Here is a 57,540-nt window from a genome sequence, read left to right on the forward strand (position 1 = left end):
GATGGTGTCGAAACACGCTTAAACGTGAACAACCTATTGGATAAAGAGTACGTGGCCTCCTGCAACTCCCTGGAGTACTGCTACTTCGGAGCCGAACGTGGCGTCACCGCCAGTGTTCACTACCGTTTCTAAACGCTCATGCTAGGCGACGGTTCAAGCCATTATCTAAGCACTGGTCTAAGCCTTTATCTAAGCATTATTAATTAATTGCAACCTAACCTGCCCAGGCCACTGTACCTGGGCTTTTTTTCTTGAATGCAGGTTTGCAAACAATAAATATTATCGTTTAAATACAGCCCTTATTTTCTGGATGGCCTCTCACCACCATGCGCCACACCAACCTGTTCTCTTTGCTCGCGCGCTGCGGGCTATTTGCCGTTTGTATGCTGCACCTATCAACCGCCCATGCCCAGTGGGCAACGGTGGACTGGACGATTGCCGAAACATTGCTGGCGATTGATGCACCGGTTAGCAGCATTGCTCAGCAAAGTGATTACCATGCCTGGGTAGGCGAGCCCCATATACCCGACAGCGTCACCGATATGGGTCTACGTACCCAGCCCAATTTAGAACTGCTGGCCCAGGTACCGCCAGAACAGATACTTATCTCGCCCATGTTTGCCGGTTTAACGCCGCGTCTGGAGCGAATAGCCCCCGTCACGTCGTTCTCGCTCTACTCGCCCGGCACCGATACCTGGCAGGAGATGCAAACCCTGACCCGCCAGCTAGGCGAATTAACCGAGCGCCAGCCCCAAGCAGAAGAGCTAATTGAAGAAACCCAGGCCTTGATGACTAGCCTGCGCGAATCCCGCCCTCACTCACCGTCAGAAACCGCGCCGCTGCTGATGGTGCAGTTTATGGATGCCCGTCACGTGCGGGTATTTGGGGAAAACAGCTTATACAACGCCGTACTGGAGCAGCTCGACCTCCCCAATGCCTGGGATCAAGCCACGAATGCCTGGGGATTTGCGCTGGTGGGGATTGAAGCGCTGGCGCGCTACCCAGAAGCAACGATGGTGATCATCGACCCGCTGCCCACCGGAGTCGAGGAGAAGCTTGCCAAAAGCGGCCTTTGGCAGCAGCTTCCCAGCGTCAGGCATGGCAGGATAGTACACCTGCCGCCGGTATGGAGCTTCGGCGCACTCCCCTCCGCCCAGCGCTTTGCCCGGAAGCTGACGACGGCGCTAGAAGCAGCGCCAGCGGATTTAGCGTTTTAGCCCACGGATACCTCAATCACATAAAATTGAAAAAGGCACCATTTTGACGTACATTTACTTCAGTTGAACCACATCAGGAATCCGTCATGAACGTAGCCACCGATGCCAAACAAGAGCGTATTAATCTCCGGTTGAAACATAGCGCCAAAATGGCGCTTGAACGCGCTGCAAGCTTCGAAGGGAAAACCGTCAGCAATTTCATCCTGACCAGCGCGTTGGCGCATGCCGAACAAACTATTCATGCGCATGAAGCCATGAGTCTAAACAGCCAAGACGCTGAAGCCTTTTTCCATGCGTTGGATAAGCCGTTTATCTTCAACAAAAAACTGGCAGCCGCTTTCGAGGAGCATGATCGGCGTGTCACTAGCCAATGACCGATGATACAAACCTGGTCATACGACCACTGAACAGCGATCACTACAGGCCAGGGTTTCACTGCGGCGTACCCTCACTGGATAACTACATTCAAAAACAGGCGCGCCTTGATGTGAAGCGTCGTGTCAGTCGGGTATTTGTGGCAACAATGGTGGAGCAACCAACGAGCATTGTGGGCTATTACACGCTCTCCACGCTGTCGATTGAACTCGGTCAATTGCCCCAAGACCTCGCGCGTAAACTCCCGCGGCACCCGATCCCGGCGGCCCTGCTCGGCAGGTTAGCGGTTAATAAAGGCGCCCAGGCCCACGGGGTGGGGAAAATGCTGCTGGTCGATGCCATTAAGCGAACGCTGGCTGTCAGCGATGAGATCGCCATTTACGCCATGGTAGTCGACGCTATTGATGAGCGAGCACAGCGCTTTTATGAACAGTTTGGTTTCTCGCTTCTCAGTTCAGACAGCCAACGTCTATTCCTTCCGCTTAAATCCATCTGAATGTATTGCCTGAGAATTTATTAGTAGTAGCCAAATCGTCTTAGCGTATGTTTTCCTTCCATTAAACTTCCTCTCCGACAAAGCCTATACTTAGCCACTAGAACCTAACTTAGCGCGTGAAGCGATAATGTGACTGCGTAGGATGGAGCTGGCCTCTTCGCTCAAACCATTTACAAACGCACGAACGATTGCCTCGTGATCATCTAACCAGCGGTTAGTTTCTGATGATAAATCTTCATAATTGCTAGCATACAAGGCACAGCTAGTCCGCAACTCTTCGACAATGGCTAGCTGACGCGGTCTACGCGCTGGCAAGTAAAGCGCTCGGTGAAATTGCCAATCTCCTGTTTGCCATCCCGGGCGTCCCGCTTCCAGTGATGACTTTTTGAGTGCATAGCTAACTTCCGTGTGATCACTATTATTTGCTAGATAGATAGCGCGCTCAAGAAGGTCGCACTCAAGTGTAACCCTAAGGTCATAGATCTCATCTAACTCTTCAGACGTTAAAGAGATGACACGGGCTCCCTTTCCAGGAATGACATGGACTAACTTCTCCGTGGCAAGAGCCTGTAAAGCATCTCTCACAGGTATACGACTGACCTCATATTTAGCGGCAAGCGCAGCCTGATGCAGCATCGATCCAGGGGCATACCGCCCTTCTAAAATTTCCATTCGAATTTTTTCGACAAGACCCATTGTCATTCCCTCCAATGCAAGTGTATACATGTATACATAATATCAAAACCAAGAGACAAAACCATGGGTCATGAATATTCTTCACATGTTGTTTGGACTGGAAGTCGTGGGAACGGTACGACTGGCTACCACGATTTTGATCGGACTTGGGATATTTCCATAGCTGGTAAGTCTGTCATTCACTGTTCTAATGACCCACTTCTAGGTGGTGATCCAACAAAAATGAATCCAGAAGACCTTTTGCTATCAGCATTGTCTGCCTGCCATATGCTCTGGTATCTGCATTATGCGTCCGATGAAGGCATCGTGGTTACATCTTATGCAGATGACCCTGTCGGGCTAGGAAAGGTCGGACGAGGAGGAGCAGGGCGTTTTTCATCCGCTACTTTGCGTCCTCAAATAACGGTGAAGGCAGGGACTGATTTACAAGCTGCAGAAGCTATCCACCACCGGATACATGAGGTTTGCTTTATTGCACGATCAATAAATTTTCCTGTGAACTACGAGCCCACCTTCACTACAGAGGGAAGCTAATTAATAGCATTTCCACGACTGAATGATGCTTGATCAACCGTTCGACTCTGCTCGTCTCCGCGTTGGCCGAATTGACGATGGGATCTTTACAGCCGTTTCACCTTCGCGGCGAGCATTTCGGTTTTTCCCAAAACATCGGATGGGCATAGATTGTCCATCCATTCACCGCTAGAGATTTCATTCGTCATCATTCTCTTCCAGCACCTCTTCGAGGTCTACCTCAATGCCTGCGATGAGACATTCGACCTCGACAAAACTACCTGCGGTAACAGGACGAATGCTCTCTGGATGCACCAGAAGATCGCGCTCCAGAAAGTTAAGAAAGTTGACCAGCACAGGGTCGTGCTTGGCCTCATCAATGGCACGGGAAAGCACCACTTCACCATTCGAGCGTAAGGCATAGTGGATACGGTCTCGGCGTTTCAGCTTTAGTGCCTGACGAATCGATGCTGGAATGGTCGTTTGATAGCGATCCGTCAGAGTAGAGTATTCTTCAATGGGAGTGCTCATCATCGCTCTCCGCTTAGTGGCAATGCAAAAGTGATGCGTAATATGTTGAGTCAGCCGCATTACTTCGACAAGCTACCCCAACTATTTTAAACCCACCCCTTAAGCGCTACCAAAGCGTTCTTAATTACGATAGGTTAAGTACTTAAGATTAACTAGCTTCCACTTACATTGGGTTAAAGCTTTTAGCAAACAACAGCGAGGGAGTGCAATGATTCCCGCTAGTCATAGTGATACATCGTGCTAGAGTCACAACATGGACCTCTTCTTCAGCACCAACAAATTCAAACTCAACGGCCTAAGCTACTCTGGCTTTCCAATCCTTATTTCCAAGGAGGGGAAGGTCGTTGAGGAAGCGCTGGACTTTTGCATAGCGCACCTGATCAAGCGTGGCAGGGTTCAATCCAAGAAGTCGTGGGTTACTTACGGGAAAGCGTTGTATCAGTTCTTTGGCTGGTGCGAGGTAAATGGCATTGACTGGCGAGATGTGGGCAATGACCGGGAAGCTACGATCCTGGCGGAGTTTCGGGATTGGAACCTGAGTCCTGAGGGAGGGAGCCTTGCTGCAGCAACGGTGAATGCCCGGCTACGACTCCTCTGCGCCTTTTATCGGTATGCCGCCAACAGTGGTTGGGTGACGACTGTTCCGTATGCCATGGAAACGATCACGGTGAGACAACCGAAAGGGTTCCTGGCTCATGTCGATGCGAGTGGTGGGAAGCAAACGAGCCCAGACATCATGCTGAAGACGCCGCGAACCGTCATTCGGGTGTTGAGCAAGCATCAATCGGTCGATCTCCTGAATGCCATCACCAACCCCACGCACAAGCTGATCGTCCGATTAGCGCTCACGACTGGGCTGCGCCGAGAGGAGCTGGCTACGTTTCCGCTGAAATACGTGATCAATCCGGCGACTTACACCAAGCACCGTTCATTCATCCGGGTCAATCTTGATCCACGCGATATGACCATCAAGGGCAATCAGCCCAGAGGGATCGACGTGCCCCGCACCGTGATGGAAGCCCTCTGGCAATACGTCCTGGACCGTCGCTATCAGCATGAGAGCATTTCGGGGCAGCGCCAGTCCGTTTTGTTCCTGACGGAATCCGGCCAACCTTACGCGAACGACGGGGCAGCCTTTCTGGGTATTGTGAAGAAGGCTGGAGAGGTTGCCGGTATTCCTTACCTCAACGTCCATATTCTGCGCCATACCTATGCCACGCACACGCTGTACGCCATGATGCAATCCAAGGCTCAGACCCATGCCTTGCTGTATGTACGCGACCGACTGGGCCATGCCTCGGTCACAACAACGGAGAAATACCTGCACTGCCTCTCGGAGCTTGAGGACGCGCTGATGAACGACTACCAAAGTGAAATCGATCTGATCAGCTGGGAGATTGGCAGTGCCTAGAAAAAAACTCCACTCGACAGCCTCCCGCCCTGGCACAGCCGCCAGTGACGAAACGCTGGAACTCACGAGCCTCCCTCCAGCCCAGATGGTCGTGTCCTTGCCCGAAAACGCGTCGGGTTGCCGCAGCCTTGATTTCGCCAGGCACTACGGAAACGGCTGCGATGTCGTGGTCTATGCCACTCAACGTGCACTGGATCGTATGGCCAAGGCTTGCGCCGACAGCAGCGGAAAAACGCTCAGCGCGATGACCATCGCCAATTATTTCAATAACGGACTGTCAGCGTTTCTGCCGTTCTGCGCGACGATGGCTTCGGCGCTGGGGCGCGAACTGCGGTTGGATGATATTGACCGGCAATTTACCGACCACTTCATCGCCCAACTGCGGCAATCGGGTGGTAGCCTCTCGACTCAGAAGAATCGGTACACCTCAACCAAGTCAGTTCTGGCCGAGATGGGACAATCAGGCTGGATTGCCAAAGATATTTTCCCGCGCAATCCTTTCCCGAATTCCAACCGATCAGTGAAGGGCCAGGCTACCCTGAGCGAACCCGAGCGCCGTAGCGTTATGCAGGCGCTGAAAGCCGATATGCAGGCGATTATCAAGGGAAGAGGGCCGCTTACCTCGCAGGAACTTGCCGTTTGCCTGTTGTCCATTGCAGCGCGAACGGGCATCAACCCAACCCCCGCGCTGGAACTCCTGACCGACTGCCTTCAGCCCCATCCCATCAAGGCAGATCGATACGTGCTGGTCAGCTTCAAACGTCGTGGCAACGCCACGCACATCCAGAGTCTCCGTCGCGTCGCTGACATTGAATCGATGGTGTCGGCGCTGCCTGACGTGGCCCGCATCATTGATCTTGTGCGCGAGCGCAACGCCACGCCACGACAAGCGAGCAACTACCCGGAATTACTGTTTGTCTACAAGAGCCGACGCGGGACAAGTGCCGGGGAAATGTGTCGACTGACTCAACGGATACTCGCCCACGGCATAAAGGCATTTCTCAACCGACACCAGATAGCTGATGCTGATGGCGAGCCTCTGAAGCTCAACGTCATGCGCCTGCGCAAGACGTTTGAGAACCGACTGTTTACCCTGTCTGGCCAGGACCCCTTCCTGACAGCAAGGCTTGGTGGTCACACCCCGAAGGTGTCCGACAACCATTATCTTGAGGCCCCAGAAAGCGCCGAAAAAGACTGGCGGCTCATGGGCGAGATCAGGACAGAAGAACTGTTGAACCACGGCAAGGTCGTGTCTCTGCCGACACAGAACACTCCGGTAGCTCGCTGCCGGGACACCTTGAACGGTGAGCGCGCACCCAAGAACGGCGAGCACTGCCAGAAGTTTCTGGCTTGCTTTCGCTGCCGGTCATTCGTTGTGACGGGAGATGATCTGTACCGTGTCTTCAGCCTCTACTGGACGTTGGTTCAGATGCGCCAGGAAATGGGGGGCAGTGCGTGGAAACGGGTTTACGGACACATCATCCGGATCATCGACCTGGAGATCACCCCGCAATTTGAGGCCGAACTGGTGGGCATTCAAAGGCAGCGAGCGAAGGTCGATCCGCACCCCTTCTGGCGTGATCCAGAACGGCTGGAGGATATAGCATGAACGCAGCCGAATTCCGTGCGGAGCAACTCAAAGTCCTGCATGCCGTTCAGGCAGGAGCGATCGTCCCAAGCGCCGCCATCACCTGCATGCGTCTGGAAGACGGCTCTTACCACGTTCTGAGTCGCTACGGTGATGATATATGGACGCTGCCCGACAGCCTTTTCTCTGCAGGAACGAAAAATAACGATAAGAAGCTCAACTTCTTGCGTGTGCCCGTGGCGTTTCGGGAAACGCTGAAAGCCTGCACGGCGCATTACCTGCTGAGCGGGATTGAAGGCCGCAGCCGCCCCAAGGGCAGTACAACACGCAAATTTTTAGGGAATGTGACATCTTTCCTGATCTGGCTTCATGACCATCGCATAGCCCGCCTGAGCGACGTGACGCCGCTGATCAGTCACCAGTATGTGGACTTCTGCAAGGGGCTGAAGGGCCAGAAAGGACAGCCACTTTCAGGTAGCACGCTTGAGGGTCGTTTCTGGGTGGTAGAGACGCTCCATATCCTCAGTCAGCAGTCCGATGACTCCATGCGGCACCCTTGGCCAGAATCGTCAGCAAAGCACCTGGCAGGGTTGACGGGGCAAGGCAATCTTAATAACCAGGAGGCCAAGACCGAAATCATCCCGGATGCTATATTGGGGCCAATGTTCCAGTCGGCGGTTGAGTGGCTGGATCGGGCCGATGAGATCATCAGTGTTCGTGCTCGGGTGGAAGGCTGGAAGTCAGAGGGTCAGAGCCCAAATTTTATTCGACCGCACCTGAAAAAACTCGGCTGGACGGCAAGCGGCATCCGCAAAGCGGAGCAACACCTACAAGCGGCGTGCATGTGCATCATCTTGATCACCAGCGGTATCCGCGTATCCGAATTGTGCTCACTGGAAAATCAGTGCGCGTTCAAAACGCTGGATGAAAAGGGTGAGCCCTTCCACTGGATTCGCGGCACCTCATACAAGACGGGCGCGGGAGCCTGTGAATGGCTTGTGACCGAGATTACCCATCGTGCCCTTGCCGTGATTGAGCGCCTTGCGTGTCTGCTACAAGCGCAACTGGAGCAACGTATTTTCGACCTGCGAACCGGCAGTCCGAAAGATCCCGACATTGCCCGACTGAAGGAGCATGCTCATCGCTTGTTCCTTGCGGTCACCATGAATCAGGAAAATCGGATTGGAACGCTTTCCATAGACTCGGTGGTTACTCGCCTCAATACGTTTGCTGCCCAGTGCGGTTTGGATTGGCGCTTTGCGCCGCATCAGTTCCGGCGCACCTTTGCGGTGTACGCAGCTCACAGCGCCTTTGGCGACCTTCGCTACCTGCGAGACCATTTCAAGCACTGGTCGCTAGACATGACCACTTTGTACGCCATGTCCCGGCTCCAAGATGCCGACCTTTACGACAGCGTGGGCCTGGCTGCACTGAGTATTAAGACCGATCTTCTGGAGCATTGGCTGGAGCCTGATGCCATTTTGGTGGGTGGTGCCGCCGAAACCATCAGGGCCTTCCGCACGAAGAACGAGTCGCTGGCCACCAAGAAGGATCGTGCTGAGATGGCCAAAACGATCAGCCCTCTGGTTCATCTACGAGCTACTGGTGTCGCGTGGTGTACCGCCGATACCGGAGGGTGCAACGGTGGACAGGGCGTTGAAAAAACACGTTGTGCTGAATGTGGCAATGCAGTCATCGATGAGTCACGTAAGGCTGTGTGGCAGGGTATTTATGCTCAGCAGATCGAGTTACGTGACCTCACAGACATTGGGCCTGGAGGAACCGAACGGGTAGCGCGTGACATCAAGCGCTGCGAGGCGGTCCTGAAGGGGCTTGGAGCAACTGAAGAGGACCTGGCTGATGTCGCCACCTGAAGACATTTTCCAACCCCCCACACGGGGCGAATTGACGGCAAAGGCCATACGTCAGGCCATTGTGCGTATAGAGAAAGGCCGCCCCAAGGTGGTCGAGCCGGGGCGTAAGCTCAGCATCCAGTCGGTGGCTGAGGAAGCCGGGGTCAGCCGAGCAACTATTCACAACAATCACCCCGGTCTCGCAGAGCGTATTCGTGAGGCTGGAAATAAGGTTGCCCGAGTACAACGAGATGAGAAGAATACCGAGCTCAAAGAGCTGAGAGCCAAGTACAGAGAACTAAGACAGGAGTATGCTCATGCCCGCGAACTCAATCAAAACATGGCTTCTGAAATGGCTTGTCTAGTCGCGGAAAACCAGCGTCTACGAGCCATCGTGGAGAATAAGAAAGTGGTCGGGTTCCCTTCGAAAAAAGGTAACAGTAATAACGTTCGTTACTGAAAGGTACTCTTGTTGACCGACAAATTTTTGCAGAGGCAGAGCTTATATAAGAGACAAAAGATGCTGGCGGTAATATTCCGAGAAGCTTAGTGTTAGCAATGGAGCCTCAAGAGACAGCATCGTACGCTCGTTAATGTTTTCTGCAGACAGCGGTTGGCTATTATCTGCCGCTGACTCGCCCTCCTCAGTGCGGTTCTTCATTTGATTTGTTCGCGCTTGCTCCAACTGCAGTTTCAGCTTTTGGGTTTGAAATATTGCCTGATCTTCGGGCAAGTCCTCAGCTATTCGCTGCGAGTATTTACGCAGTAGTGGCTCAGCTATTACATAGAGCCACGCTGCGACGTCTGAGTTGTCCATTTTACGTAGAATGCGCCCTAAAACCTGCCGGTAATGCAGTTCCGTTCGAATCCTGCTCAGGTACGCACAAACGCATAATCGTTGTATATCAGTCCCTTCGGAAATCATGCTCACTGCGACAATCCAGCGTGTACTGTTATATCGATATTGGTCAATCAGCTCATGCGCCTTCGGTGTTTGGCTAGTCACCACAACATAGCTTTCACCCTTATGACGCAAAAGCTCAGCGATTTGATGCGCATGTTCAATGTCAGTAGCAACGGCTAGTCCGCCAGCATTAGGCACGCTGTTCCGTTCTTGGTTAAGTCGGTCAATGCCTAGATCTAGCACAGCATTCAGGATGTCGTCGTGTCGCAACAGGTCTTCGTAGCTGATTGGCGACTCACTGAGCAACTGTTGAAATGAGGAAAAAGCTCTTACCGATGCTGTGCTTTCGTTTTCTTCGGTCAAGCGGATCAGTGGGTTATCAATGAGCGTAATTCGTGGTGAGCGGCATACACCGTCTTGAATGGCGGTTTTAAGGTCGTAACGGTAATCGCAAATGAGTTTGCCTTCTGGATCGCTGTAGCGAGCTAATGCGATAGGTAAGTCATCCGAACGCCAAGGTGTCCCCGAAAGTGCTAACGTGTAAGTGGCAGCATTTTGGATACGCTGAATTATTTGCTGGCCCCACGTGTTGCTGAGAAGCGGATCATGGCCTGCGCAATGATGCATCTCATCGAAAATGGTCATTGTGCGATATTCTGTGAATAACGTCCAAAAATCCTCAGGGTGATATTCCATAGATTGGTAGGTATAGGCAGCTCCTACCGACGCAAGCGTATCGCCAAACCGCTGATTCAATACGACGGCAAAGGTACGCTGTATGCCAGCCACAACTTCTCTCGTTGGCGCAAAGCAAATAACAAAATCAATATGTCCTTCTTCAAGGAGCCATCGTGTTATTTCAGCCGCCAGGCGGGTTTTGCCGCTTGCAGGGGTGGCTTGCACGAAAAAGTCGGCATGATCTAAGTAGTGAATCTTTGCTCGCTCTAAGCACTCTGCTTGCCACCTTCGCAGCTTCGTGCTCATGTGCCCCCCAGCCGATGCAGAGATTTCTCTAGAGCACGCACTCGACCAATTAAGCGTGCGCTCCGGTCGTACGCGTCGCGATGATCAACAACGATATTTGGCTTGAGATCCGGATATTCATCCATAAGCTCACGGAACGCCTCGACCTCGCCCAGTGTAGAAAGGAATTCACTTTGCGTTTCTTTTAACTCTTTCTCTAAAGCGAGTTGGCTCACCGCCTTTCTAGCAGTCTTGCTCTGGGCACAGCTGCCTTCTTCCTTTGAGGTTACGGTTGTGCTTGCCGTCTCCCTGGGGGCTGGAGCCACTAGCCGCTGGTGCCATGATTCAAAACTCTCCCCCTCCAGGCACAAGCCTGCTTCTCTTATTGAAGGCAAAACAAAATAGAGCTGATCGCGTTTGCGTTTTTCACGGCCTTTTTCCACCAAGCCAGCGGTGATTAGCTTTTTAATTCTTTCATATATGAAACGCCGCAGATCGGCATGGTGCTTTGCGGCTATACCATATCGCTGTGCGTATTGGTCACGAAGGCTGCGAATAGTGAATTGAGCGTCTTCAGCTTCTAAAAGGAGCTCGAAAATGCGCTCCTCAATCAAAGGAGGGGTGCCAGACATGACCATCACCGTAGGAGAGGTAAAAACGAAATGCGGATTATAGTCCGTGGATAGGTAGGCCGCAACGAAGGATAGTCCCGCCAAAAGGAAATGGGGCGGGTATGGGTGAGCTAGCGGCAATGCTGGGAAGAAACATCAGGGAAAAACGAAGGGAGAAGGGGTACTCACAAGACGCCTTTGCCTTAGCTGCTGGTATCGACCGCAGTTACATAGGAAGAGTCGAACGAGGAGAAGTTAATATCACCGTGGAAAAGTTATATGAGATTGCCGCCGTACTCCAATGTGAGCCAGCCTCTCTTTTACCTACTTAAACGTTTCTGTGAAGGTAAGTGCACAGCGAACGATAAATCTTCCCGTGCGATCAACGGCCTCGATGACATGCTGGGCAGCACCATTTGCATCCATCAACTCTTCCGCCAAACTTCGTTCTTGCAGCCGCTGTTGCCGGGCCGCAGGAAGAATGGATACCCAAAGGCGCACGATTGTGTTCGGCTGGGGGATGAGAACATCCAGTCGTATGGACTTCGTGATTTCCATTCTGGTCTGTATTCACATTCGCGTAGTAACGTGGCATTTTTTCTCTTCTTTTCAATCTGGTGGCAAACAGCGAAGAATTAAGATTCAGTCTTTGCGTAATAACCACATTTGATAGCAATCTGTTGAATTATTATTACCGTTACCATCAGCATATACCTAACATTCCTTACCGGCCAAGAGCTGCCTTTTAGGCGTCTCTGATATACCGCTTCAAGCTGCGGTGCGAAGCGACCGACAGCCTTGGCTTGTTATGCTTACCAAGTCCCCACCTCTTTTTTGTTTGCATCTATAACGCTCCTCATATTTCCATAGATCGAAAAACGAGCGTTTGCAGCTATACGAGCATTCAATTCAGAAACTGCATTTAAACTAACGCCTTCCTTTAAAGAATCCCACTGCGTGGATGTGGCAATAATTAACGCGTAACTTGGCGATATAGGGAATAACATGTCCAAAAATTCTGAGGGCTCGCCTTTCGGCAATACATCATTGTTAGGGTGAATATTTACAATAGGTGAGTCACATGTAATGAAGGGCGTATCCGTAGTATTTTTAATCAACATAAGCTTTTCTTCATGCCGATAGCTATACATAGACCAGCCAATATTTTCTCCTAACATGAAGCATATAAACCACCAATTCTTTTCAGTGAGACGAATAGCTTCATCTCGTGCTGTTGAAGGCGGCATCCTTTTCACCGACAGCTCTAGAAATCGCTCTTTAAGGGCTTTAGTTCGCGTAACTTGATGACCAAGATAAGAATACAAGCCAATACTCACGCTCTTATCCTCTAGAACAGATAAATCTCCTATCGCAAGCCCATCTAAAGCATGCTTTGCACCAGATTCAATACCACAATAATGATTTTCTAGGGTGTTAAACAAAAGGGCATTCTCACATACTTTCAATTCATCGCTTTCGATATAGGAAGCTCTAATTCTCTCTATTGCCCTTGAAGCTTCTAGAAATGGTTCTAGGTGTTTTCTATGTTCTCTCTGGAGAAATTCGGGGGATTTCTTAGACCACTCTAGGATATAGGCGACATCAGCTACATCGAGTACAGATACCTTGTAAAATCCATCTTCCCGACACATCCCTTTAGGGCTATCGTGAGCGACGTTTCCCTTGGTCGTGAGCCAAAATACTTTGTTATCGACAGCCCAGCTTTTTAGATAGTACTCCCATACATAGTGGTGCTTAACTTTTATCTGTTTCCACTTTTCCATGTCCGGAACCTATCTCAAACATAACGTCCAATTGCAGCCGACGCCGAAGGCGGTCGGCTGCAATTGCTTGTTACGTGTTTTACAATGTTGGGTAGGAAAGCTTTTCATTGTAGGACTGCGCTTCATCTTCCCAAATAAGCCGCACAACATGCTTTCTCTTGGTTTTCATATATACAGCTGCAATTAGCTCGACAGATTGATGCCTCTCTAAGCTTTCCAGCGGAAACTTATCTGTCACATCTGAATCGATAACAACATCGTTACCCTCTGGAAACTCTAACCTCACGTTTCTGGCAGTAGCAGCACCCTTATTCCATATTTTTAGCCGATATTTACTGCTCCCCAATTTTATAAAAGATGCACCAAGATCGGCTCGCCTCTCTCTCAGTGAATCTTCGTTCTCTTTCTCCAAAAGGCGATTGTTCAGCTTTTCTTGGCTTTCAACGAGTGATCTTTGCTTCTTATTGAAGCTAACCGTCTGCCAGGTTGCATATGCCGACAGAAGAAATGCCAAACCAGCTATTACATCACCCACATCTATAGAAATCGGCATCACTTGAACCTTATATTCTTGCTTCCAGAAAATGCTTTCTTCAACGATTTACGAACTTCATCAGCAAAATCTTTAGTGATTTCCGTCTTAATTTCAGAGAGATGTTCATCGATATTTTCACTGTTCTCGCGGATTAGTTCATCTTTATTGAATTCTCGCTCACAGGAGGCACATGTCATTACTTGGATGGACTCATCTACACCTTCGTCATATGAAAATTCGGAGCAGCCGCAAGTCGGGCATAACAAACTAACATTTCTATTGTATTTGTCTGATTCCATACGATTTCTCCAAATCGTGAGTACACGTAACAGTATTAGACTGCCCAACCGATGATTAAATAAACATGCTGGCACGTTTTATCCGACAAATACAGCCCACAAAATACGCTATAATTCGTTGATATAATCAAACCCTAATTTTAACTATATTTTTTAACCAGAACTCGCGCGCCTGCTGCATTTCCCGCCATGACCGCTTAGGGTGGTTAGCTCTTACTCATGAACATTCCTTTTCGGCCTGAAGGTGCCTTTTAAGCGACTTTGATATAGCGGTTTAACGCCCTCAGCAACCGCGGCTTTGTAGTGGAGCCGATGGCGGAACGAAAAAGCCGTTGGCTTGCCTGCGAGTGTTAGGCGCTTTGTAGCTACAATTTAGCAAGCTCATCCACTAGCTGTGGGTTTCTCGACATAAATGACACGTATGATCTACCAAGCGACGTCAGCCTGTAATCACAACCTTCTTCGATCATCAGCCCATTACTCACAGGATAGGCCACATATTTTATCCAATCCCAATCGAGCAATGGTTCGCCTACCTGCTCTTTTATCGAAAGGAAATAATGCTCGGCGTCTGCTCTACTTGTGCGGCCACCGTTATTAGCCATTATTGAAAATAAGTTGAACTGCGAGCGAAATAAAACTTTGTTAATATCGAAGTATCGAATTGCGCTCTGAAGAAGTGACACTTCCTGAGCTAGCACATTGACAGTTTCTTCCGGACTAATATTGAGTGCGGCGATATGTGTTTGTATCCCACCAAGTATATCTTCACTAAATTCCGTTTTATGTTCTTCGTGTCGCTGCCTGATGGCCTCTAAGCTCATATTCTCTGGCAAATTAACAGAGTTACCTCCTGAACCCTCAAGAGCTTCTAGTGACTGCTGAGCGGCGACAAATTTCGCCGATACTCCAGATGCAGACGCAGACACCTCTGAGACTGTATTCTTGGAAAAGAATATTTGAATAGATTCAAATATGCCAGTACGAAAGCGAATTCCGATTATTAGCACGGTAATTGGCCATGCAATAGCCTTAATCAGCTCTACTACTAAACTAGGCGCCCAACTGCACAAATTTTCTTCCATGTGATCTCCTATCGCCTAACGCCTCAAACATCGGCGCAGCCATGCTGCGTCCGAGTGCTTTGATTTGTTATACACTGCTACTCCAGTGGTGATGGTAACTCCTCCTCAAACTCGACTAGATCGCTATTTTTGAGGAAAAAGAAAAATGTCGAATCAATCGCAAAAAGAAGTCTTTTTCCTTGATCATAGTCAATCAATGGTGGATTCAATTTTTTCTTAAATTGTAGATGAGAAATGTTGTGGAGAAGGTTGCTTATGTCTCCGGGCCTAACATCTTGAGCTCTATGATGTATCGATTTAATTCCATCAGTAATATCAGCTCTGGAAAGCCCCCCAATAATGCCGTTGTATCCTTTTTGTGCAATTATCCTCACCAAATAGTATGGGAGGTGAAGAGGTGCCTTTTCCTTGCCCTTTGAGTGGGTAACATTTCCAGAAGCCAATAGTTCTAACGCTTGCTGGTGATTTTCTCGATATTCATTGCATTTTTCTTCTAACGCTTCATTTGCGTAAGAGTCGTCCGCTAGATGACGTGCATATCCCTCATGGGTACGATTAACGTCGGCAACTCTACAGTAAACCTTTAGGAGTTCCTGAAGCACACCGATACTGCCAAACGAATTTGCAATGAATGTTAAAACGACACTTTCACTGATTGAGATATTAAGTTCGTGAGATCCTTTTACGATCACTTTCCTAAAGTCGTCTTCAATCCATGGTTCTACAGGTATATCTTCAACCCTATCTGTTAGATCCGGACAAAATGTTCTAAGCCTGTCTTTCTTCCGCCAAACGCCAAGAATTACGAAAACTATCCCTGTTTCTTGGAATGTTCTTAGATCGAATGAAAACTCTCTTTGCCTCTCCTCGTCTAGATAATGGAAATTTTCTAAAATAATTTTCTTTTTGAAATTAATTTTGTGAAGAAGCTCGGAAATATCCTGTGCCACAGATAGATTAAACGGAACTGTCTCGTACGTTTTAGTATTTTTATCTGCAGCACTTATTGTGCCAGAAGCACTTGCCTCTCCTTCGCCAAATAGTAGTATTTTCGCTTTGGCTTTTATACCAACGCTCGTCGAAGCTTTGGTAGATTCTTCATTTTGCGTGCTCGTTTCAATTTCTACTCCGAGCTGCCTCAAGATGCTTGAGTATATATCCGATATATTTGTGCTCGGTGTAAGCCTAACAACAATATTTTCTTCATAAGGCAGATGCCTTGACACTAATGCTGTTTTTCCCTGTTTAGAAGCACCGTATACAACAATGTGGTTCCCACAGGTGAGGGAGTCACTAAATTTTGTGTCGATTTTGTCTCGCTCGATATAGGAGAGAATTTGATTTGGGCTAACTCCAAACACCTCATTTAATTCGGGCATATTCTCAATATTTCCTTGTGTATAACAGTTTTATTCATGCGCATGCGCGTATTTCTGGGAAGCCCCACCTTCCTAAAAGGCACCTAATCTACTGATAAAAAAGGGGTAAATACTATTCTCTCCTAGTAAGGCTCGTTAGCCAATTGCGCATAAACATAAAAGATCTGGTCATAAGCAATTATTTTATATGTATTTCCAAGATTATCTTCCGGCAATACAAGCCTTCACGTTTCAGAACTGACCAGAAAAAACGCATTGTGAGCCAGGGGCTACTATTCTGCTGATGGCCGCTTTGGGTCGTCAACGGACTATTGGGATTTCGCACATCCTTAAGTTGACAGGATCCTAACTAACCCAAGATGTAAGTTAAGTGCAACTCGCGCGGCATGCCTAAGGCGACGTTTAAGGCGTTGCAAAACTTTACTCAGTGGCAGTGACGCGTCCCTGCCTTAGTATCCCTATGACAACCATTGCTATCAGTTCGCCCCCCATGTTCAACCACCTCACCGCTATATGCAGCAGTTGATGCTGAAACGTTACCTGCTCCGAAGAACATACCAGCCAGCATTAGAGCCAATAACACCTTCTTCATGATCGTCTCCTTGTGATTGCTGGCCTACTACCAGCACTACGAGACTAGCATCTATCATGCTGAAGCGAAGCGTACTTTAGTCAAAAGCCTACTTAGTAGTACCAATCAACTCGCACCAAGGATGAAATTTTATTAGTCTTCCTCCTCTCATGAAGGGACCACTAATATGAAGAAAATTTCTTACCTCATCACGTTTACGGCAGCTCTACTGCTGTCGAGCCACTCCATTGCTGCTGTGCCCTCTTCTTTTAATTCGGCAAAACGAATTGCAGAAGATCAAATTTATTACGACCAGGACACTTCCTTTTACTGTGGCTGCCAGTTCGACTTTGAGGCTGGGCCCAATTTAGAAGCATGTGGCTATGAAATTAGAAAGCAACCACAAAGGGCTAGCCGCATTGAATGGGAGCATGTGATGCCCGCGTATGATTTCGGCCGACAGCGCCAATGCTGGCAGGATGGTGGTCGGGACAACTGCCGCCGAAACGACGCAGTATTTCGAATGGCCGAGGCAGACCTGCATAATTTGGTGCCCGCCATTGGTGAAGTAAACGGCGATAGGTCCAATATGCGATTTGGAATGGTCAATGCGCCCGTTCATGAATATGGTGCGTGCGAGGTCGCGGTATCGTTTGAAGAACGCACCTTCCAGCCACCGCCCCACCGCCGCGGTGACATTGCACGCACCTATTGGTATATGCGAGATACCTACGGCATCGAGATCAGTCGACAGCAGCAGCAATTATTTACAGCCTGGGCACGTCAAGATCCTGTCGATGAGTGGGAGCTGGAGCGCAATCGAAGGATTGCCGCTGCGCAAGGAACGGCCAACGCTTATGTTGGTGAGGTAGCCAACCAACAGACACCAGCACGACTGCGAACAACGTCCGCTCTTTCCCTGCGATCGGAAAGCAGCTCCGGTTTTAGCTGTTCAACTCGTAAGACTTGTGGCGCCATGGCGTCATGCGAAGAGACAATGTTCCACTTGAATCAATGCGGGAACAGTCGCTTAGATGGTGATAGTGATGGTGTGCCGTGCGAGTCGATCTGCCGATGATTAGATAACATCACGCCGGATTAATCAGCTCTTCGCTCTGCCCTTCGCTAGGCTTGTTAACCTTGGTGCTCACAGGCCAATGCTCTATCAGACTGGCATCGATATGTCGCACCATCTGCTTGATCGTCTCCCGATCAGTAATGTCAGGCGCTAACCAATGCTCAAGGCTATCGCCATCCAATATCAGTGGCATTCGATCATGCACCTCAGCAGCACTACCGCGTCCGGGCTCAGTGACAATGGCACAGCCTAGGCTTCCATCATCACGCTCAGCGAATATGCCTGCGAAAAACAGCGGCCCACGATCTTTCCGGCAAATGTAATGCGGCTGCTTGGGTTTTGAGTCTTTAATCCATTCATACCAGCCGTCAACCGGTATCAGGCATCTATGCTTTGAAAACGCCGATTTGAAATAGGCGTTGGTGGCCACCGTCTCAACTCTCGCGTTGATCGGCTGATTACCTGTGCTTTGAGCCCACCTCGGTCTGTACCCCCACCACATCTCGCCAATGATCGGTGCTTCGGTTTCTGACGTCTGGTGCACGGCAGCGATCCACGTGCCGGGCGCGACGTTGTAGCGAGGCCTTACCTCTTGCTCGGGCACAGTAGCGCCAACCATTTTGGCCAACTGATCAAGCGGGGTGAATAACGCGAATCGTCCACACATCCTTGAATGATAGACGATAATTTACGGCTCGCAGCCACCCTGACACATGAGCGCTTGCAGTCAACGCTGGTCATCGCTTATCGTCTGCCTAAAATACTGTATATATCACCAGCATTATAGGAGGCGTGTATGTCAGAGAAAACGTATCAGCAGTTGGTCCAGCGCGTGCAGCGGGCAATCAATAGCCCAGGTGCACAGTCGAAGCACTACGTGGAGATAAAGCGTCAGCCTGAAGATGAAGTGGATGATTGGGAGCGCATGCTTTCCGACCTGGGTACTGTCGAGAACGTCACGCTCACCACCATGGATGACCATGGCGAGCATGTGCAGGTTACATGGAACCCTGAGGAGTCGATGGCATGAGCATCCACCTCACCGTTCTCGGGCGTGTCGATACCACCGCCCCACCACTGAAACTACCCCTAGCCGCTGGTGAAGTCCGCGCCGGGTTTCCTTCTCCGGCAGATGATTATCTTGAAGCCGAGCTGGATCTAGTCGCCCACCTCATTCAACACCCCAGCGCGACGTATTACCTACGCTCCAAAGGCTCATCAATGACAGGCGTGGGCATCTACGATGGTGACCTGCTCATTGTCGATCGCTCGCTTAAGCCCAAGCCTGGGCACATCATTATCATGAGCGTTGACGGTGAGCTAACGTGTAAGCGTTACGACATGATGGGCAACCGCCATTACCTGTTCGCCGCTAACCCAGAGTTCCGGCCAATACCCTTAGAAGGCCGTGAGTGCCAGATGTGGGGCGTGGTCACTCATAACATTCACTCGCTGGCACCAGGCTTCACCGTATGATCGCTCTTGTCGACTGCAATAATTTCTACGTCAGCTGCGAGCGCGTGTTCAACCCGAAGCTGGAAGGCAAGCCCGTTGGAGTGATGTCGAATAATGATGGCTGCGTTGTCGCCAGGTCCACTGAAATAAAGCAGCTTGGCGTAGCGATGGGCATGCCAGCGCATCAGATCGACCCACACGTACACCGTCAGTGCATTTTGTTGAGCTCCAACTATGCGCTGTACGGCGACATGTCTCGAAGGGTCACTGACGTTCTCAGTCAGCACACCCCCCACGTTGACATTTACTCGATCGACGAATCCTTTTTGAGTTTTGAAGGGTTCGAGCCCCAAACTCTCAATGAGCGATGCCAAGTAATGCGGCACCAAGTGCGTCGTGACACCGGCATACCCGTTAGCGTTGGGCTTAGCACATCTAAAACGCTGGCAAAGATCGCCAACCACCGCGCAAAAAAGGAGCCACACTTTAACGGCGTGGCCATCATGGAGCCAGACAGCGACGACACGCGTGCTTTCCTTGAGCAGCTACCGGTGACGGAAATATGGGGTGTCGCTGGCCGTAGTGCTGTGAGACTGCAAACTCTCGGTATAGAAACAGCCTGGCAGCTACGCAATGCCGCGCCTAAACACTTAAGGAAACACTTTTCGGTTGTGATGGAGCGAATCATTTATGAGCTCCAGGGGCAGGACTGCATAACACTAGACGACATGACGCAGCCCAAAAAGCAGATCATGGTCAGCCGCAGCTTTGGGCGCCTCACTAACAATAAAGCCGACCTTCACGAAGCGATCCGTGTTCACACTTCACGCGCCGGCGAGAAGCTACGTAAGCAGCAAGGCCTTGCCCAGGCGATCATGGTGTTCGTGCGTACCAATAGATTCCGCCCGGATCTACCCAGCTACAGCAAATCGTTAGTGATACCACTGCCCCACCCGACGAATGACAGTCGTGAGCTGGTCCGTACCGCGATGGCTGGGCTGGAGAGCATATTCAAACCGGGCATTATGTATCAAAAATGCGGCGTTATGCTCATGGATCTGTGCGACTACGGCAATGAACAGCTTGGGTTGCTGGCTGAGCCATTGAGTAATGAGAAGCGGGAAAGGAATGAGAAATTGATGGCAACACTGGATAAGCTAAACCGGGAGCACGGAAAAAATACTGTCCGGCTGGGAATGCCGAGGAAGTCCAATGCATGGGAGTTGCGCTGCGAGCATCGAACCCCAAGGTATACAACGAAGTGGGAAGAACTAGCCGTTGTTAAAACGTAGAGCGCCATCCCTGGCGGGCCTAACTCACTTCTTTTAGTTAGGCTAACCACTAATTTAGAGCAGAGTACATCAACTCAATATTCTGTAGGGGGAACCCTATTAGTTAGCCGAGCCGCGCCTTAAATAAAACGGACTTCTGCGATCATCAAGAGAACTATCTACAGAGATCCAACGCATCTATCCCTATGCGCTAAATGGGCAGCTTATCAAAGCCAAAACCCAGGTACCTAACGTGGTGAGGGATAGTCACCTAAACATGTATCATTAATAGCTAGTTGCTACACTCTATTGATGACACACCGGTTAATTGGAGGCATTGATGACCCATAAAAAAGCTAATTCCAGGAGAGAAACACATGAGCCTATTCGAGTGATTGGTGTTTCAGGTCAATCAATTATAATTGGAAAGCCTGAGGCGAAGGCTACCGTATTTCAAGATCCTGTGTTTTTGCTAGCGGCACGACGTCAGGCCCATGAAAAAGCGGTCAAGGTCATCATGGGGCATCGAAAAGAGCTTTTGCGCACTTACAATGCTTTTTAATGATCTAGCGGCTACTTCGCCTAATAAACTTATTACACTTTGTCCGCTGAAACTCTTCTTCATGTCCGCTGCCCTTGAGCATAGGGCCGGCCTCTAAAGTGCAAACTCCTCTAAATTAGGGGATTAGGGGGCTTCGTCCTTGCCAATTATAACCCATGGTGCGTGCACATCCCAACGAGCCATTGTGATGGAGCAAAAGACACATAGGCCCATCCAGTTCGAAATTAGCGAGCAGACTCGCATTGCTATTATCGACTGGATACAGCTGGCTCAGCTCCGAAGCGAAGACTTCCTGTTTCCTAGCCGAATCAATCGTGCAAAGCATCTTTCAACACGACAATATGCCCGTATTGTGAAAGCCTGGAACACAAAAAAGGTCTAGATGCGTTTATATAGGGTCAGCAAACGATGTGCCGTACTAAAGCGTCTGATATACCGTTGCATGAAAAACCTTAGAGCAGTGCAACTGCTCCTGGTTCACACGAAGCTGGAAAGCACCGTCATGCATCTAGGGATAGAGGTAGATGACGCGTTGGAAATGGCAAAACAGACAGAAGTTTGATGAGGATAAATGACGGCCTATTTCGGGCTGTCGTTGTCCGGCCAGGAGCTGCCTTTTAGCCGTCTCTGATATAACGCCTCAAACACTGGCTGAGCGTAGCGCAGTCCGAGTGCTTTGATTTGTTAGATTTCATTACCGTTTACTTCAGAAATAAAAGTACACAGGTGGCTAATACGATCATTTAAATCGAGAACGTTAAGGTTCACATCATTATTTTCAACATAGTGCTTTGCAACCTTTACTTTGCTCGCGGTCCGCTCTTCTGTACTTCGTGTCTTTTTATATTTCAATAGATTTTCCCATTCCCCTTTTGCAAGAAGGTGAGATGCGGAGGGATGAACCGCTACAACACTTTCCTCTACCTTGTCATAATCTAGGTAATTTTCAACTTCTCGACCCTTGGTGACCCAGGCAAATCCAGGACCTGAATCAAACTCGGCCTTAAGCCTTTTCTTCGTTGCATTTAATCTAGATCTAGGATTTTCTTTATCACTATCGAACATAATTACTGTGTTTCTATTTAGCTTTCTAACAGAAATAAAGTCATCTATTCTGTCTTGCACTTCATCATCGTCTAGGGCTGTAAGATGGCTAAAAAGTCTTCCACCATAAAACATAATAGAGTAGTGAACCCCTTCAACCAAATCAGGGTTCTTAGATGAAATCCAATAATTTAGATAAATCCTGTCAGATGGGCCTTCTACCCATATTATACAATTAGCTTGAAGTATATCTGAGGCTTTGTACCCCAAATCATTACAAATGCTAGATCTTTCTTTGGTGCTAGCAATCGCAATTACAGATGACGAGCCATCAACTTGTGTCACATGAAATATTTCTGATTCAACTGCATCGAGCAAATGAGCTGAGTGAGTAGTAAAAAAATATTGATTATTTGTACTGTCGGCCAAATATTTTACTAACTTTTTTTGCAGCAATGGGTGGAGATGTAATTCAGGCTCCTCAACGCAGAGTATAGTATTTTCAAGAAGAGTGGCTGCTGCTGCGAGAATAACAACTTCGTGTACCCCTGTACCCAAAGACTCAAGAGGTAGTGTTTTACCATCCATATGTATCAAGATCATATCCCTTGAGTAGGGGATTTCTATTTCTGCACTTTTATTTTCCAAAACCTCACGGACAAAGTTATTTATAGCGATGAATTTTTCCTTATCAGCTTGCTCGACGAGAGGAGGATTTTGAATTTTTGCCAACCGCTCAATGATTCCTTCACCACTATAATCACCTGCTTCGCTACCAGCGGAACCTATTTTTCTTATCGCTGGTATAACTTCGACACTCGGTATCTGCGATGGAATATAAGATATTGCTTTAATAGTTTGAGGCACCCAGTGAGCTCTAATGTCACCTTGGCTACTATTAGTAAGGGCGCTCCAGAGATTTTGCCACTCACGATGTTCTAAAGCAGGCAGTATGTCCTCAATTTCTATTTCTAATGAAAAATCACCATTATAGTTGGCTGATTTATAGGTAAACCAAACATCACCGTTAACATCTGAAAAATGCTCTGATGTAAGTAGCTTCTTTGCCACCTGCCGGTGTACTCGGTTGCGCTGATCATCAGGTAATAATTTTTTTATATATTCATCAATTTCACTTCGGAAAACCGGAAATGAGATTCTATGATCTGCTCTTTTCTCAGAAATATGCCTATCGATATCTTTGAAAGGTATGTCCTGCTTATCTCCTATTTGCCTTTGGTTTTTGGCTTTTGATACGAAGTATGGATATTGCTCACTTAAGAAATTAACAATATTAGACTTGCCGATATTATTTTTACCAATGATAAGATTAACTTTACGCAAAGGAGCTATTTTAGTTAACTTATTACCAAAACTTCGATAACCAGAAAATCCAAAACCTTTTAAAAGCACAATACTTTCCCCATAATCTAACAGTGATTATACACCCCTCTACATAACCTCAATGAACCCGTCGGCGCGTTTATTCAGGTTATAAAGCCCTATGTTCACGATCTATCCCATTGAAATTAAAATCAATTAGGTATAAATAGACAGAATAGCATAGATTACCGTGCCGGCTGCATAACACGGCTGAATCAGCATGCCGCTTACGCCGGAAGGGCCGCTTTGGGTCGTCAGCTGCCCCTTTGTAACTACTCATGTCGCGGCTATCTATCATTAGGTTTACCAGTGTGATCTCGGAAATATTCATCAGTCGCAACTAGACCCAAGTTACCATCCGCTTTAACTACATCAGCACAGGCATCTTCACTGAATAAGTTTTGCACACGCCGCTCCTGTTTTAAGAACGCTAAGGTACTAAAAAAGCAGCTTTCACAGAGGTGCAGTTCGTACCGTTCGCCGTCATGTTGAGCGCCATAGCCCCAGTGCGCTTGAAGTGTGGCAAATTCAAGCCCCTCATCCGCTACGCGGGTTGAGGTTAGGCATACATCACATACGACATCTGTCACGGCATCAGCGGTCACTTTTTCGATAACCTTCATCTTTCCCTCCCAGCCTAGTCTCCCAACCCTAAAACGCTTTAGCCTAGCACAAGCTGATTAAGTCGGCTGAGTATCGTAAGCTGGTACTATAAGCTCACCCGCTAGATAAGTAGGCTCTGCCATGGATATGAAAACCCTCTGCGACCACCTCAAAGAGCGCCTGAACCAGGCCAGCGACACCCGCTGCCAATTGGCGGGAGCGGTGGTGGAAGGGGCGCTCAATTAATGATTTACAGAAGCAAACCAAAGCGCTTTTTAGAGCTACGGATCTGCTCAAACTCCATTTTTGAATTGAGTCCAGATGCCCAAAAAAAGTCTAAAACTGTTACATAGTGACTTTTTTAATGTAATCAATATGTTAATACAATATAACATGTTACAGAGTGAGGTAACGCAATGACGCTAGCCATTGTCGCCACGCGGGCAGGCGTAGGTTTAGATGCACCGGCGGTGCATGTTGAGGTGCATCTGGCTAACGGCTTGCCGGGTCTAACGCTGGTGGGTTTACCGGAAACGGCGGTAAAAGAGAGCCGTGAACGGGTGCGCAGCGCGCTAGTCAATGCAGGCTTTGATTTTCCCAACACCCGCCGTATTACCTTAAACCTCGCCCCCGCTGATCTTCCCAAAGAGGGCGGCCGTTTTGATCTGCCCATTGCCCTGGGCATCCTCGCCGCCTCCGGGCAAATTCCGGTAGACGCATTGGAAGGCATGGAGTGTGCTGGCGAGTTGGCACTTGATGGAAAACTGCGCTCAGTGCCGGGAATACTGCCTTTTGCTCTAGCCACCCGGCGGGCGAAAAAAGCACTGATTATTCCTCGAGACTGCGCCGATGAAGCCGCCCTGGCGGGCGATCTGCCGGTACTGCCTGCTGACACCCTTTGGCAGGTCGTCGCCCACCTGCTCGGCCAAGAGAAGATCTCCCCGCACAAGCTCAGCGCCTCGGTGAAAACCACCGCCCCAGTCGATGACCTCGCCGATGTGCGCGGCCAGCAGCAGGCGCGCCGCGCCCTGGAAGTCGCGGCGGCCGGGGGCCATAACCTGTTATTTGCCGGCCCGCCGGGCACCGGCAAAACTATGTTGGCCAGCCGCCTGCCGGGCATTCTGCCGCCGCTTTCCGAAGAAAATGCCCTGGAAGTCGCCGCCGTGCGCTCGGTTTGCGGGCTACCGCTGGAAGCCGACTGGGGTAAACGGCCGTTTAGGCAACCCCATCATAGCGCCAGTGCCGCCGCTTTGGTGGGTGGCGACTGTCATTTTCAACAATTGTTGCGACTAAACAATAATTGCTGCGACAATCTCTATGTCGAGTTTACATAGAGCGCGCCCTAGTGACCGTTTCTCTCAAACAATCCAGAACCTTTAGCTTCCGTGACGGCACCCTAAAAGACGAGGCAGAGCGCTTGGTCGTTTGGTGGTATGGGCCTATATTCAAGAACAATCGCTTACGAAGCGTCCCTAAAATCCATATCTTCTTAAGAACCATCGACCATGAAAATAACTTAGGAGGCGTGGTGAGACGTGAAACTGTCTTAACGCATCTTGGGCTATTAAGAATAGGGTCGGTATGGGAAAAGGGCGTGAGTAGCTCGCGTATTGCCTACGAGGAAAGAAAATTCCCCGTTTCTTTTTCTCCAGGCGGCTGGCGAATTGTCACCTTGGATGATTTACGCCAATCAGGACGAAGCTTCTATACTGCTTTTCATGACTCGAACTACTTACCCCAGAAAAATCAGCACAAAACGTACCTGATTGAATTTGACCTCCCGGATGGCAAAAATCTGCTCATCCCTTGCACAGAGTTTTTTGCACGCTGCTACGGTCGCTCTTCTGAAATCAAGCGTGTGCTCGCCACTTACCCTTGGGTCGAGGTAAAAGAACGGCTTTATCGACCGCTTAATGCACCTGCATCACCAGGCACTTGGCCCGTCAGATTTACTCATCGTGTTCATAAACACGATGCCATTTTGCTCGCACATATGTTGTACGATCCGTATGCCAAGCGCGCTGCAAAATATATATATTCACAATTTGAAACCAGCTCCACGCCAGATGAGATGCTTTTAGAAGCCACCCCCTGGTTTCAAGGGAACGGGGAACTCTCTGTTTCTGGCGTTCCGATAGATGGTGGCAACACATTTCTAGGCTTGCAGATATTAGGCTGTACCCAGCCTGATGGTGCCACCATCCACCGCGAAAGAGAGAAATCAACGACAGTACCGGCCACCGATGGCGACGATGCCCCCTCTCAGTTTCCCTATCATCAGCTTCAAGACATCCCCGATGTCATTGACCTTACGGATGATGACGAGCCCGACCATGGTTCATCTTGGCTAGACCTTCCTGAGGACGAATTCGTTATTTTAGGTAAGCCTCGCGCCGTCTTGGATAAACGGTATACCCGAAAGAACGTGCCTGATACACGAGGCGTCCCCGTTCCTGGTGACGAAACGATTTTCTCCACCGGAGAGCCATATGGGTCAGGAAAGGGGGTCGGACAAGCGTCTATTCATGCCCCTATTACACTGGAATCGCAGGGCTTTCTACTTGATATGTGGAATGCGCTGCTCTATTTACAATCTGCTTATCCCGAGACGGTTCATAGCGTTAGCTGGTTTACCTTTGAAGATGGCTTCAGCACTTCCCCCGACCCTCGATTGATCAGCCTCGAACCTTTCGAAATAGACGACGATGTGGAAACGTCAGTCGCCAATTGGGTTTACATTGATACTCAGGCCAAGGTACCTCGCGGGGTGCTCGTCATTAGGGTGCATGTGTTAGACCAAACACTCTATATCATGGAACTCCAACGCCGCCCTCCTAAACCAAGAGCTGACGGTAGTGAGGAGACATCCAAACCTCCCTCCTACAAAGGTTTAGTATTCACTCTGAGCCACCAAGGCAGCTTTGAACATTGGTTGCGCCAAGTGCTTTCCAACGTGCGGCTCGTCCAAGGTGTTGTTCAAAAACTGACCGGCCACAGCCCCGACTTTGCCGACACTTTCAAACATCCAAAATCAAAAAATGAGAGTGTACCTTGTGAAGCCTCCGTGCTTAATGCATTTAGCAAAGTTGGAATTACACGCGATGATCTGGCTTAAAGCCTGGATTTAATTCATATCTAGGTGGAAAGAGAACTACCTCAAACTAAAACTATAAATTTTTACTTTTGGATTGTGCACTGAACTTCTATAGCAACTAATCGGGGAGAAGGTTCTTGGCCATCTAACAACATAAACAGGCTGTAATCCCACTAAAACTCGTGCTGAGTTCCTGAATTCAAACATTAAGCGCAGCACCCGCGGTTTCCAACGCTCCTGAATACTCTCCCAGGAACACTTGTGCCGGTGTCCGATATCCCAAGCGTTTTCTGGGGCGGTTATTCAGCTTGGCAACGACTCGCCTCAGTGCTGAGTCGCTCACCTTTCGGAAGTCCGTCCCTTTCGGGAAATATTGGCGGATCAGTCCGTTGGTGTTTTCATTGGTGCCACGCTGGCATGAGCGGTACGGATCGCAAAAATAGGTCGTGGCCGAGACGGCCTTGGCAACCTGTCGGTGCTCGGCGAATTCCGAACCGTTATCCAAGGTGATGGTTCGCACTGCACCTCGGCGTGGTTTTAATAACCGGGTCATCGCTTTGGCCGCCCCTGTGGCTGTGATCGTCGGCAGGCGCGCTGCCAAGAGGTATCCGCTGCGTCTCTCGACCAGGGTCACTAGGCCGGATTCTTTGTGGCCCTTGAGCACCGTATCGCCTTCCCAATGGCCGATATAGCGCCTTTCTTCCACGTCGACAGGGCGTTGTTCAATGCCTACCCGGTGTGGAATTTTGCCCAATCCCGCATGCTTGGCCAATTGACGCTGATAGCGCCGCTGGCGTGGTAGGCGGAGTCGCTTCCATAATTCGCCGCCGTGTTTCTTGTCGTCCCAGATTAACGCATAGATCCACTGATGGCTTACGTAAACCCCGTTGGCATTCGCCATGAAGCCACTAATTTGCTGGGGGCTCCATTCGTCCATCAGTTGATCAGTGACCCATCGAATTAGGCTGGGCAGTCGCTTCGTCACTTTCCAGGCGCTGCGTCGACGCCGATCACTTCTCAATTGAGCCTGCTCAGGCGCATAGCCAGCAGTAAGCCCATTGCGTTTTATCTCCCGGCTAATGGTGCTGCTGTGAACCCCGATAGCCTTGGCTATCTGTCGCTGGCTGATGCCAGTCTCAAGGTAAGCGAAAATTTGGTATCGTTGGGCCTGGGTCAGTTGTCGGTATCCCATTCTCTGCTTCACTTTGGTCGGTAAAGTCGAGAGGGTACCGGCGCTGGCCCTCCTTCCTCTACTGTGTGATCCAAAGTGCTGCGGTTATTCTATGAATCCAGGTTCCAAGCAGAACTCACTAGCACGAGAGATAGCGAGCTGAATAGCCAGTATGCGGCCTGACCTACTTGACTATCTGCTGTTGGCCCTGCCGAGGCTATTTTTATGATTACATGCTCGATATATTCTGCCCACCATGTTCACTCTCTAACAGGAAAACATGGGTATCCGGAATATCTGGTTGATGTTTTTGTTATCGCAAGAAAATTGCTCTATATGTCTGGCGGGTTTCTTGTTTGATAGCTGCTTGGTTTACAAGGCACATCCACAGAGCGCCACGGAATAGAGGAGCCAAGGCCTCACTCCGCCGCGACTCTATCTGCCGTTTCGTGGAGGTGGCTTCCAATCTCGTTTATCGCCATCCTACCTTGCCTGATATGACGCCCCGACGACGGCCTCGCTCAATGGGTCATAAACAGCAGCAGAATCAAGTGATCGAGGTGATGGCTTAGCCGATGAACCATGAGAAGCAAACCAGCATGACAGCTAAAACCGATAGGAAGCCCCAAAATTCGGAAAAAACGTATGCTAAGCTCCGGTAGATTCTCAGCGTTCTGCGGGCGTAGGTAGTTAGGGTGATCGCTGAGGCTTTACTGGCTTTACCAAGCTAAATGCTCATAGAGAACGGTCGCAACCACAAAGACCAACACTGTGCCGCCTACAATCTCTGCCCGGCGTCCGGCGAGCATGCCGATGCCCTTCCAAGCAGAACACCGCAGTCATTGTGGCCAAGCCAATGGCCAGCGCAGCGACAAGAATGTTGGTCTCAATAAATGCGAAACTCACATCCACGGCTAGAGTATTGATGCTGGTGGTGGTGACCATCAGGAGTAACAGGGAATGCTGTTTGGTTTTTTCGGCCTCTTCTTCAGGCGCCTTGAAACCGCTATACATCATGTGTAAACCGAGAATTAGCAGCAGCGTGAAGCCAACCCAATGGTTCCAGTTCTCGATAAATTGCGAAGCGACTTGGCCGACTAACCATCCGATGAGGGGCGTAATTGCTTCGACAATCCCGAAGATCATACCCATGCGCAGAGCTTCGGTAATGTGCGGCTTGTCTAGGATCGATCCTTTACCAACAGCGGCGGCAAAGGCATCTGTAGACATTGCAAGAGCGAGCATTACTAGCGAGAACGGACTCATAAACACTTCCAGCCGGGCATAGAATCCATGACATCTCCAAATGCCCGGCTTTGGCGTGGACATGCCGATAGTCTCGCCAACCGAAAGGCGTCCGTACCACGGCACGTTGCCAAAAGTGCTGATACGGACGCTCCTGAGCGGCTCAGGAGCAGGGCTCCCCAAGGGGGGCGTACATTCCCAGGTAGAGATAATGGGTATCAAGTGGCGCTATAGTTATTGATGCTGCTACGTGCAGCCTCGGCGGGACCTTCTGCCGGTTGTCTCCTAATTCACATCACCAGCCCCACAATAAGGATCGGCATCACAAACATGGCGGATAGCAGCATCTTCGGGTTGTAGGGTGCTGTGCTCAATATCGAAGCGCTCCCGCAATATCGTTTGCAGCTGCGGCAGTATCTCTTCCCATCGCTCCATCGCTTCCACATCGATATGTGCCACTAGAGCCTGGCTGTTTGATGACAGGCTCCAAATATGCATGTCATGGATAGCGCAGACACCGTCGACCCGGACTAGAGCGCAGCCGACTTCATGCGCATCAATTCCTTTTGGCACGCCTTCCATCAAGACATGCGTCACCTCACGCAGTAGCCGAATGGCGGACACCAGTATCAATAGGCTGACGAAAAGAGACAGGATCGGATCCGCAATGGGCGGCCCGTCCAGATAAATGACCGCCCCAGCAACCAGCGCAGCTACCGAGCCCAATAAGTCTCCCATTACGTGCAGAAGCGCTCCGCGAACGTTTATAGTTTGCTCTCCACGCATCAGCACCCAAGCTACTACGATATTCACCAGCAAACCGAGCCCGCCTATCGCCAAAACCATGCCTCCGGCAACGGCGGGTGTATCTGCCATGCGGCGGATCGCCTCGTAGGCGATGAATACGATCACCCCGAACATAAACAGCACGTTAAACAGAGCGCCGAGGATTTCAGCACGTTTGAGTCCAAAGGAGTGCTGACGCGATGCTGGCTTCTTGGCCAGCCAAGCAGCGAAGGCACCAATCCCTAGCGACAATGAATCGGTTAGCATGTGGCCTGCGTCCGACAACAGGGCAAGTGAATCAGCTATCAGGCCGCCGAACACTTCGACAGCTGCAAAACCTGTAGTGAAGACCAGTGCGAACAACAAGGTCTTGCCGCCACTATGGCTATGATCGTGGTCTGACATTTATGTCTCCTTCGTTATTAGCCTTCGAGACTTCCCGCGAGCCACCCCTACCCTCTATGAGGCCATTGGGTCGAAAGGTTTTTTCCGCGCTAATATAAGGCAGGTTGTACCTGCCACATTACGTGTTGGATATATTCATAGGAGCATTCTTGCCAAGAAGGTGGCGAAGAAGAACCAGATAGCGATAAACACGCCAGCAGCTATGCGGCTTACCGGGCGTACAGAGGCTGCGTCAGCGGTTGCTCGGTGCTCGTTCATGACCTCTGGTGGTGTAAGCTTCACCACCAACAATATCCCGAGTGGGACAATGATGATGTCGTCCACGTAGCCGAGTACGGGGATGAAGTCGGGAATCAAGTCGATAGGTGAGACGGCATAGGCTGCGACAATCATTGCCAACACCTTTGCAATACATGGGGTACGTGGATCGCGAGCGGCAAGCCAGACGGCGTGTACATCCCGTCTGATCGTTCGAGCCCATTGTTTAGCGTACGAAATTAGTTCTGTTGTCATCAGGGTCTTTCTCTACTCGGTACTCGTACCCAACAAGAAGTAAGGCCAGTTCCCCGGTGCTTAAACACAGCAAGGAAGCCGGAGCGCTAAGTGTCTGGCGCAAGGGCATGCGAATCGTTAATACCGTGGTCTATGTCCGTTCCGTCCTGGGCCTGGGCGAACAGGCGCTCGCGACCCGTCTCTGGCCGTCACGGGATCCGGTGGCGCTCTAGCATGGCCATGCTCCTGTGGAGCACTCCCATCTGCACTACCATGATGACCATCAACAGCATGAACATGAGGCCTGGGAGGGGTCTGACCCCATCGCCATCCTCCCCATCACCCGAGGGGCAGTCATCGACACATCTTTGTAATCGATTTGTCATCAAACGAAATGGACGTCGTGACATGACAAAGAGGCACAAGAAACGTTTGTATGACCATTTTGGCTGACAACATCCTTCACTTACCGGAATACCGCATCCTTGGCACAAAGACGAAAGAGCATGATCTACACTTCAGCTCGAAGCTCCGGTTCCGGTGACCTGCAAGGAAAAGCATCAGTAGATCGATACTGCGTTTATGCTACGTGAACAGTCCTCTTTCCCAGAGGGTTGCTACGCATATTGCTTTAACACTGTCTCTGGATGACACAGATCAGGAAAGATCAATTAAAAAAAGCAGTATGTTCGGCTAACACTCCCAGGCCAATACCAATTAAAACGATCCCACCGATCAGCTCAGACCAGTGGCTAACGTATTTGCCAAATTGGTGACCCAATAAGGTGCCAATTGATGCCATGACAGTAGTGGCTAAACCAATAGCTAAGCTGGTAGCGATGATATTGGCATCAATAAAGGCGAGGCTTGCACCAACGGCCATGGCATCAATACTCGTAGCAACAGCCGTTAATATCAATAACCATAGTGTTTGCTTTTCTTGGGCTATTTTGTCTTCTTTGCATAGGCCCGAATACACCATATGTAAACCAATAACCAATAAGATTGAGAACGCAGCCCAGTGATCCCAAGCCTGCACAAAGCGCTGCGATGCTACCCCGGCCAACCAGCCCAGCAAGGGTGTTATGGTCTCGATAGTACCAAATATCAGCCCAATGCTGATGGCGTGCCGAAACGAGGGTTTTTGTAGCTCAGCGCCTTTGCTGATGGAAGCAGCGAAGGCATCTGCCGACATGGAAAAGGCCAAAATCAATATGGTGGCAAATGTCATGACATGGTGTCTCTAGCTGAAAATCCGACGCTCTAAACCAAGTCACCCAAAATTACTGCTATACTTGAGTAAATTCGTCGGGTATTAAAAGGCTCCCAACATTATCATTTCCGGCTAGATAAACAAGTCAAAACGTTAAAAATATAGTTCGTCTTGTATAAGACACTTAGCATAGGCTAACCATGTTTCCCCAGTCTTTACTTTTAGCCTAGTTGCATTAATAAGTGAATTTTATTTTCAATATTGTACATTAAGTGTGTTAACCCAATAGATATAAAATTATTAAGGTTCCAACTCCTGCAGCTCCTAATGCGTCGAGCGTATCTATCAAATCATTTTCAACTACTTTCAATACACTGATAGAATAATAACGTCCAAGTAACTGTGACATACCACTTGACGTTACACTTAATATGGCGATGATGATCTCGATTCTTTCTATTCCCGTTAACCACAGCAAAGTCGCTAGTAAAGTAATTAAAACAACGCTGGCTCTAAAGGAAAGCCATTTAGCAGAATATATAGAGGTATTGACACCGTCTACCAAGCCCCCTGCTGTTGCCATTTTTTTGGGTAGTAGCCGTCTCCAAAAACCTTGGTTGGAGTCCAATAGATGCGATAAAACCATGTGCATACACCAGGATAGTTGAGCAGAGTGGAGAGCAGCTTGACATGGAATACTTAACGATCACTTAAGCATTCATTAATTGGCGAGGCTCCGGCACGTTTGGCTAATATCTTCTGCCTGCTGATATACGTCCGTTGCTACGCCAAGCAACCCCAGCACGCTGTGAAATAAGTTATCGTGGGAAGCGGCTTGATCAGAGACTTGGCGTAAGCACTCCGTATCGAGTCCTCGCTGCTTTGAAAATGAGTTGGAAAGCCACCAAACCATAGGCACATGGGTCTGTTCATCGGGAGCAATGGCATAGGGAATGCCGTGCAAATATAGGCCTTTTTCACCCAGTGATTCACCATGATCAGAGAGATAGATCATCGCAGTTGCGTAGTCATCCTGACGCTTTAACATCTCAATCACCTGATCCAACACAGTGTCGGTATACAGAATGGCATTGTCGTAGCTGTTGGTAATGTCGTTTCTTGAGCACTTGGCTAAATCAGCGGTGGTGCAAGCGGGAACAAAACGTTCGTAGTCATCAGGGTAGCGTTGGTAATAGCTGGGGCCGTGGTTGCCTAGCTGATGCAGCACAACAACCTGATCAGCTGAGGTACCGCTAATTTGCTTGGTCAAGGCTTGAACCAGTGCTTCATCCAAGCATCGCCCATCTTGACACAAAGACGCATACTCCTCTGGCGAGAGCGCTTTTGTCGTCACTCCGTCGCAGACACCTTTACAGCCTGACTGGTTATCAAGCCAGGTGACCTCTAACCCGGCGTGGGCTAATACGTCCAGCAAGGATTCATATTGCTGAGCATACGATTTAGCGTAATCGGCACGCCCTGGTAATGAAAACATGCAGGGTAATGAGACCGCTGTGCTTGTACCGCATGAGGAAACATCTGAAAAATTGATAACGTCAGGCTGCTGGGCAAGTTTGGGTGTGGTTTGGCGTTCATAACCATTTAACCCCCAATTCGCCGCCCGTACCGTTTCGCCCACCACGATGACGAGCAGTGTGGGTTTGTCACCCGCTTGTGAACTGATACTGGCGTCCTCACCCACCGGGGAACGCACCGTATTCGCGGAAGCGTGTTGGCTCGAAAGGGCCTGCGCCATCGAAACAATATAATTACCTGGGGTCACCAAGTAGCGTAGCTCTTTATTGTTGCGCATGAGTGACGACACTTCTTGGTAAGATAAGAAAATTGCTAACAGCAATATAGCAGTGCTGGCAAGGCAATAAGCCGAGCGACGCAACATTGCCTTCTTCCAGGTTGACGGTGTGATTCTAACTCGCCAAATTATGATGGTTGGCAAAAAGAAAAAGATGACTAAATGAATCAGTAATCCGGGTGTAAGAAGCTCCTGTGCCTCGTTAGTATCCGTTTGAAGCACGTTGTCTAACATTGAAGTATCAAAGTAGGTGCCGTAATAGCTAGTAAAGTAACTGACGAAGGCGGCAATCAGAAACAGCAAGGTTAATAAAGGTTTTACCAGCGTTCGAAAAGCAAGGCTCACGAAGACCAAATAGTTAAGGCAGGTCATCAACAAAAACATATTGGCAAAGGTTAGCCACGTCTGGACGGCAAGAGGGTCATAGCCAGCTAAGGCTTGTTGCCAAAAAGGGACATTGTAAAAAACACTGAATATGACAACGCCCCATAAGACAAGCTGCTCCGTGCTTAATGTGGGGCGATAATGCCAAGCGGTGCCTACAATTTTTGAAGGCAATGATAGCAAAGGACGCATCGAAAGGCTCTCTGTATGAAAAGATTAATGAACGCTGGGGTGGAATAAGAATCTTGAAAGGACAAAGCTTACGGTCCAACAAATCATGACTGTCCAGAGGTCGTGGGAGAGAAAGTGCGCCCCGCGGAACTGTTGAGTGATCCCAAACGTAAGGCCAAGCCCTAAACCCAGCGAAAGCCCTGCCCATCGCCAATGGGGCCGTATGGCGGCAAAAAAGAAGTAGAGGGCTATCCACGTATAGCCTGCGCTGGCATGCCCGGCGGGAAAGCAGGCGGATGCTGGCATTGAGGAAGGGCGTGTATTGAGCAAGCCAATAAAGTCTCGTTCACCACCATAGCGAACTAAATCCCAAGGGCATTCCATGTTCACAAGGTGTTTAATCGTTGCGACAAGCAGCGTTGAAAGAAGCGTTGCGGAAAAAAGATATAAAAGCGGCGTGCGATACGCTTTAAGACGAGTTACCACGGTGCTTAGTATCAAAAGGAGGAGTGTGACTAAACCCATCGCTAAGCTTAGCCATTTACCGCCTGTGTGAAGAACATCTTGGGTAATCAAGGTATCTTTCCACGCCCAGGCATTACCTTGAAAGCGATATATAACGTCCGTTATCGTAAAATCTATGTTTAAAATACTGAAGACCGACATGGCGATTAGAAATAAAAGCCATGCGGATGCTACGGGTTTGAATACATTTAGTAGAGCAGCACGCATAGCCACACACCCATCATCATAAGAATGGTCATCATGACGGCGGCAGCCCCCATGTCTTTAGCACGCCCGCTAAGTTCGTTATGTTCTAGTCCAATACGGTCAATGGTGCTTTCGATGGCGGAGTTAATGAGTTCCACTATCACTACAAGGGTGAGTGAAGAAAACAGCAATGCTTTTTCTACGGAAGTGGCATTAACAAAAAGTATAAAAGGGTAGAGGACGAGGCACAGCATCACCTCTTGTCTAAAGGCAGACTCATGTATCCAGCAAGCTTTTAAACCCGATACTGCATTAATAGAAGCGCGGAAGATGCGTTTGACACCCGTGCCATTAGGTTTTGACGTCGTTGAAATAGGCAAGACAGTACTCTCGATAACGTAACAGTAGGGTCACTGTAAAGCGCAAAACTTAACGAACAGTTATGCGCTTTAATTCAGTAGCTAGAATGCAAAGGGGCAGCGCTGGGTGGTGTTCTAACCCACTGTGTTGGTTGGTTTGTTGCCGAGGCCGATTGAACGGGAGCGGTTGCGTTTTGTCCGTCAAGATTAGCGTGGATAGCGTCTATTACCGTGCTGATCTCTGGGCGCCACAGAATAGTGTCATAGGCTTCTCGTGGTACGAAGGCGAGTGATTTTTTCTGGCGTACTAGGGAAATAGTGGCGACATCGAGTGCTGCCGCTAAGTGCATAGGCCCGGAGTCTGGTGTCACGAGTAACCGCGCTCGCCCTAGAACAGCGGCAAAGTGACGGATAGGAAGCGGCGGGCATAAGCTGCCATACAGTGATGACATCAAACGCTGCTCAATAGGGGCTAGAAGCCTAAACTCCTCCGGTCCAAGGAAAACGACATAACGTATTTTGCAGGCTTCCATGGCATCGATGAGCATTAGCCAAAATGCCAACGGCCAACGTTTGTTTTGATGCCCGCCTACGAAGATCGCAATAAAGTCTGTATCTGATGGATGATCGCTATGAAGGCTGACTAGCTGCTGTATTTTCGTCATTGCCTGATTGCGTTCCTGCTCTGTTAGCTGGAGCAATGGCCGGTTACGGCAAGCAACGCCGAGCGGGCGTGTCAAATTGACGATGGCATCATAGGCATGTGATGACTTACCTTCCGCCTCAATGTTGTACCAGCGCTGGTGACCTTTACCTGAACCCATGCTGTACCGTGCTCCTATTAACCGGGTCACGATAAAACCGCTCGTTGATCCTCCGCTCACTTGTACCGCTAGGTCATAGCGTTGTGCCCGTAAGCGTCGTAATAGTGTCAAACACTGCCAAGGACGGAGAATGGCGGTTCTCGACAGTAAATGAAAATGATCAACAGGACGTTGCTGCAACAGTGGCCATGTTTTATCCGTCGCTAAATAATCTATGCGCGCGGAAGGAAAACGTTCACGAAAAGCATCGATGACAGGGGTACTGATTAGCGCGTTGCCCAGACGAAAATTGGGGCGAATAATGAGAATTTTTTCTATGCCCACAAGGTTATTAATGGTTTCTGGTGCAGGCGCTTTGACGATATACCGTATACCTCCGAGTAAAAATCGCTTCATTCTTTTTTCTAAAAAACGGGCCATTATTTTTAAATAATAGTTTGTTCTAATCAGTGTTAGTAAGTGCATACTCTGGCGCTCTGTTCTGTTAATAGAAAATGACCTGCCCACGGTAGCGACAGACCAGATTCAAAATGACCGCCATTGAGAGCGCTGCTTTGGCTTTGCCCATGGCGAAAGAGGCAGCTTGAGCCTAAATAACTTAAGGAAGAGTTAAGCCGCGTAAGAGATTCGCAAAAATAGAGTGTTAGGCTTGCTGATTGAATTCAGATGAGTCTGCTTTTTGGGAAGTAAGTTACCCTATTTAAGAAAAGCTTAAGTTTTGGTAGCCAAGATAGCGGTTTGTCGATTGAGGGGATCAGCATGCGCGCACTACTAATAGAAGATGACCCCTTGCTTGGGGATGGCATTAAAACGGCGCTTGAGCGCGAGAGCTACGCGGTCGATTGGTTTATGCTTGGCCGCGAAGCAATCAGCGCTATCGGCAGTGAGTCCTTCAGTGTGATTATTTTAGATCTTGGACTGCCCGATATGGACGGTATCCAGGTACTGCATTTACTCCGACAGCAATCTACTGTGCCTATTCTGATTTTGACGGCCCGCGATGCGATGGAAGATCGTATTGGCGGCTTAGATGCGGGGGCGGATGACTATGTGCTCAAGCCTTTCAATTTGCAGGAGCTACTCGCCCGCTTGCGTGTCGTAATGCGCCGTGCTGAGGGGCGTGCCTCGCAACTATTGACGCTGGGTGCACTGAGTATTGATGAGGCTCGCCATGCGGTGAGTTGGCGGGGCAAAGACGTCAAGTTGGGCCGTCGGGAGTATGCCTTATTGTTAGAGCTAGCAAGACACCCGGACAGGGTTCTCTCTCGTCCTCGTTTAGAAAATTTGCTTTATGGCTGGGGCGACGAGGTAGAGTCCAATGCGGTGGAGGTTCACATTCATCATCTGCGTAAAAAGCTTGAAAAGCACCTGATTATTAACGTGCGCGGGATTGGCTACCGTCTGGATAGCCAGGCTCAATGAGATCCATACGGCATTATCTACTTCGCACGCTAGCCATTACCATGGTTATCGCTGGGGGCGTGGCGGTTACCGCGGCTTACTTAATTACAGATCACGAGCTGGAAGAAATTCTCGATACCCAGCTCAGTCTGCATAGCCGGATCGTGGCTGGCCAGCTCGATCCAAACGCGACCATTGACGACTATGCTCGCCTCGCTTCGCGCATGGGCCTTCCTGGACACCCGACACAGCTATATCGTGACGGTATCGCAGTGCCCTTGAGTCGTTCTGAATCAGGTCCCAAGCTTTACCACGAGGAAGAGCTGAAATTAGTGCTGGGTTTTTGGAATGCAGATGGCTCACCCAGGCTGTTAGGGGGCAAATGGAATGCTGCAGGGCCTTTTCCCGCTCCTTTAGAGGAGGGATTTCGCTGGGAAAGTTACGATGGTCATCGTTGGCGGGTTTTCAGCATGTTCGATATTACCACCGATACCTGGATCAGCATGGGGCTGCGAGGTTCGTTTCATGATGAAGTAGTCGAGCGCATCACCTGGAATAATTTATTGCCGATGCTTTTTTTGCTACCTCTTCTTCTTTGGCTGATGAGCCGTATTATCCGGCGGGGGATTGCCCCTATCCAAGCGCTTTCTAGTCAGGTGCAAGGCCGCTCTGCCCGCGACCTAAGTGAAATCGATAATCCTGTTCCTCAAGAGCTTAATGGATTACGTCAATCGCTAAACGACTTTATCGCCCGGTTGAAAGCCACGTTAGAGCGCGAGCGGCGCTTCACTGCGGATGCGGCACATGAATTACGCACCCCTTTAGCAGCACTGAGGATTCACCTAGATAACGCGCAGGCGGGAGGAGAGCAATCATTACAAAAGGCTTATATAGGTGTGGAACGGCTTCAGCGGGTGGTAGAACAACTGCTTATTTTGGCTCGATTGGATCAAGTGGCCACAACCTCATCGGCCACTATCGATCTTTATCCTATTATTGCTGAACTAGTAGCTGAGCTGTGGCCACTCGCTGAAGAGCGAGATCAGCACTTGAGGCTAACAGGCTTAACCCGGCTGGAGGTCCGCGCCGACGAAATCGAGGTGGGGATTCTGTTTCGTAACTTATTGGATAACGCCTTGCGCTATACGTCAGAAGGCGGTCAGGTAGAGGTAGAGTTAGCGCTTTGGGAGGGCTTGCCTCAACTCACGGTGAGAGACACGGGCCCCGGACTCCCCGAGGCACTTTTGGATAAAGTCACTGAGCGCTTTAGGCGCGCGTCTGGCCAGGGCACCACCGGCAGTGGATTGGGTTTATCGATTGTCTCGGAGTTAGTCCAGCGCCAACAAGCCATTCTTACCCTCACCAACCGTGTACCTAGTGGGCTTGAGGTTAGCGTGAGGTGGGAGCGTGTGTATGCCTGTGCATCGTAAGCTCCGACTCGATCACTTCAAGACAAGGGAAAAGACATGTGGCTCACGGAAATGATGGCATCGCTGACGACGTATCTCGAACAACACCAGTGGGTTGCGGTCATTGCGGCTTTCATGCTCGCGGCTTCGGAATCGATCATCGTTATCGGTGCCCTCGTTCCCGGAACCGCCTTGCTAGTTGCCTTGGGTGCCGCCATTGGTCTCGGGCATCTTGCGCTATGGCCAATTCTGATCGCCACGACCCTTGGGGCAATCGCAGGAGATGGGCTGTCCTTTTGGGTCGGTCATCATTGGCGCGATGGTATTACTACGGCATGGCCGCTAAGGGGGCGGCCAAACCTCATCCATACCAGCAACGCCTTTTTCGCCCGCCATGGCGGCAAGAGTATCCTGATCGCTCGTTTTACGCCGGGCGTGCGAGCAGTGATACCCGTCATGGCAGGAGTGTCGGGCATGGCCCCTGTTCGCTTTCTGGCGGCAAATATTACTTCAGCAATCATATGGGCTCCTGCTCACATCCTCCCCGGTGCAGTGGCTGGCCTCGGGCTCAGCTTGGTAGGGCATGCAAGCATGCGTTTGGTGGTGCTTGTCGGCATCATCTTCGGAGCTGGCTTCGCCATTGTGTTGTTGATTCGTCTGATGCTGACCAGGGGCGTGCCAGCCCTTGAGGCTCTGCGTTTGCGGCTTATCGGGCGATTGCGGAAAAGTGGCGAGGGTCGTGTCAGCACTTTGGCAATGTCACTTCTCGCGCCCTCGCATGACCTACAACCGCTCATCCTGATTGGTGTCCCGCTAGCCTTTGTTGCCGCCGCTTTGGCGACTCTGGCTCAAGAGGTGGCCGAGCGGAGCGGGCTGGCGGTCGCCGATCAATCGATTAGCCTAGCCCTTAGCCACCTGCGTACCGAACCGGGCGATAAAATCGTCGCCTTCCTCACCGGCTTCGGTGACGCTTATGTCATCATCGCTTCGTCTGCAGCGGTCACTTGCTGGCTACTGCTGCGCAGGCAGTGGCACCTCGCCCTAGGGGTTGTACTGAGCATCGCCATTGCCTCAGGACTTGCCACGCTCCTCAAGGCGGGACTGGCGATACCGCGTCCGCAGGCACTTTACGAGGGCGCCCAGGTCTTCGGCTTCCCGAGCGGCCACGCCACGGGGGCCGCGACGCTGATGGGACTGCTTACCTGGTTTGCTTGGTTCGGCTTACCACAACCTTGGCGCAGGGTGATGCCCATGGCCTTCGCCGCGGTCGTGGGCATCATCGCCGCCTCGCGCCTGTATCTCTCGGCCCACTGGCCATCGGATGTCGTCGGCGGCATGCTGCTGGGAACTGGGCTTACGCTATGCTTTGCGCTGGCCTTTCGTCGCGTAGACCTACGCAAGGCCCGGCCAGGTATGGCGATCGCGCTGGCCTTATTCGTTTTCCTCGGATTTGGAGCCTGGCACTCATGGCGCGCTCTGCCGCAGGCCGTGGCCATGTACACGCCGCCCCCGACACCTGTGCAGGTCATTTCCCGCGATGCCTGGCTTACCGCAGACTGGCAAACCCTCCCGGTGCGTAGAACCGACTTGGTAGGTGAAACGGAAGAACCCTTCTCGCTGCAATGGACGGGAACCTCTACTGCCTTCGAGGCAGCTGCGAGCACTGCTGGCTGGGCCCGCGCCGATGGCCTCACCTTGCAGACCCTGCCACGCTATCTCGATCCGGCAGTCTCAGCCGAGGCGCTGCCGGTGATCCCTCGACTGCAGGATGGCCAGTTTTCGGTATTGACCATGGTGCGGCCCGCACAGGACGGCAAGAGTCGCGAGGTCCTGCGCCTCTGGAAGTCGAACACGGCGCTTTCCTACACCGGCAGGCAGACGCCGATCCTACTCGGGAGCGTGGAAACCGAAGTCATTCGTCGCGCTGTCGGCATGATCAATTTGCCAGTGGTACATGAGGTTGCCTATCCCTCTCGGCACGATCTCCGGCTGACGGGCACACTGCGCAGGAGGGAAGATGGCCAGCCTGTGCTGCTGGCACCAGCCGATTCGGCGGGGTGAGAGGACTGAAATGACCACCCTATTAAATCGTGAAAGACTATAATTGTATAACCCGCCGACTCTGTATGTATCCAAAAATCAGGAGCGCAATCGGGTGATGTTAGCGACATGAAAAATCTCGTCATGAAATCCACTATATGGCGCGGGTCGAAGGCAGCTTGTTGCATCCCGATCATCGTATGGACGCAGAAATAGATCGCAACTGCCCTGATTGGAGCCAACATGAACACCGAGCACAAGTACCTTGTCCGGCTTGCCAGACGCCTACGCAAGCAGCGCCAAGCCCTTGATCCGGAGGAGGTGACTTTTATGATAGGGATACACCGCCGGGAGCCTATCAGACGCGACGCCAAGACTGTCTCCGCTGAGCATTCGGCGCTTGGAAAGCGCCACTCCGACAGTGTGGCGGCGGTCGGCGGTACGTTTGAATATGAAGGTGGGTCAGCCCATCGTGCAACGACTCGACCGGATTGTTGCTCAGATAGGTGCCGGTCACATTGATGTCGCCGACCCGACAAAAGACATGCCGCAACGCCATAATTCGAACGGGCTACTCCTCAATCTGAGCCTTCAGGTTTTGGCTCACATCGCTCAAAGGGTTAACTCATCCCGTTGTCAGTTTTCTTTGGATCAGTGAGACAGCTGGGGTTCGACTGTAATGTGTACTAACGACGGGCATCGAGCTTGAATGCGCTGCCGGTAAATATCAGGCGATTCTGGGCTGTGTGAGACGAGCGCGACAATCGCCGCGTGGATATTGGGGCCAATCGACCAAATGTATAAGTCGCTGATGTGCGTTTGCTCGTCCTCCGGACTCCCCGAGGCACTTTTGGATAAAGTCACTGAGCGCTTTAGGCGCTTCTTGCCAGGGCACCACCGGCAGCGGATTGGGTTTATCGATTGTCTCGGAGTTGGCCCAGCGCCAAAACGCACGCCTTACGCTTAGTAATCGCACGCCCAACGGTCTAGTGGTCAGTATGACGTGGGGGTAACACCACACCAGCAGCAAGATAGCTGAGTAATTGGCTGGCCACTGCCCAGGGATCGCCGATACGTTCAAGCACCTTAAGCCCAAGAAGGAAAATGTTCCCTGCGAAGCTTCTGGGGTGAATGCCTTCAGTAAAGTAGGCATCACCCGTAGTGATTTAACCTAATAGGCATCTATTAACTTGTCAGCCTTAATGTTTCACGAAGGCCATCGTGTATGGTGGTTATCAATGACAAATATGTGCCGATGCACATTTCTGGGATGATGGTGGGGATGGCTATGAGGTTCCGGCCCCTCCCACCCTTCATGCTCGTGTTGATGATGTTCATCGTGATAGTGAAGATGGCTATGACTTATAGGCGAGTGCTCATGCGCAATCTCTCTTGGGTCTCGACGAGGCCAAGCAACCGCAGCAAGCCCCGTCGCTGTTAAAGCCACGGTTCCGAGCATTGCGAACGTTCCGGTCATTCCTATATTCAGCCCTAACCATCCTGCCAACGGATAGGTGATCAACCAGCAACCGTGTGACAACGAGAATTGGGCAGCAAATAGCGCTGGACGATCCTCCGTCTGGCACGAACGCTTGAGCAAGCGCCCTGTAGGGGTCATGACCATCGAAGCGCCTGCACCCAGTAGCAACCATAGCCCGACAAGTCCCGCAAACGATGGGCCTAGCCAGCCCAAGTAGAGACTGAGCGCCATGATAACGCCACCCAACAGCATGACTGGTCGTTCAGGCAATCGATCCAGTACCTTAGGTAGCAGTACGGCCACCAGCATGGAGCCCCCACCTGCGGCCGCAAAGGCCAAAGCTACTTCTTTCTCGCCAAGCCCCAACATAGAGCGAACAAGCACTACCGTATTGACGATCTGCATCGCTCCGGCGGCTGAGACCGCCAAGTTCAACGCCAACAGACCGCGAAGGCGAGGTGTTTTTAGATAAATCCGTATGCCGTGAGAAACGCGACGCCAAACACCGGGAATTTCCTCTAGTGGTTGTGGCTCAGGTAACATCACCGATATAACCAGTGAGGCAGAGATCACGAACGCCAGGGCGTTGAGTACAAACAGGACATCAAAGCTCATCGCCATCAGCAATGCCGCGGCCACCATCGGGCTAAGAAGATTCTCTAAATCGTAGGCAAGGCGTGACAGGGATAATGCTCGTGTGTATTGCTCTTCGTCTTCTAGGATGTCCGGTATTGTCGCCTGGAAAACGGGAGTGAAGCCTGCTGAGCAAGCATTGAGTAGAAAGATCAGCACATAGATTTGCCACACTTCGGTAACAAAAGGCAGTGCGCAAACCACGGCTGCTCGCAGCAAGTCGAGGCTAACCAACAACGTGCGTCGAGGTAGGCGTGAGGCGTAAGCACCCACCAGTGGAGCAATGCCCACGTAGGCGACCATCTTAATCGCCAGCGCTGTGCCTAGTACGACACCCGCCTGCCCCCCAGCAAGATCATGAGCCAGTAACGCTAGGGCAACGGTGGTCAGACCGGTGCCAATCAGTGCAATGACCTGAGCGAAAAAGAGATGGCGATAGACGCGATGGGCGAGTACATCGAGCATAGAGCGTTCCTCAAGTGAGGGGGGCTTAGATGCATTTACAGGTAGCGGGCAATGGCCTTGAACTCTTCAGTCCGCGCCCGCTGCGTTTGATCCTGAGAGCCCAAGGCATCTTCTAGGCAGTGATCGATATGATCTAAAACCAAGGCACGTTTGGCCTGTTGAATAGCTTTCTCAACCGCATGAAGCTGCTGGGCAATGTCCAGACAGTGGCGACCATCCTCTATCATCTGCGTCACGCTCGAAAGGTGTCCCCGAGCCCGGTTTAAGCGCTTGATGATATCGGGATGTGACTGGTGTGTATGTATTGTCATTTTCTTTCCCTTATTCTATTCCTATCCCCCTGGAGGGGATGATAATCTATTGGTGCTATGCGGAGCTACAGCGTAAGCAAATTGTTATCTACATTTTTTATCGTCAATTTTTTGTCTTGGTTGCTCTAAATGCTCAATCGGCTGCGCCACCGTCTTGGCTATCTGACCCTGCTACTGCTGTTTTTGCCTAGCCTGGTGCTTACCAGTGTGGGCGAAGCGAGTGCGCATGGCGCAATGAGCATGGTTGGCGTTGAGTCATCTCACCATGAGAGTGTTCAGAAGGGCCATGGGCATACCCATGGGCATGAACACGATGACGGTCGACACCTCTCTCATGAGAGCGGCAGTCACTTCCACGAACAAGCGGATCGCTTGGGGGCGAACATTGCCATCGCACCAAACGTTCGTCATGCCATGCGGCTAGGCGAACGACGCGCTTTTCCCCTGCGTCGTGTCTACCGCTTGGAGCGCCCTCCACGGCCAGTCGTCGCTTGATGACTGGGGCCATCCATCCGATGGCCAACACTAATGACAGACCCGTGGAGGTTGCATGTTTCCATCCCAAGTAAGGGGTGCGCTCGGCTTGCCTATGATGGCAAGACGCCACGCCTTAGCCTTTCTAACACTGTTGTTCATGCTGCTGGGTGCCAGTGGCGAAGCCTTTGCTCACGCGGTTGCTGAGGGTGACAAGGGCTACATCCAAGAGATCTATGGCGTTAATCTGATCTCGTTTATGTATCTCGGTGCCAAGCACATGGTAACGGGGTATGACCACATCCTGTTTTTGTTAGGGGTCATCTTTTTCCTCTACCGAATGCAGCATATCGCTATTTACGTCAGCCTCTTTGCCATCGGTCACTCGACGACCATGCTGCTCGGGGTCTACTTCAATATTGGCATCAATAGCTATCTGATCGATGCCATCATTGGGCTATCCGTTATCTACAAGGCGCTCGATAACATCGGTGCGTATCAGCGCTGGCTCGGCTTTCAGCCCAACACCAAGGTAGCCACGTTGGTGTTTGGTCTGTTTCATGGTTTTGGCCTTTCGAGCAAGATCATTGAGTACGATATCTCGCCCGATGGTCTCGTCCCTAACCTCCTGGCATTCAACATAGGCGTAGAGATCGGCCAGCTACTGGCATTGAGCGCCATTCTCATTGTGATGGGCTTCTGGCGACGCACTACGGGCTTCTTACGCCACGCCTATACCGCCAACGTCGCCATGATGTGTGCTGGTTTTATGCTGGTAGGTTATCAACTGACCGGCTATTTCATTGCCTAATTGAAGGAGTCCCCAATGTATAACACTGATCTTCCAACCCGTGCCGAACTGCCGTCAACGGGTAAGTTACTTCGCTCTACGTTGATGGCAGTCGTTATTGCCGTCGCTTTGCTGATCAGCGTCGTGCTACCTGCTGAGTATGCCATTGACCCGACCGGCGCTGGGCGCTTGTTGGGGCTGACTGAGATGGGAGAAATCAAGACCCAGTTGGCTGAGGAAGCCGAGCTCGACCAAGCCAGTGCCCAACAGGCTTCTGAACCCGCTGCACCCCAAGAGGCCGTTAGTGATAGCCAACCTTCGACTGCAACCGCTACTGCTGCGCCAACTTCAGACGTAGAGACGGAGCAGGTAGCCGCTTCGTTACCAGAAGACCAAGAGATGGTGCAGACTGAAGCAAACGTAGCGCTTGCTGACGCTCCTGCCGCTGAGGAGACACCTTCCCAGGCAACTGAAGAAACTGCGGCATGGGGCGATGAGGTGACCTTCACACTCACACCAGGTGAAGGTACCGAGTATAAGCTAACGATGGAAGAAGGTGCTGTCGCGACATTCGCTTGGGCGTCCGACGGCGGGCCACTTAATTTTGACACCCACGGCGATGGCAATGGGAACTCCATCAGCTACGAGAAGGGGCGTGGCGTACCCGAAGATGAGGGAGAGCTGGAAGCTGCTTTCACCGGCAACCACGGCTGGTTCTTCCGTAACCGCAATGACAACGACGTGACCGTGGTCTTGCGTGTTGGAGGAGACTACGGGGAGCTAAAAGGTATGCTTTGATTCCCTTAACTGAACCGCTCCGGCCAAAAGGCCGGGGCGGCCCCCATAGCGCACCTAACGACAAACAGCAGAGCTAACGTTTTACTCTTATACAATAGGCATCCAGTAGCTCACGCCCTCCATGCTAACCCGAACCCCGTCTCCTGAATGCTCTATGGTCTGTTGACGGAGTGCTTTTTTAGATACTTTCTTGTCATGAAAGTATTCCATGGCAGTGACGATCCATCGTTCCTTCCACTCCTCCCCTTGATCAGTACACTTAGCCATTTGAATCATGGTGCGAGCCAACTTTTCTTTTCGCCGTTTTCTTGCCCGTTTCTCATCCACCCTAGGGGTCAGTGTGGTGGCATGCTGGCGATTTAAGAAATTGGTAAACCCCGTCACCGAGGCTGCTTGTCCGGGCACCGCACTCAAGTAACTGTCCACATCGCCCTGGTTAGGTAGCCGCTGTCCCTCTCGGTCAGTATTGAGTAACAATGCGGCTGCCGCGCTTAGTGCAAGTCGTGCGGAGGTGTGGGACGTTGTGCCCGCCTCTATACGGGTTTCCAATTGCAGCCAATAGGCTTGCAGCACTTGGTCTGATAGCGAAGCGGACGGCATAGAACTGAGACACGCTTGAATACGTCTTTTCTCTGAGTCGATCCGCTTTGCTTGGTGATCCGGCTCTACCCCTTGCTCTTCATGCAACCATCGCATGGGAAGTCTTACACGCCGCAACCCCTCCGCCCCAAAGTGATGGAGCAACTCCGAATAGCTCGGTATCCGTGACCATGCCTGGTCGATCTCAAGGAAGAACGAGAAGAAATGATTGATCTTGAGGGCAGCCTTATGCGGTCCCGTGGTACGAATTAGCCATTCACCGAATTCCCCAAATGCGTCACTTAACGCTTTGGCACTGATACCAGCTTGGCCAATGATGATCCGCTTACGACATGTTCGCGTCCAATAGCAGAGCTCACAGGCAACGCCTCGACCCGCTGGCATGGAATTACCACACGATGGGCAGGCAATTTCCCCTTGCTCATAACAGACTTTGCACAACGCATCCCCGTTGGGTGCCACCACCAATAAGCGATGTCGACGACACGCAGAGCAGGTACCGTGATCTGCCGTCGCACAGCGTGGACATAAGCGATGGTCATGCCCCATACGCGTCACTCGGGTAAGACGTTGAGAGGACTTCCCACACGCCTCGCAGGGCTCAGGTTCTTTGAAATAGGGAGCGCAAGCGATACAGACAGGGCCGTAGGGAGTGACCTTGCCGATGTTATAGTCTGAACTGGCTTTTCCACATCGCGCACACGGTTTGTCAACGTCACACTGGCGGCAGACGGCTTCTGGGTCATTCTTTGGCAGACGGGCTAACTCACCACATCGTGGGCACATCCGCCGCTTAAACACACGAGCATAGCAGGTTGAGCAATACCCATGGCCCTTATGGCGTCGCCACAACTTGGAGACTTCCCGGCCACACTCATCGCAGTCTACCGTTTGGTGTTGCTTCAAGAGGGTGGCTCCGCTTTCATTCTTCGTTTTAAACGCGCCCAAGAGGCTCTAACAGCACGTTCCGACGTAGGGCGATGATCCGGTTGAGCGCGGCGGCGATGTGGCCCATGAGGGTGATGAGATAATCGTGACAACATTGGCAACAGCACAACGGGGGGTGACTTTCGGGGATCATGAAGCGCGCTCGTTTTCACATTGAACGCGACCAACGCATTGAACGTTTCTTCAACGCCTATGCTCACTAACCGCTCAACCGGCGCTAATAAAGCACGACGCTCGCTGACAGGCAACAGCTCAAACGCTAAGCCAGACAAAGGCATCCGGCTATCCGTAACCGAAACGCCCAATGACAGAAGCGCATCACCAAGGGGTGACGCAGGCCTCCGACTTGCACGCCGTACAACGCTAAGAAAGAAGGTCACCATAGAAAACCAATCGGCGGGTGCGATAGAGGCCTGCCTAAACGTCACGTTATCCGATTTTAAAACACGATCCGCCATCACTTGGAAACTGAACGCTTCAGGTAAATACGACGTGCACACCGCCTTCCTAAAATCGTCATGACACCGGCTGCACTGAGCTAAATGTTGATCTTCCGCTGACAGGCGATGGGGCTCTATCGGGGCCTTACATGCTGGGCACTCATCTATCAGTTGCACCCCATGAAAGCGGCACCCAATGTGCCAAGCGAATCGCCAGTGTCGGCGCAAGTACGGGGTCAAGTCCTCTGCCAAGCACAATGCACATACCTGCTGCCCCCCATGGCGGGTTCGATTTCGGCTGCCGAGTGCTAACAACCAGGGCCAAGTCCGCGTTTCCGGTAATGAGTAACCGGCCACTTTCTCACAATCGTCCCGCATCCCAGCCTTCTGAAACTCAGCGGAAGAGATCCCCGACGCATTGACTAATGGGCGCATTCTTACGAGGGGAATTTCCCTATCAATATCCCTTATCCATATACGCCATGTTGGCCAAATAGCCCCAGTGAGCGACAAAGGATCACATCCCTGTCTCAACGCCGCCCGTACCAGCCATGAAGAAAGGGATTCCTCAGGCAACAGAGGCACACTCAGCGCCCAGGGCATTACAGCATCACTTCCCTAATGCCACGGGTTGGTCGCACCCACGATTTACTCTGAATAATTTTCTCATCGATACGCTCAGCCCCGGACAGAATAGCGGCATTGGCACACTCAATCAGCAGCCGGTGAAGGTCACCAAAATTACCGCCAGAGATCGCGTGAAGCTGGGTAGCCAATTGTGGCTCATGTAACTGGGAGGGGTGTTTGAGCGGCAGGATCTTCTCAAAGCCAGCGAGCAGCTTCTGAAACTCCTGATTGAGCTCCCACTTGGGTAACGCGACCACATCAAAGCGACTCGCATGCTGCGGGTCTGAATGCAGCACCCGCACGGCATCCTGCGTGCCCACGCCAACGATGGGAATCATTAACTCATTGCACAGGAGCTTAATGGCATTCATCGTTTCTCGCTGCTTGACGGCACCACCGGTTAGCAGTGAGTGAAACTCATCAATGATCAGCAGGCGCGTATGGCAAGCACGCAGTTGATGAATCACCTGGTAGCGCAGCTTGGGAACCGGATCAGTAGGTCGATAGGGAGCCCAGAAACTCTCTAGTACCGCGATATACAGACTTTTCTCATCGGCACTCGGTGGGGCCTGAGTGACGACAACCGGCTTCACCGGCTCTACGTCTTCATTAACGTAGCCTTCACCATACTGCTTATGAAAACGCTGAACGATGGTGGTCTTCCCGTTATTAGAGTCACCCACGATCAAAAGATTGGGCATACGAGGACGACTGGGCTTCTCCATCAACCCGCGCATAACCTCAATAACACGGTTGGCCAATGGATAGCCCAACCATCGCGGTTGATCCATAAACTCCATCCGCTCTTTAGCGGACAGCCCCAAGACGTGACGGAGGTCAGGATGAAGGTGTGTGCTCATGCTATGTCCCAGTTCACATCGATATCACCCGTTAAAAGACCGTTTCCTTTAGCGGGTGACTCTTGAGGGGCCGCGGTTGAGGGCGCATTTAACAGAGGATCTGCAGGCGTCACCTTCTTCTCATGCTCTTTGCGACGTTGCGCCTGGCGGCGGCTTCGCTTGGTGCGCGCCTGCGACTCCTCCACATGGGTTCGCAGCTCACTAATAGCGCGTAGAATTTCAGACTCATTCACCGAGTTCCTGCCTTCCTGGCGAAGGCGTGCCTTAGCTTGGGCATACTCCCAAACACTCATCGAGGGGAGGGCAAGATTGGCAAAGGGAATGCGAAAATAGTGCCCGAGGTCCGGGTCTTTGAACCAAATAACGCTAATGTCGCGAGGATCGCGCCGGAATACAAAGGTTCGTTTCTTGTCTGGCGTGTCTGGATCTTTGGCATTGATCCACGGCCTTAGCGCCTCATCGTAATAGTTCATGCCATCGATGGTCACACCAAAGGTCTGGATCGTGCGCTGAAAGCTGGGCAAAAAGTCGAGCAATACCGAGAGCCTATCAGCAGGCCTGGGGGCTAATCCAACCCCCTGCACGTCAGCATTGCCAAACACACCGATTTCCCACTTCTTCATCGGGGACATGCCAATTCCAGAATGAAGGCGCTGGTGGTAAACCTTGCAAATCAACGTCACCAGCCACTCTTCAAACTCACTTTTCGTCATGGCCGCGTGTTTCTCTGGATCGTACCCCTCTTTCTCTTTAATGGAGGAGAAAGTCGTCCCAGGCAGGTTATGGATTTCTTTGAGAAGAGAGCCCAGCACCCGCTCAATATGGCCACCATAACGAGGCTGCTTAACAGGCCGAAACTCAAGGTTGATCCCATAGGCTAGGCATGAGCGCCTAAACGTCTCAGAGCGAAAATCTGGGCCGTTATCGACATGAATCGTGGCGGGTGTGCCCCATACCGGCCACTCAGCCTCCACGTTATGCAGCAGCAACCACTCATCTTTCGGAAGCATGGATTGCGCCACACACATGCCTACGGATGTTTCAGAGGGTGGATCAAACGATAAGTAGTACCCCGTGACCATGCGAGTACACACGTCCATGGCCAACGTAATCCATGGACGGCCAATCGGTTTGCGATACACGTCATCGACCAAAATAATATCGGCAGGCGTGTGGTCAATCTGCATAACGGCTAACGGATAGTCCGCATTGGGAAACTTCCCGGCAGCCGGCTGAAACTTATTAATCGCTTTTTCTCTAAAGCCATGGCCACGCAACCGATCACGCTCTGGGATGTCACGCAGACGAGCACGAACGGTACCAGGGCTCGGCGGATCAATGCGCCGCTCATGGCAACGCCGCATGACCTCCTGTACCGCCTTTTGTGCTGAGGGACGCTGCAGCGTCAAATAAACCTCTTTGATAACTTCCTGAATCACCGCCTCTGCATGCGCGGGTATACGCGACTTCCCCTTCTTCCACCCTGGCTTTTGAGGAATCAATGCGAGCACCGAGCCCGTCGCTTTATACCGCTTCAACCAACGGTAGATCGTAGCCGTATCAACCCCCGTTTGTTTCGCACGCTCCTCAGCTGCATCTCGCCCAACCGTATGGCGATCCACCAAGGGCTTAATGATGGAAAAGCGATGCTCGGCCTCCCGCCAATCGGCATCCCCAATCTCGGACATATCCAGCTCAGGGGGTACAGACCCGCTATTGAGAGGCACTAGTTCTTTGATGCGAAGCGGGCAACTACGCCCAGACTCAACGGCAATACCAATGACCGTCTCAAAATCGAGCACCTGGGAAATTCGGTAAACGGTGCCATCTTTCTGAACCTGCTCACCCACCATGATCTGCAAGTGTTGGCGTGTTTGGGCGACGCCGCTATTGGGTTCAGTTGTGTTGCCACGATGATTATTCATGATCGGGTACCCATACCTCCGATAGAGGACTGAAGGATTGAGCCATATCGCAATCTAGCTGCCGGGTCGCCAGCAGATGCCATAAATGCGCAATCCCCTCTGCCCGGTAAATATCGCCCATGAAGTGCCGAGAAAGCAGGTAATCCAAGGTCGCCACCCGCATCTCCCTCACCGTATTGAGCACTGCCTGACTTTCGACAGAGGGAAACACCATCCGCTTGTAGCGCGCTAGGAAGGTAATGTTGTCCAAGGTCTTATCACGAATGCGGCTTTCATCATGAATGCGAAACGCCCAGCCCTCATTGTTGGCATGCCGCATAGCCGCCTTCCATTTAGGTGACCATTCACGCCAATGTTCTAGCCACTTTTCCCGTGGTTTGACCTCTACCAGGAGAGGTTTCGGGTAGTCCTTGTAATGACGGTTACCGAGTCGGTAATAAACCAAATAATCCGGCGTGTAGGTGTAACGCCTACCGGTCACTGGATGATGAAACGGGATCTCGCACGGCTGGGATATCACACCAAGGACGCTCACATCAAAGTCAGCCTTTATGAGGAAATCACGTTCGAGCGTCGACTCGAACGCAATAGACTCCTCCCCGCGAAAGGCATAGTAGCCAGACACACTTCGTCGGGTAGGGCCGATTTTACGAACGGATGTAGGCAGTGGCATGAGCAGTCGCACCAAATGTTGAATAAAACGAGACCTGTCGCAGTAATTGCTATTAATTCTGTCGCACTCAATCCTGTACAGACTACCATATTAGCCCGATATTACGCGCTGAGAGTCGCATTAATTGATGAAAATGACAGCGGCTCAAAACCCAAACCCGGTGAAATCTCTCTCGCTCACCATGGTGTGCTGTTTTTGGATGAACTGCCGGAGTTCTCCCGCCATGTGCTAGAGGTTTTGCGCCAGCCGCTAGAAACAGGAGAGATCCATTTAGCCCGCGCCAGTCATGAACGTCGCTACCCTGCTCAATTTCAGTTAGTAGCCGCAATGAATCCCTGCCCCTGCGGCCACTTAGGCGACCCGCGCCAACGCTGCCAGTGTACCGCCAGCCAAATCCAGCGTTATCAAGCACGGCTTTCCGGGCCACTGCTAGACCGTATCGATCTGCAAGTGGAAGTGCCCGCGCTGCCGCCAGAGCAGCTCACCGCGCAAACCCAAGGCGAGTCGTCAGAAGCCGTGCGCGAGCGGGTGATGGCAGCCCGAGAACGTCAAATGGCCCGTGGCGCGCTAAACAGCCAGCTCAGCGGCAAGGCCCTGGAGGCCGCCTGCGCGCTTAACGATGAAGAGCGCGCTTGGCTGGCGGGTGTGCTGGAAAAGCTCAAGCTCTCCGCCCGCGCCTACCACCGCGTACTGCGCGTAGCCCTGACCCTGGCCGACCTTCAGGGCGAACCCAAGCCCACCCAGCCGCATCTAATTGAGGCCATTGGTTACCGCCAGCTGGATCGAATGCTGAAAGGTGCTTAGCATTGAAGTAGACACGATCACTCATAAAGGGAGGTGACAAAATGGCCAAACTTCCTAATATCCATCCCGGTGAAATTTTGTACGAAGATTTCATGCAGCCAATGGCGCTGAGTAAAAATGCGCTGGCCAAGCAGATGGGCGTCCCAGCGACCCGCATTGGTGAAATCACCTTGGGCCGCCGAGCGATTACGGCAGATACTGACTTACGTCTAGCAAAGATTTTCGGCACGAGCGAAGGTTACTGGCTTCGTTTGCAGAACGCCTATGACCTAGAGGAAGCCCGCCGTCACCAAGTGGCATGAACAATTCTCTCATTTAACGACTTGAGCAACCTTACTTACATTGAGGCCATTGGTTACCGCCAGCTGGATCGGATGCTAAAGGGGGCGTAAGCCCCCGAAAGCCACTGGGCGATTAGCGAGTGGCGGCGAGTGAGTCCACTAGGCGTTGGCACAACGCATCCAGCTTCTGCCCCGTGGTTTCATCGTGTAACGCGCCACTATCGTTGAAGGCGCTGCCCGCTTTTGCCAGCGATAATGGCTGTGGCAGCACAACCAGCCCCAGATTGGCTAACAGTTGCTGGCCCAGCGGTAGCGCACGGATGCCACCTAGCCCACCGGGGGAAGCCGCCACCAGCGCTGCCCACTTACCGGCAAACAACCCGAGCCCCGGCGTATCCTGGTAGGGTCGTGACAGCCAGTCCAGAGTGTTTTTCAGCAGCGGGGTGATAAAACCGTTGTACTCCGGTGAGGCGATCATCACTGCTTGGTGATCCGCAAGAATCTCACGCAGCTTCAGCACATTCTCCGGCATGCCCTGGGCTTCGATATCCTCATCAAATAGTGGGCAGGGGTAATCCTTCAAATCGATAAATGTTGCTTCCCCGCCAAGCGCCTCAATACGCTTGGCGGCCAGCTTGGCTAGCTGCTTATTCAGTGACGCTTCTCGGGCACTGCCCGCAAATACCAGTACTTTTAAAGCTGACACAATGCTCTCCTTCTAACATGACGTTAATGATGATCATCGCCAAACCCATCTACAAAATTATCCAGCGCTTCAAACAGCACTTCACGGATGGGGTCTGCCTCATTTACCAAGTGGTGACGTGCTTCCGGATGGCGATGAATTTCGGCATTGGGAAACTTCTTCGCCAGAATTGCCAAATTCCACTCCCAGTCGACGGTCAAATCCTGCTCGCCCTGGAGTATCAGGGTAGGTAACGGGTTGGGCTCCTGGGCCAGTAGACGAGGCATCCAGCGGCGCATAGCGCTCACCCAGGCAACGCTCAAGCGCTCTGGCTGCAGCGGGTCACCCTCACGTAGAAACTCGGTGAACTGCTCGTCGGTAGAGTTGGGGCGATATTTACGCGGCAACTCTTTTACAAACGGGCTGGCAATCAAGTGCAGCCAACTGGTTTGGCTCCATCCCCAAGGCCGCACCAGGGGCGCCAACAGCACCAACCCCGACCAACCGGAAGCCTCACGGCGGGTGAGTGCATCGGTAGCCAAAATCGCCCCACCGGTACTCTGGCCCACGCCTAACCACGGCTCAGGCGCCATGCCCTGGCTCTTTAGGGTCATCTGCAAATGGGCCAGGCAGTGCTGATAATCATCGAAATCTTCTATTGCCGCCCGCGCACCGCTGGAAAGGCCGTGGCCGGGAAGATCCCACAGCACCACTCGCCAGCCCTTAGCCAGCAGGCGTTCAAGCAAATGGCGATATAGCCCCATATGATCGAAATAGCCATGTACCACAAAGGCAGTGCCCACCGGCTGCGGAGGGCTCCACACTTGGCACCACAGCGCGAAGCGCCCTGTATCGATAAAGCCTGCATGCACTTCACTGGTATCTAACAGCAGTGCTTCTAAGCCATAGTGGTGGAAATAGCCTTGCATGGCGTCTGCCAATACTTCTCCTGGCAACAGGCGGCTAAGGGCGGTATCGCCCGAGGCGTGGCGAAACAAGCCTTCCAGATGTTGGAAATCACGCATCGTTGTTTCTCCATAACGCCATTTTCCGTTGGCCTAGACGCGGGTGATGAGCCGCGTTCCCAAAACCTAATACCTAGTCATTTGGTCGAGCATTTTACCGCATTAGGGTCTACGCTGTTTACATGCCCGAGCAGGTGTGGAATTATTTTCCATAAATACATTTTACTCTGACCGTGGCCAACACATTCCCCACGGGCATCCTCACAGGAGAAACCCCATGAGCGAGCGTATCACGCGCCACCGTTTACAAGTGGCAGCCGATTTAGATCGTTTTATAAATGAGCAGGCGCTACCGGGAACAGGTGTTGATGAAAACGCCTTTTGGGCCGGTGTGGATGCCCTGTTTCATGATCTGACACCTAAAAACCGTCAATTGCTGGAAGAGCGCGACACGCTGCAAGAGAAACTTGATGCGTGGCACCGTGAAAACCCCGGCCCGGTCACCGATATGCCGGGATACCGCCGCTTCCTGAAAGAGGTCGGCTACTTGGCAGAAGCACCGGCTAACGTCAAAGCGACCACAGCCAACGTTGACCGTGAAGTAGCCGTTCAGGCAGGCCCGCAGCTGGTTGTGCCGGTGAGCAACGCACGCTATGCGCTGAATGCGGCTAACGCGCGCTGGGGCAGCCTTTACGACGCCCTGTACGGCACCGATGCGATTTCTGAAGAGGATGGCGCGGAAAAAGGCACCAGCTTCAACCCGAAACGTGGTGCCAAAGTAATTGCCTACGCCCGTGGCGTGCTTGACCGCGCAGCCCCGCTGGCCACTGGCTCGCACCGTGATGCGGTGAAATACGCCATTCGTGATGAGCACCTGGTGGTGTCGCTGGAAGGCGGTCGTGAGACGGGCCTTAAGGATTCCGGCAAGCTGATCGGTTTTACCGGTGAAGCGGCTAAACCCGACGCGATTCTGCTGGGCAACAACGGCCTGCACCTGGAAATCCAGATTGATCCCAGCGATTCCATCGGCAAAACCGATCCGGCAGGCGTTAAAGATGTCGTGGTGGAAGCTGCACTGACCGCCATCATGGACTGTGAAGACTCCGTAGCGGCTGTGGATTCAGAAGACAAGGTCGGTGTTTACAGCAACTGGCTGGGCCTGATGAAGGGCGATCTGGAAGAGAAGATCGAAAAAGGCGGCAAGACGTTTACCCGCAAGCTTAACGCTGACCGCACTTGGCAAACCACCGATGGCAGCAGCGTAACCCTACCCGGCCGTTCGCTGATGTTCGTGCGTAATGTGGGTCACCTAATGACCACACCGGCGATTTTGGATGAGAACGGCAACGAGCTACCGGAAGGTATCCTTGATGCGGTGGTCACTTCACTGCTCGCGCTGCACGACCTGAAGAAAGACGCCGACCAGCCGCGCAACTCCCGCACCGGTTCGGTTTACATCGTTAAGCCGAAGATGCACGGCCCTAAAGAGGTCGCCTTCGCCAACGAACTGTTTGGTCGTGTCGAAGACATTTTGGGCATGAACCGTGACACCCTGAAAATGGGCATCATGGACGAAGAGCGCCGCACCACCGTCAACCTCAAGGCGTGTATCGCTGAAGCGGCTTCACGGGTGGCGTTTATCAACACCGGCTTCCTTGACCGTACCGGCGACGAAATGCATACCGCCATGGAAGCGGGCCCCATGGTACGCAAAGGTGATATGAAGGGCGCCGCTTGGATTCAGGCCTACGAGAAGAGCAACGTGCAAGTGGGTCTTGCCTGCGGTCTGCGTGGTCGTGCGCAAATCGGTAAAGGCATGTGGGCCATGCCAGACCTGATGCACAACATGCTAGAGCAGAAAATCGGCCATCCGAAAGCGGGTGCCAACACCGCTTGGGTACCTTCACCTACCGCTGCTGCGCTGCACGCGCTGCACTACCATCAGGTCAACGTCACCGACGTTCAGCGCGAGCTGGAAGCGTTGGGCGAGCCCGATTACCTGGATGACCTGCTCACCGTGCCGGTGGCGGAAAACGCCAACTGGTCGGATGAAGAG

57 protein-coding genes and 2 pseudogenes (2 of these 59 cut by a window edge) are annotated in these 57,540 nt (G+C 51.4%); 26 read left to right on the forward strand and 33 right to left on the reverse strand.

Going from position 1 to position 57,540, the window contains the following annotated elements:
• The 4 genes from SR894_RS20890 to SR894_RS20905 form a co-directional block, all read left to right on the forward strand.
• Positions 1–132, forward strand: partial view of a TonB-dependent siderophore receptor gene (locus SR894_RS20890; protein WP_133731881.1) — the 3' portion only. The gene continues 1,971 nt to the left of window position 1, outside the view; only the last 132 of its 2,103 coding nucleotides appear in the window; its start codon lies off the left edge, out of view; it ends in the stop codon at positions 130–132.
• 194 nt (positions 133–326) lie between these two features.
• Positions 327–1,217, forward strand: a complete 891-nt coding sequence (locus SR894_RS20895; RefSeq protein WP_223288744.1) for an ABC transporter substrate-binding protein — start codon at positions 327–329, stop codon at positions 1,215–1,217.
• A gap of 86 nt (positions 1,218–1,303) precedes the next feature.
• Entirely contained in the window at positions 1,304–1,591 is a 288-nt protein-coding gene (locus SR894_RS20900) for a type II toxin-antitoxin system TacA family antitoxin (RefSeq protein WP_223288745.1), read from the forward strand.
• Complete coding sequence (locus tag SR894_RS20905; RefSeq protein WP_223288746.1) at positions 1,588–2,088, forward strand: GNAT family N-acetyltransferase; 501 nt, start codon at positions 1,588–1,590, stop codon at positions 2,086–2,088. Before SR894_RS20900 ends, SR894_RS20905 begins: the two co-directional genes overlap by 4 nt.
• A 90-nt stretch (positions 2,089–2,178) precedes the next feature.
• Here the strand turns inward: SR894_RS20905 and SR894_RS20910 are convergent, their stop codons facing one another.
• Positions 2,179–2,784: a GntR family transcriptional regulator gene (locus SR894_RS20910; RefSeq protein ID WP_027957949.1), complete on the reverse strand. Its 606-nt coding sequence runs from the start codon at positions 2,782–2,784 to the stop codon at positions 2,179–2,181.
• 63 nt (positions 2,785–2,847) lie between these two features.
• Here SR894_RS20910 and SR894_RS20915 point away from each other — a divergent pair, with 63 nt between their 5' ends.
• Positions 2,848–3,318 carry an OsmC family protein gene (locus tag SR894_RS20915; RefSeq protein WP_223288747.1) on the forward strand — a complete coding sequence of 157 codons (471 nt, stop codon included), beginning with the start codon at positions 2,848–2,850 and terminating at the stop codon, positions 3,316–3,318.
• Between the two features lie 177 nt (positions 3,319–3,495).
• Here SR894_RS20915 and SR894_RS20920 read toward each other — a convergent pair whose 3' ends face one another.
• Positions 3,496–3,828: a type II toxin-antitoxin system PrlF family antitoxin gene (locus tag SR894_RS20920; RefSeq protein WP_223288748.1), complete on the reverse strand. Its 333-nt coding sequence runs from the start codon at positions 3,826–3,828 to the stop codon at positions 3,496–3,498.
• Positions 3,829–4,081: 253 nt separating this feature from the next.
• Between SR894_RS20920 and SR894_RS20925 the strand changes: the two genes are divergently transcribed.
• The 4 genes from SR894_RS20925 to SR894_RS20940 all read left to right on the forward strand — a co-directional run bounded on the left by SR894_RS20925 (position 4,082) and on the right by SR894_RS20940 (position 9,140).
• Positions 4,082–5,239 (forward strand): tyrosine-type recombinase/integrase, encoded by a 1,158-nt coding sequence (locus tag SR894_RS20925; RefSeq protein ID WP_223288749.1) that lies wholly within the window; start codon positions 4,082–4,084, stop codon positions 5,237–5,239.
• A gap of 91 nt (positions 5,240–5,330) precedes the next feature.
• A complete protein-coding gene (locus SR894_RS20930) occupies positions 5,331–6,848 on the forward strand; it encodes a hypothetical protein (protein ID WP_290280177.1) in 1,518 nt (505 codons plus the stop codon).
• Positions 6,845–8,701, forward strand: a complete 1,857-nt coding sequence (locus SR894_RS20935; protein ID WP_223288751.1) for a site-specific integrase — start codon at positions 6,845–6,847, stop codon at positions 8,699–8,701. The genes SR894_RS20930 and SR894_RS20935 overlap by 4 nt, the downstream gene beginning before the upstream one ends.
• The gene (locus SR894_RS20940; RefSeq protein ID WP_223288752.1) at positions 8,688–9,140 is read left to right on the forward strand and encodes a hypothetical protein; all 453 of its coding nucleotides are present in this window, start codon (positions 8,688–8,690) and stop codon (positions 9,138–9,140) included. Before SR894_RS20935 ends, SR894_RS20940 begins: the two co-directional genes overlap by 14 nt.
• A gap of 42 nt (positions 9,141–9,182) precedes the next feature.
• On the opposite strand, the gene SR894_RS20945 is transcribed toward SR894_RS20940, so the two are convergent.
• Both SR894_RS20945 and SR894_RS20950 read right to left on the reverse strand, forming a co-directional pair.
• Positions 9,183–10,568 (reverse strand): DEAD/DEAH box helicase, encoded by a 1,386-nt coding sequence (locus SR894_RS20945; protein ID WP_223288753.1) that lies wholly within the window; start codon positions 10,566–10,568, stop codon positions 9,183–9,185.
• Positions 10,565–11,179 (reverse strand): hypothetical protein, encoded by a 615-nt coding sequence (locus tag SR894_RS20950; protein WP_223288754.1) that lies wholly within the window; start codon positions 11,177–11,179, stop codon positions 10,565–10,567. The genes SR894_RS20945 and SR894_RS20950 overlap by 4 nt, the downstream gene beginning before the upstream one ends.
• Before the next feature lie 119 nt (positions 11,180–11,298).
• Between SR894_RS20950 and SR894_RS20955 the strand changes: the two genes are divergently transcribed.
• A complete protein-coding gene (locus tag SR894_RS20955; protein WP_240538785.1) occupies positions 11,299–11,490 on the forward strand; it encodes a helix-turn-helix domain-containing protein in 192 nt (63 codons plus the stop codon).
• On the opposite strand, the gene SR894_RS20960 is transcribed toward SR894_RS20955, so the two are convergent.
• From SR894_RS20960 to SR894_RS23005, 7 genes are all read right to left on the reverse strand, one after another.
• Positions 11,483–11,659: a hypothetical protein gene (locus SR894_RS20960; protein ID WP_223288755.1), complete on the reverse strand. Its 177-nt coding sequence runs from the start codon at positions 11,657–11,659 to the stop codon at positions 11,483–11,485. The genes SR894_RS20955 and SR894_RS20960 overlap by 8 nt on opposite strands.
• Before the next feature lie 311 nt (positions 11,660–11,970).
• A complete protein-coding gene (locus tag SR894_RS20965) occupies positions 11,971–12,942 on the reverse strand; it encodes a DUF4238 domain-containing protein (protein WP_223288756.1) in 972 nt (323 codons plus the stop codon).
• A 79-nt stretch (positions 12,943–13,021) separates the two neighbouring features.
• A complete protein-coding gene (locus SR894_RS20970) occupies positions 13,022–13,495 on the reverse strand; it encodes a hypothetical protein (protein ID WP_223288757.1) in 474 nt (157 codons plus the stop codon).
• Entirely contained in the window at positions 13,495–13,776 is a 282-nt protein-coding gene (locus SR894_RS20975; RefSeq protein WP_246638236.1) for an ECs_2282 family putative zinc-binding protein, read from the reverse strand. The genes SR894_RS20970 and SR894_RS20975 overlap by 1 nt, the downstream gene beginning before the upstream one ends.
• Positions 13,777–14,141: 365 nt before the next feature.
• Positions 14,142–14,861, reverse strand: a complete 720-nt coding sequence (locus SR894_RS20980; protein WP_223288758.1) for a hypothetical protein — start codon at positions 14,859–14,861, stop codon at positions 14,142–14,144.
• Between the two features lie 77 nt (positions 14,862–14,938).
• Positions 14,939–16,240, reverse strand: a complete 1,302-nt coding sequence (locus SR894_RS20985; RefSeq protein WP_223288759.1) for an ATP-binding protein — start codon at positions 16,238–16,240, stop codon at positions 14,939–14,941.
• A gap of 424 nt (positions 16,241–16,664) precedes the next feature.
• On the reverse strand, positions 16,665–16,832 hold the full coding sequence (locus SR894_RS23005; RefSeq protein ID WP_223288760.1) for a YHYH domain-containing protein: 168 nt from the start codon (positions 16,830–16,832) through the stop codon (positions 16,665–16,667).
• Positions 16,833–16,998: 166 nt separating this feature from the next.
• Between SR894_RS23005 and SR894_RS20990 the strand changes: the two genes are divergently transcribed.
• Positions 16,999–17,889 (forward strand): endonuclease, encoded by an 891-nt coding sequence (locus tag SR894_RS20990; RefSeq protein ID WP_223288761.1) that lies wholly within the window; start codon positions 16,999–17,001, stop codon positions 17,887–17,889.
• A 10-nt stretch (positions 17,890–17,899) separates the two neighbouring features.
• On the opposite strand, the gene SR894_RS20995 is transcribed toward SR894_RS20990, so the two are convergent.
• Positions 17,900–18,556 (reverse strand): SOS response-associated peptidase, encoded by a 657-nt coding sequence (locus SR894_RS20995; protein ID WP_223288762.1) that lies wholly within the window; start codon positions 18,554–18,556, stop codon positions 17,900–17,902.
• 129 nt (positions 18,557–18,685) lie between these two features.
• Between SR894_RS20995 and SR894_RS21000 the strand changes: the two genes are divergently transcribed.
• From SR894_RS21000 to SR894_RS21015, 4 genes are all read left to right on the forward strand, one after another.
• Positions 18,686–18,919: a DUF1654 domain-containing protein gene (locus SR894_RS21000; RefSeq protein WP_223288763.1), complete on the forward strand. Its 234-nt coding sequence runs from the start codon at positions 18,686–18,688 to the stop codon at positions 18,917–18,919.
• Positions 18,916–19,365 (forward strand): LexA family protein, encoded by a 450-nt coding sequence (locus tag SR894_RS21005; RefSeq protein ID WP_223288764.1) that lies wholly within the window; start codon positions 18,916–18,918, stop codon positions 19,363–19,365. Before SR894_RS21000 ends, SR894_RS21005 begins: the two co-directional genes overlap by 4 nt.
• On the forward strand, positions 19,362–20,636 hold the full coding sequence (locus SR894_RS21010) for a Y-family DNA polymerase (protein WP_223288765.1): 1,275 nt from the start codon (positions 19,362–19,364) through the stop codon (positions 20,634–20,636). The genes SR894_RS21005 and SR894_RS21010 overlap by 4 nt, the downstream gene beginning before the upstream one ends.
• Positions 20,637–20,955: 319 nt before the next feature.
• Complete coding sequence (locus SR894_RS21015) at positions 20,956–21,177, forward strand: hypothetical protein (RefSeq protein WP_223288766.1); 222 nt, start codon at positions 20,956–20,958, stop codon at positions 21,175–21,177.
• Between the two features lie 684 nt (positions 21,178–21,861).
• Here SR894_RS21015 and SR894_RS21020 read toward each other — a convergent pair.
• Both SR894_RS21020 and SR894_RS21025 read right to left on the reverse strand, forming a co-directional pair.
• Positions 21,862–23,634 carry an AAA family ATPase gene (locus tag SR894_RS21020; RefSeq protein ID WP_223288767.1) on the reverse strand — a complete coding sequence of 591 codons (1,773 nt, stop codon included), beginning with the start codon at positions 23,632–23,634 and terminating at the stop codon, positions 21,862–21,864.
• A 257-nt stretch (positions 23,635–23,891) separates the two neighbouring features.
• Positions 23,892–24,227 (reverse strand): hypothetical protein, encoded by a 336-nt coding sequence (locus SR894_RS21025; protein ID WP_223288768.1) that lies wholly within the window; start codon positions 24,225–24,227, stop codon positions 23,892–23,894.
• A gap of 396 nt (positions 24,228–24,623) precedes the next feature.
• Here SR894_RS21025 and SR894_RS21030 point away from each other — a divergent pair.
• Both SR894_RS21030 and SR894_RS21035 read left to right on the forward strand, forming a co-directional pair.
• Positions 24,624–25,469: pseudogene (locus tag SR894_RS21030) on the forward strand (YifB family Mg chelatase-like AAA ATPase); the annotation flags it as partial.
• An 83-nt stretch (positions 25,470–25,552) separates the two neighbouring features.
• Positions 25,553–27,322 carry a hypothetical protein gene (locus SR894_RS21035; RefSeq protein WP_133731883.1) on the forward strand — a complete coding sequence of 590 codons (1,770 nt, stop codon included), beginning with the start codon at positions 25,553–25,555 and terminating at the stop codon, positions 27,320–27,322.
• A gap of 178 nt (positions 27,323–27,500) precedes the next feature.
• Here the strand turns inward: SR894_RS21035 and SR894_RS21040 are convergent, their stop codons facing one another.
• The 10 genes from SR894_RS21040 to SR894_RS21085 form a co-directional block, all read right to left on the reverse strand.
• The gene (locus tag SR894_RS21040; RefSeq protein ID WP_223289248.1) at positions 27,501–28,493 is read right to left on the reverse strand and encodes an IS30 family transposase; all 993 of its coding nucleotides are present in this window, start codon (positions 28,491–28,493) and stop codon (positions 27,501–27,503) included.
• Between the two features lie 714 nt (positions 28,494–29,207).
• On the reverse strand, positions 29,208–29,801 hold the full coding sequence (locus tag SR894_RS21045) for a manganese efflux pump MntP (RefSeq protein WP_322535473.1): 594 nt from the start codon (positions 29,799–29,801) through the stop codon (positions 29,208–29,210).
• A gap of 201 nt (positions 29,802–30,002) precedes the next feature.
• Positions 30,003–30,908: a cation diffusion facilitator family transporter gene (locus SR894_RS21050; protein ID WP_133731884.1), complete on the reverse strand. Its 906-nt coding sequence runs from the start codon at positions 30,906–30,908 to the stop codon at positions 30,003–30,005.
• A 135-nt stretch (positions 30,909–31,043) separates the two neighbouring features.
• Positions 31,044–31,421, reverse strand: coding sequence for a YkvA family protein (locus tag SR894_RS21055; RefSeq protein WP_133731885.1), 378 nt, complete (start codon positions 31,419–31,421; stop codon positions 31,044–31,046).
• A 646-nt stretch (positions 31,422–32,067) separates the two neighbouring features.
• Positions 32,068–32,631 carry a manganese efflux pump MntP gene (locus tag SR894_RS21060; RefSeq protein WP_133731886.1) on the reverse strand — a complete coding sequence of 188 codons (564 nt, stop codon included), beginning with the start codon at positions 32,629–32,631 and terminating at the stop codon, positions 32,068–32,070.
• Positions 32,632–32,890: 259 nt separating this feature from the next.
• Positions 32,891–33,259 carry a hypothetical protein gene (locus tag SR894_RS21065; RefSeq protein WP_133731887.1) on the reverse strand — a complete coding sequence of 123 codons (369 nt, stop codon included), beginning with the start codon at positions 33,257–33,259 and terminating at the stop codon, positions 32,891–32,893.
• A gap of 75 nt (positions 33,260–33,334) precedes the next feature.
• A complete protein-coding gene (locus SR894_RS21070; protein WP_223288420.1) occupies positions 33,335–35,002 on the reverse strand; it encodes a phosphoethanolamine transferase in 1,668 nt (555 codons plus the stop codon).
• 24 nt (positions 35,003–35,026) lie between these two features.
• The gene (locus SR894_RS21075) at positions 35,027–35,713 is read right to left on the reverse strand and encodes a phosphatase PAP2 family protein (RefSeq protein WP_133733751.1); all 687 of its coding nucleotides are present in this window, start codon (positions 35,711–35,713) and stop codon (positions 35,027–35,029) included.
• Complete coding sequence (locus tag SR894_RS21080) at positions 35,695–36,072, reverse strand: diacylglycerol kinase (protein ID WP_244286636.1); 378 nt, start codon at positions 36,070–36,072, stop codon at positions 35,695–35,697. Before SR894_RS21080 ends, SR894_RS21075 begins: the two co-directional genes overlap by 19 nt.
• A 74-nt stretch (positions 36,073–36,146) precedes the next feature.
• Positions 36,147–37,340 (reverse strand): glycosyltransferase family 9 protein, encoded by a 1,194-nt coding sequence (locus SR894_RS21085; RefSeq protein WP_223288419.1) that lies wholly within the window; start codon positions 37,338–37,340, stop codon positions 36,147–36,149.
• A 294-nt stretch (positions 37,341–37,634) separates the two neighbouring features.
• On the opposite strand from SR894_RS21085, the gene SR894_RS21090 reads away from it, so the two are divergent.
• The 3 genes from SR894_RS21090 to SR894_RS21100 all read left to right on the forward strand — a co-directional run bounded on the left by SR894_RS21090 (position 37,635) and on the right by SR894_RS21100 (position 41,746).
• Positions 37,635–38,297 (forward strand): response regulator, encoded by a 663-nt coding sequence (locus SR894_RS21090; protein WP_133733757.1) that lies wholly within the window; start codon positions 37,635–37,637, stop codon positions 38,295–38,297.
• Positions 38,294–39,706: an ATP-binding protein gene (locus tag SR894_RS21095; protein WP_223288418.1), complete on the forward strand. Its 1,413-nt coding sequence runs from the start codon at positions 38,294–38,296 to the stop codon at positions 39,704–39,706. The genes SR894_RS21090 and SR894_RS21095 overlap by 4 nt, the downstream gene beginning before the upstream one ends.
• 114 nt (positions 39,707–39,820) lie before the next feature.
• Entirely contained in the window at positions 39,821–41,746 is a 1,926-nt protein-coding gene (locus tag SR894_RS21100) for a bifunctional DedA family/phosphatase PAP2 family protein (RefSeq protein ID WP_275951311.1), read from the forward strand.
• A gap of 1,186 nt (positions 41,747–42,932) precedes the next feature.
• On the opposite strand, the gene SR894_RS21110 is transcribed toward SR894_RS21100, so the two are convergent.
• Positions 42,933–44,303, reverse strand: coding sequence for an MFS transporter (locus SR894_RS21110; protein WP_133733727.1), 1,371 nt, complete (start codon positions 44,301–44,303; stop codon positions 42,933–42,935).
• A 35-nt stretch (positions 44,304–44,338) separates the two neighbouring features.
• Entirely contained in the window at positions 44,339–44,614 is a 276-nt protein-coding gene (locus SR894_RS21115; RefSeq protein WP_035561815.1) for a metal-sensing transcriptional repressor, read from the reverse strand.
• 129 nt (positions 44,615–44,743) lie between these two features.
• Here SR894_RS21115 and SR894_RS21120 point away from each other — a divergent pair, with 129 nt between their 5' ends.
• The 3 genes from SR894_RS21120 to SR894_RS21130 are packed head-to-tail and all read left to right on the forward strand — an operon-like array spanning position 44,744 to position 46,676.
• Entirely contained in the window at positions 44,744–45,109 is a 366-nt protein-coding gene (locus tag SR894_RS21120; RefSeq protein ID WP_035561818.1) for a hypothetical protein, read from the forward strand.
• 55 nt (positions 45,110–45,164) lie between these two features.
• A complete protein-coding gene (locus tag SR894_RS21125; protein ID WP_094584646.1) occupies positions 45,165–45,899 on the forward strand; it encodes a HupE/UreJ family protein in 735 nt (244 codons plus the stop codon).
• A gap of 15 nt (positions 45,900–45,914) precedes the next feature.
• A complete protein-coding gene (locus SR894_RS21130) occupies positions 45,915–46,676 on the forward strand; it encodes a hypothetical protein (protein ID WP_133733726.1) in 762 nt (253 codons plus the stop codon).
• A gap of 87 nt (positions 46,677–46,763) precedes the next feature.
• On the opposite strand, the gene SR894_RS21135 is transcribed toward SR894_RS21130, so the two are convergent.
• The 5 genes from SR894_RS21135 to SR894_RS21150 form a co-directional block, all read right to left on the reverse strand.
• Entirely contained in the window at positions 46,764–47,660 is an 897-nt protein-coding gene (locus SR894_RS21135) for a hypothetical protein (RefSeq protein WP_133733725.1), read from the reverse strand.
• A 518-nt stretch (positions 47,661–48,178) separates the two neighbouring features.
• Positions 48,179–49,267 (reverse strand): TniQ family protein, encoded by a 1,089-nt coding sequence (locus tag SR894_RS23010; protein ID WP_223288417.1) that lies wholly within the window; start codon positions 49,265–49,267, stop codon positions 48,179–48,181.
• Positions 49,267–50,151, reverse strand: a complete 885-nt coding sequence (locus SR894_RS21140) for a TniB family NTP-binding protein (RefSeq protein ID WP_083007654.1) — start codon at positions 50,149–50,151, stop codon at positions 49,267–49,269. Before SR894_RS21140 ends, SR894_RS23010 begins: the two co-directional genes overlap by 1 nt.
• Complete coding sequence (locus SR894_RS21145) at positions 50,148–52,076, reverse strand: Mu transposase C-terminal domain-containing protein (RefSeq protein ID WP_223288416.1); 1,929 nt, start codon at positions 52,074–52,076, stop codon at positions 50,148–50,150. Before SR894_RS21145 ends, SR894_RS21140 begins: the two co-directional genes overlap by 4 nt.
• Positions 52,069–52,749 (reverse strand): TnsA endonuclease N-terminal domain-containing protein, encoded by a 681-nt coding sequence (locus tag SR894_RS21150; protein ID WP_223288415.1) that lies wholly within the window; start codon positions 52,747–52,749, stop codon positions 52,069–52,071. The genes SR894_RS21145 and SR894_RS21150 overlap by 8 nt, the downstream gene beginning before the upstream one ends.
• A 141-nt stretch (positions 52,750–52,890) precedes the next feature.
• On the opposite strand from SR894_RS21150, the pseudogene SR894_RS21155 reads away from it, so the two are divergent.
• Together SR894_RS21155 and SR894_RS21160 are read left to right on the forward strand one after the other, a co-directional pair.
• Positions 52,891–53,553, forward strand: a pseudogene (locus SR894_RS21155) (ATP-binding protein); the annotation flags it as partial.
• Between the two features lie 41 nt (positions 53,554–53,594).
• Positions 53,595–53,855, forward strand: coding sequence for a HigA family addiction module antitoxin (locus SR894_RS21160; RefSeq protein WP_159177722.1), 261 nt, complete (start codon positions 53,595–53,597; stop codon positions 53,853–53,855).
• Positions 53,856–53,967: 112 nt separating this feature from the next.
• Here the strand turns inward: SR894_RS21160 and SR894_RS21165 are convergent, their stop codons facing one another.
• On the reverse strand, positions 53,968–54,540 hold the full coding sequence (locus SR894_RS21165) for an NADPH-dependent FMN reductase (protein WP_227406176.1): 573 nt from the start codon (positions 54,538–54,540) through the stop codon (positions 53,968–53,970).
• 23 nt (positions 54,541–54,563) lie between these two features.
• Positions 54,564–55,544, reverse strand: coding sequence for an alpha/beta hydrolase (locus SR894_RS21170; RefSeq protein WP_223288414.1), 981 nt, complete (start codon positions 55,542–55,544; stop codon positions 54,564–54,566).
• A gap of 217 nt (positions 55,545–55,761) precedes the next feature.
• On the opposite strand from SR894_RS21170, the gene SR894_RS21175 reads away from it, so the two are divergent.
• A protein-coding gene (locus SR894_RS21175) for a malate synthase G (protein WP_133733604.1) crosses the window boundary here: on the forward strand, positions 55,762–57,540 show its 5' portion. 396 nt of this gene lie beyond the right edge of the window; only the first 1,779 of its 2,175 coding nucleotides appear in the window; the start codon lies at positions 55,762–55,764; its stop codon lies beyond the right edge, outside the window.

This window comes from Vreelandella neptunia, assembly GCF_034479615.1.
Lineage (GTDB): Bacteria > Pseudomonadota > Gammaproteobacteria > Pseudomonadales > Halomonadaceae > Vreelandella > Vreelandella neptunia.

Coding starts and splice junctions, on each gene's coding strand:
- SR894_RS23010 (WP_223288417.1), bottom strand. CDS start 49,267: ATGCCCTGGGCGCTGAGTGTGCCTCTGTTGCCTGAGGAATCCCTTTCT.
- SR894_RS21110 (WP_133733727.1), bottom strand. CDS start 44,303: ATGCTCGATGTACTCGCCCATCGCGTCTATCGCCATCTCTTTTTCGCT.
- SR894_RS21130 (WP_133733726.1), top strand. CDS start 45,915: ATGTATAACACTGATCTTCCAACCCGTGCCGAACTGCCGTCAACGGGT.
- SR894_RS20995 (WP_223288762.1), bottom strand. CDS start 18,556: ATGTGTGGACGATTCGCGTTATTCACCCCGCTTGATCAGTTGGCCAAA.
- SR894_RS21010 (WP_223288765.1), top strand. CDS start 19,362: ATGATCGCTCTTGTCGACTGCAATAATTTCTACGTCAGCTGCGAGCGC.
- SR894_RS20950 (WP_223288754.1), bottom strand. CDS start 11,179: ATGTCTGGCACCCCTCCTTTGATTGAGGAGCGCATTTTCGAGCTCCTT.
- SR894_RS20985 (WP_223288759.1), bottom strand. CDS start 16,240: ATGCCCGAATTAAATGAGGTGTTTGGAGTTAGCCCAAATCAAATTCTC.
- SR894_RS21125 (WP_094584646.1), top strand. CDS start 45,165: ATGTTTCCATCCCAAGTAAGGGGTGCGCTCGGCTTGCCTATGATGGCA.
- SR894_RS20920 (WP_223288748.1), bottom strand. CDS start 3,828: ATGAGCACTCCCATTGAAGAATACTCTACTCTGACGGATCGCTATCAA.
- SR894_RS20965 (WP_223288756.1), bottom strand. CDS start 12,942: ATGGAAAAGTGGAAACAGATAAAAGTTAAGCACCACTATGTATGGGAG.
- SR894_RS21040 (WP_223289248.1), bottom strand. CDS start 28,493: ATGGGATACCGACAACTGACCCAGGCCCAACGATACCAAATTTTCGCT.
- SR894_RS21060 (WP_133731886.1), bottom strand. CDS start 32,631: ATGACATTTGCCACCATATTGATTTTGGCCTTTTCCATGTCGGCAGAT.
- SR894_RS20905 (WP_223288746.1), top strand. CDS start 1,588: ATGACCGATGATACAAACCTGGTCATACGACCACTGAACAGCGATCAC.
- SR894_RS21075 (WP_133733751.1), bottom strand. CDS start 35,713: ATGCGTGCTGCTCTACTAAATGTATTCAAACCCGTAGCATCCGCATGG.
- SR894_RS23005 (WP_223288760.1), bottom strand. CDS start 16,832: ATGAAGAAGGTGTTATTGGCTCTAATGCTGGCTGGTATGTTCTTCGGA.
- SR894_RS21000 (WP_223288763.1), top strand. CDS start 18,686: ATGTCAGAGAAAACGTATCAGCAGTTGGTCCAGCGCGTGCAGCGGGCA.
- SR894_RS21160 (WP_159177722.1), top strand. CDS start 53,595: ATGGCCAAACTTCCTAATATCCATCCCGGTGAAATTTTGTACGAAGAT.
- SR894_RS21140 (WP_083007654.1), bottom strand. CDS start 50,151: ATGAGCACACACCTTCATCCTGACCTCCGTCACGTCTTGGGGCTGTCC.
- SR894_RS20990 (WP_223288761.1), top strand. CDS start 16,999: ATGAAGAAAATTTCTTACCTCATCACGTTTACGGCAGCTCTACTGCTG.
- SR894_RS21055 (WP_133731885.1), bottom strand. CDS start 31,421: ATGACAACAGAACTAATTTCGTACGCTAAACAATGGGCTCGAACGATC.
- SR894_RS20910 (WP_027957949.1), bottom strand. CDS start 2,784: ATGGGTCTTGTCGAAAAAATTCGAATGGAAATTTTAGAAGGGCGGTAT.
- SR894_RS20895 (WP_223288744.1), top strand. CDS start 327: ATGCGCCACACCAACCTGTTCTCTTTGCTCGCGCGCTGCGGGCTATTT.
- SR894_RS21100 (WP_275951311.1), top strand. CDS start 39,821: ATGCTCGCGGCTTCGGAATCGATCATCGTTATCGGTGCCCTCGTTCCC.
- SR894_RS20900 (WP_223288745.1), top strand. CDS start 1,304: ATGAACGTAGCCACCGATGCCAAACAAGAGCGTATTAATCTCCGGTTG.
- SR894_RS21095 (WP_223288418.1), top strand. CDS start 38,294: ATGAGATCCATACGGCATTATCTACTTCGCACGCTAGCCATTACCATG.
- SR894_RS21145 (WP_223288416.1), bottom strand. CDS start 52,076: ATGAATAATCATCGTGGCAACACAACTGAACCCAATAGCGGCGTCGCC.
- SR894_RS21050 (WP_133731884.1), bottom strand. CDS start 30,908: ATGTCAGACCACGATCATAGCCATAGTGGCGGCAAGACCTTGTTGTTC.
- SR894_RS20935 (WP_223288751.1), top strand. CDS start 6,845: ATGAACGCAGCCGAATTCCGTGCGGAGCAACTCAAAGTCCTGCATGCC.
- SR894_RS20915 (WP_223288747.1), top strand. CDS start 2,848: ATGGGTCATGAATATTCTTCACATGTTGTTTGGACTGGAAGTCGTGGG.
- SR894_RS21015 (WP_223288766.1), top strand. CDS start 20,956: ATGACCCATAAAAAAGCTAATTCCAGGAGAGAAACACATGAGCCTATT.
- SR894_RS21005 (WP_223288764.1), top strand. CDS start 18,916: ATGAGCATCCACCTCACCGTTCTCGGGCGTGTCGATACCACCGCCCCA.
- SR894_RS20945 (WP_223288753.1), bottom strand. CDS start 10,568: ATGAGCACGAAGCTGCGAAGGTGGCAAGCAGAGTGCTTAGAGCGAGCA.
- SR894_RS20980 (WP_223288758.1), bottom strand. CDS start 14,861: ATGGAAGAAAATTTGTGCAGTTGGGCGCCTAGTTTAGTAGTAGAGCTG.
- SR894_RS21070 (WP_223288420.1), bottom strand. CDS start 35,002: ATGCGTCCTTTGCTATCATTGCCTTCAAAAATTGTAGGCACCGCTTGG.
- SR894_RS21170 (WP_223288414.1), bottom strand. CDS start 55,544: ATGCGTGATTTCCAACATCTGGAAGGCTTGTTTCGCCACGCCTCGGGC.
- SR894_RS21115 (WP_035561815.1), bottom strand. CDS start 44,614: ATGACAATACATACACACCAGTCACATCCCGATATCATCAAGCGCTTA.
- SR894_RS21135 (WP_133733725.1), bottom strand. CDS start 47,660: ATGCCAGCGGGTCGAGGCGTTGCCTGTGAGCTCTGCTATTGGACGCGA.
- SR894_RS21150 (WP_223288415.1), bottom strand. CDS start 52,749: ATGCCACTGCCTACATCCGTTCGTAAAATCGGCCCTACCCGACGAAGT.
- SR894_RS20940 (WP_223288752.1), top strand. CDS start 8,688: ATGTCGCCACCTGAAGACATTTTCCAACCCCCCACACGGGGCGAATTG.
- SR894_RS21090 (WP_133733757.1), top strand. CDS start 37,635: ATGCGCGCACTACTAATAGAAGATGACCCCTTGCTTGGGGATGGCATT.
- SR894_RS21025 (WP_223288768.1), bottom strand. CDS start 24,227: ATGAAGGTTATCGAAAAAGTGACCGCTGATGCCGTGACAGATGTCGTA.
- SR894_RS21045 (WP_322535473.1), bottom strand. CDS start 29,801: ATGTCCACGCCAAAGCCGGGCATTTGGAGATGTCATGGATTCTATGCC.
- SR894_RS21120 (WP_035561818.1), top strand. CDS start 44,744: ATGCTCAATCGGCTGCGCCACCGTCTTGGCTATCTGACCCTGCTACTG.
- SR894_RS21065 (WP_133731887.1), bottom strand. CDS start 33,259: ATGGTTTTATCGCATCTATTGGACTCCAACCAAGGTTTTTGGAGACGG.
- SR894_RS20975 (WP_246638236.1), bottom strand. CDS start 13,776: ATGGAATCAGACAAATACAATAGAAATGTTAGTTTGTTATGCCCGACT.
- SR894_RS21085 (WP_223288419.1), bottom strand. CDS start 37,340: ATGCACTTACTAACACTGATTAGAACAAACTATTATTTAAAAATAATG.
- SR894_RS20955 (WP_240538785.1), top strand. CDS start 11,299: ATGCTGGGAAGAAACATCAGGGAAAAACGAAGGGAGAAGGGGTACTCA.
- SR894_RS20925 (WP_223288749.1), top strand. CDS start 4,082: ATGGACCTCTTCTTCAGCACCAACAAATTCAAACTCAACGGCCTAAGC.
- SR894_RS20970 (WP_223288757.1), bottom strand. CDS start 13,495: ATGCCGATTTCTATAGATGTGGGTGATGTAATAGCTGGTTTGGCATTT.